Below are 57671 nucleotides of genomic sequence, written 5' to 3'. Positions count from 1 at the left end.
AGGAGTCTCACTTGGGTTTGTAGGGGGAGCTCACCGACTTCATCGAGGAAAATCGTACCGCCGTCTGCCACCTCAAAGTAGCCCTTTCTCGTGCTGGTAGCCCCTGTAAAAGCGCCTTTCTCGTGCCCAAAAAGCTCAGAATCTATCGTACCTTCGGGGATGGCACCACAATTCACCACAATATAGTGCTGATGCTTCCTGCGAGATTCGGAATGTATGATTTTCGGGATAAACTCCTTACCCGTACCACTCTCACCAATGACGAGAACGGAGATATCCGTAGGCGCTACCTGTACCGCTTTTTCTAATGCGCGGTTCAGTGCGGGGTAGTTGCCAATAATCCCAAATCGGTTTTTTATCATTTGTAAATCTGCCATCTTTTTTGGTTTTCAAATAAAGGAGTGGGTAGTATACCCACCCCAAGCAATTAATTAAAAATTATAAGAGTTCTCTTTTCTCTTAGTTTTAGAATCCATAAAGTTTTTACACTTTGCTTCTCCATTAATGAGTGATATTCATTATCTCCCTACTCAATTTTTTTACTGCCAATAGTGACTATAAAATGGTTTGCTTACCCTTTTCCCAAAACAGGAAGCCTCCAAAGACGAATATTTTTTTGAAAAAGAACTCAATCTCCAACTGGAAGCCGTGAGCCAAAAGTAGGGAAAAAATTTTGTTTTGAAGAGAGGGTATTCTTTTTTGTGTGGAAAGGTTAGGCCTCATGGCGGGCGAGGAGCGTGCCGCGCGTAGAATCATAAGCGAAGACGGTAACGAAATCGCCGAGCTTCTCGCCTTGTTTTTTATCGAAGACTACGACCACATTTTGGGAGTTTCGCCCTTTCCATTGGTTTTTATTTTTCTTGCTTTCGCCGTCTATCAGCACTTCGTGGTACTTGCCTACATAGGTTTTCATCCGTGCGGAGGAGAGCTCACCTTGGAGGTCGATTACTTCTTGGAGTCTTCGTTTTTTCACCTCATCGGGGATGTTGTCTGGCATTTTTTTGTGGGCTGGGGTGCCTGGCCGTTCGGAGTAGGCAAACATATAGCCATAATCGTACTCCACTTCTTTCATCAGGCTGAGGGTATCTTGGTGGTCGGCCTCCGTCTCACCAGAAAATCCTACCATTATATCTTGTGAGAAAGCGATATCGGGGACGATGAGCTTTGCCTCTTTAATCAGATCCAAATACTGCTGGCGGGTGTGCTGTCGGTTCATTGCTCGGAGCATCGCATCGCTCCCTGACTGTATCGGGAGGTGTACATATCGGCAGATATTGGGATATTTTGCCATCATTTTAAATACATCGATGCTCATATCTTGCGGATTGGAAGTTGCGAAGCGGATTCTCATTTGGGGAACGGCTTGGGCAACCATCTCTAAAAGGTGAGCGAAGTGGAGGGCGGTAGCCTGCTGCATAGGGGAGGCTTTGGTGAAATCCTTCTTTGCGCCGCCCCCGTACCAGAGGTAGGAGTCTACATTCTGCCCGAGGAGGGTTACTTCCTTGTAGCCATTGTTCCAGAGCTCTTGGCATTCTTTGATGATGGAGTGTGGGTCTCTGCTGCGCTCCCTACCGCGGGTAAAGGGTACGATGCAGAAGGTGCACATATTGTCGCACCCCCGTGTAATGGTTACAAAAGCGGTAACGCCACTCCCGCTGAGCCTCACGGGGCTGATGTCTGCATAGGTCTCCTCTTTGGAGAGCATTACATTGATGGCGTCTCTGCCTTCCTGAGTTTCTCGGAGGAGGTTGGGCAGGTCTCGGTAGGCGTCTGGGCCTACGACGAGGTCTACGAGCTGCTCTTCTTCTAGGAGTTTTGTTTTGAGGCGCTCTGCCATACATCCGAGCACGCCGACGGTGAGGCTGGGGTTGTATTCCTTTTGTTTTTTAAACTGGGAGAGGCGCATCCTTACGGTTTGCTCTGCCTTTTCTCGCACGGAGCAGGTGTTGAGGAGGATGAGGTCTGCCTCTTCTACTTTGGTTGTGGTATTATAGCCAATATCGCTGAGAATAGAGGCTACGATTTCGGAGTCTGAGAAATTCATCTGGCAGCCGTAGCTCTCCAAGAAGAGTTTTTTGGTATTTCCTTTTATTTCTTTCCCAGCATAGGCTTCGCCTTGGCGGGTTTCATCTATATATTTCTTTTCTTGTAGCATTCTGCAAAATTCATTTTTTAAAATAATCTGCAAAGATAATCACCTACAACTTGAGGGGCAACTATAATGCCTACAGCACAAAGAATGCTTAAAAAGGAGAGGTGGATAATATATTTTGAAGCCAGGAAGTAAAGCTGTACTTCTCTCGAATTTCAGAAGGGAGGGTTTCAAACGGTTTATGGAGAAAATCTTCCAAACCCTCGTAACTGCGGTTTTCTATAACATAAATATTATTCGGATGATAGAAATCATAGTTCTTCACAAGAGAATTATTTGTAATGAGCTTCTTACCATAGCCAATAGCTTCAAATGGTCTGAAAGATATACCTCGATGTATGGAATTCTCAACATCTAAAATAATATCGGAAGACTTCGAATTTCTGATACTCTGCTCAAAACTTATCCCCTGAGAGATAAAATGAACGGGTGAGTCTTTATACTTAAGTACCTTCTTTTTGTTTTTACAAACAATATTAATATTTGTTTTAAGTCCAAAATCTGTGAGTAGCTTAGTCAGATTTACGATTTCGGCTATTCTGTCTTCCATATAAGTACCTATGAAAAATACATCCTGCAACTTCTGAATGGTATCTGGTAAAAAATCAAAGTAGAAATTATTCGTCTTTATCGTAGAGGGATAATTTAAAGAATCATTCTCATCAAAGACAAAAAATGCATCAAACAAATGAATGTATTCCTTTACGAGAGGGTAGCGGCTAATCCCATCCCACTGATAGGCCACAACCTTTTGTGAGATACTTTTTACCCTATTTACTATACTAGTACTGTATAAATCTGGGCGAATAAAAAGGGCATAATCCATAATGGGAAGGGTAGATAAATAATCCAGCTGAATTTTCTCATTAATGCTATTTTTTATCTTCTGCTTATAGGTTTTATCCTTAAAAATAAACTTCCTTATCCCGTGAATGAGAGTATCTTTTTTAGAGATTTTCTGTTTACCTTCTGCCCCTGATAATATAAAAACCTCAAAGCCTAAAAACTCCAGATTTTTCTTAAAAATATCTGGAAGACCAAAGTGATTCGGAACTGCAATAAGTATTTTCTTTCCCTGAAAAGTTTGAGGCATAATTAAAGGTATTTTTTCCAAAAAGTTTTGTTTTCTTTATTCCAACGGTGACAGCCAAAAGGAAGTTTCCCTCGGTTATACTCCATTGCTTTTTCGGGTTTATTTTCAATTGAGAATGCACAGGCTTCCTTGAAATCAGGTTTGGAAAAAGGAATGCCATTACGCTCTGGCTCCACACTGAAAAATACATCTTCAGCATAAAATTCAGATTGATTTATGGGCTCTGAATAAATTTTTACAACTTTATCCAAACGCTCCAAAACTTCAATAAATTTTTCTCTCTTACGAAGTGAAAAACCACCATTACCTACATTATTATAGAGCAAAGATTTATCTTTTTGCCATTTACCATTATTTCTATAATTCACAGTTTTTTTTATAAAATAAACAGCTTTATCAAAAATCTTTTTAATCAGTGGGATATTCTCTCTGCTCCTAAGCCAAGGTGCACCTATATAATCGTAATTTTTAGTACACCAATAAGAGAGCTCATCACTGAAAACAAGCGCATCTGTCTGATAAATCAACAAGTATTTCCTACAAAAAGTTTTATAAAATTTTAGATTGAGCATCAATTGATTATAGCCCTGTATTCCTTTAAAAAAATAATCATCAAAGTCTATAAAATCAGATTTTCCAAAGGATTTATAATGCTCAATATTCATAGTTTTTGGGTAAATGAAACTTACAGGATACTTACCACCAAGCGTATTAAAAAGTTGACGAAGGGAAATTATATCTTCTTCATCGGGAGTTTCTTTATAAACAGGAATTACAATATCTACCATTAAAATGTCTATATTTTAATGACACAAAGGTAATTATTTACCATAAAAAATAATATAATGCCATTATAACTATAGCAAGTTCTAAGGTAAATAAGTTTTATTCCTCAATTTTTATTACTTTTGACCTTATTTCAAAAAATAACAATGCAGAATATGAAGCCGAAATCCATTTTAGATAATGATTTCTATAAGATAACAATGCAAAATGCTGTGGTAAAGCTCTTCCCATCTTCCATCGTGAGGTATCAGTTTATAAACCGAGGACAGCATATCTTTCCAGAAGGGTTTGGAGATGCACTGAGGGAATTGGTCAATGCTATGGCAGAGCTCAAGCTCAGCAAAGAAGAAAAGAAATTCCTTCAAAAAACCTGTCCTTATCTTGACCTTCCTTACCTTGATTTTTTAGAAGGCTACAGGTATGACCCTTCCGAAGTACACATCAGCCAAAATGGAAATGATTTGGAAGTAAGCGTAGAAGGGCTCTGGTATAGAACCATCCTTTGGGAAGTACCCCTGCTTTCCCTGATTTCTGAACTTCATTATGAGATGAACCATTTGGAGAGAGACAGTAATGAAATTATCATTCAAAAAACATTAGATAAAGCTGAACAACTGAATAAACTCGGGGTGGTATATGCAGAGTTTGGCACAAGAAGGAGGCACTCCTACCGAGTACACGATATCGTAGTAAATGCCCTGAATAAAATAGAGAATACCTTCTTCATTGGCTCGTCTAATATACATTTTGCTATGAAGTACAACATAAAACCCATCGGTACTCACGCCCACGAATGGTTTATGTTCCACGGTGCGGAATACGGCTTCAAAATGGCAAATCCTATCGCATTAGAGCACTGGGTAGATGTATATAGGGGAGACCTCGGTGTAGCGCTTTCAGATACCTATACTACAGATGTATTCTTTCATCAGTTTGATAAAAAATTCTCAAAACTATTTGACGGCGTAAGGCACGACAGCGGAGATCCATTGGAATTTGCCGATAAAACCATCAAACATTACGAAGAAAACGGAATCAATCCCCTCTACAAATACATCATCTTCTCCGATGGGCTCAACCTCGAAAAAGTAGAAGAAATCACCAAATACTGTACTGGGAAAATAGGTATTGCCTTCGGTATAGGCACCAATCTTACCAATGATGTAGGCCTCAAACCAATGAATATCGTAATGAAACTAATAAGCATACAAACGCTAAATAAAGAATGGGTAGATACGGTAAAACTCTCCGATGAGAAAAACAAATACACTGGAGATCCGAAAATGATAGAGCTTGCAAAAGAATTCCTCAGAATAAAATAAACGATGTATACTATAATAGATATTGAGAGCAATGGTGCAGGCTACGGTGAGGAGAAAATCATAGATATCGCTATATTGAGATACGACGGCCACCGCATCATAGATCAGTTTATGTCTCTGGTGAATCCACAGAGCACCATTACGCCTTATGTTCAGAAGCTCACAAGCATCCGCCCGAAGATGGTAAAAACCGCTCCCAAGTTTCACGAAATCGCTAAACGAATTATAGAAATTACCGAAGGAAGTACACTCGTCGGGCATAATATCGACTTTGATTACCGTATGCTTCGTCAATCTTTTAGAAAACTCGGCTACGATTTTAAGATAAATACATTAGACACCATCCCTCTCGCGAAGAAATTACTCCCCAACCAAGAAAGTTATTCATTGGGTAAGCTAGCAAAAGCCATCGGAATAGGGATTACCGACCAGCACAGAGCCTCTGGAGATGCCAGAGCTACCCTCGAACTCTTCAAAATCCTTATCGATAAAGACACCGATAACCAAATCATCCAAAAACAATTCGAAGAAACCAACGCAAAAACCTATACCAACAGGGTAAAAACCCTTACCCAAGACCTCCCTCACGAGAGGGGTATCATCTATTTCCAGAACAAGGAAGGAGAAATCCTCCACACCGATTTCGTATGGGATATCAGCAAAGCTGCAAAGAAGGTCTTCAATGCCAAATCAAAGCGCTGGGAAAAGGTTCAGAACACCTGCGAGCAGATACATTATGAGCTCTCTGGGCATCCGATTATCGCCAGGCTCCAAATGAAAGTAAAAGGAATCCAGAAGAGACAGAGCTTTCCCTACGGGCTTTACCCCCACAATGAGCACCTCAGTGCAGAAAAAACTGCACTTAACAAAGGAATCCAGCCCCTTATCAAATTCTCCTCCTTCACGCAAGGCAGAAAGGCTCTGAGCTTTATCCAAGAAAATAAAACGCAGTACAGCGCAGAGCAGCTCAGAGCGGAATTTGACCTCAGCCGAAGGACTGAAATCTGGACAATAAAGGGACGAAACCGCAGCGAGAAGGCATTCATCATCCTCGAGCAGGGGAAAATCACCGCCTTTGGGTTTTATGAATATTTCAACCAAATACAATCGCTCGAGAAGCTCAACCAGCTAAAAATCCCTGTAAGTATCAGCCGCAGGGAGACAGACAACCTCCTCAAGCTCTCGATTCTCCAGCGGGACTTTAAACCGAGCCCAATCCCTTTGTAGGGGATATTTATTGAACTTATAAGAATTAAAATTATAGAGATAATATCCAACATAAACTGAAAATTATATCTTTTTTAAACAATTATATAAAATGAAATACAACAATATAAGAGAGGAAGAACTCAAAAATAAAGTAGGTGTAGACTGGTTTAAGGACTATAATACCACCGAAATTTTAGGAAATATAGATTTTACGGTTTATCCTGCACAAGATAGCCTGTTTGGAAGGATTCCCCTACTTTGGGCAGAAGCAAAGACAGGAGATTATGATATTACTACAATGTTTGTCCAGCTGATTTTAACCATCGGTAAAGCCCGAACTTTTGATAAAACCTTACCTCCAGCCTTCTTGGGTGTTTTTGATTTCAAAAAAATAGTCTTTGTGCCTTATATCAACATTCAGGACATTTTTTATATGAATGATTTCAACTGGAATGTAACACCCAGTAATCACGAAACTAAAGAATTTATCCTGATCAAAGAAAGAATAGAAACAACTCTAAAAGGCAATCTCTATATTTTTAACTTCCTAAAAGATGAAAAAGAACTTAAAACATTTATTAAAAATAATATTGCTACAGGAACAGAATCCGTCAAAATAAAAATTGATAAAAATAATTTCATCCCTATCTATCTCCGCTGGTTAGAGTTTATAAAGCCCATTATAGAAGTAGACTGGGAAGAACTCAAAAAAGCAAATATTCTGGATTCTGATTTCTATCTTGCTGATATTTTTGTAGATGACAAAGACAATCAAAAAATTGAAGATGATGAGAGCATAAAAGACAATCTATTCGTTATCTATCAAAATCAAGGCTATAAAATAGCCAAAGAAAACCTAAAACAAATGTTTGATGCCACCATCAGCATTCGGAATAAGGAAGTATATCAGCAGTTTTGGAAACTCTACAAACGCCCTCCAATTAAAGAATTTAGAGAGTATATTATTGAGCGCCGAGACTTGCTTGTTCCGCAAGATATCCGCGAACGAAAAGGTGCCTTCTTCACCCCGCGCCAATGGGTAGAACTTTCTCAAAAATATCTTACAGACTATTTAGGGGAAGACTGGCAGGATGAGTACTATATCTGGGATTGTGCTGCAGGCACAGGTAACCTTTTAGCAGGGCTGACCAACAAATTCAACATTTATGCCTCAACTCTTGACCAAGCCGATGTTAATGTAATGCACGAACGCATAGAACATGGATCTAACCTATTGAAAAAGCACTGTTTTCAGTTTGATTTTCTAAATGATGAATTTGTACCGCTATCAAAAGGTGGAAAGTTACCCGATAGCCTTTATGATATTATTACAAATGAAGAAAAACGAAAAAAATTAGTTATCTATATCAATCCACCATATGCGGAGGCAACAACAGCAAGAACTGTTACTGGCACAGGACAAAATAAGGAGAATGTATCCAAAGGGAATAAAATACATACCAAATACAAACCTATTATTAAACAAGCAGCAAATGAAATTTTCGCCCTTTTTCTAATACGAATTTATAAGGAAATACCTCAATGCAAGATTGCAGAATTTTCAACTTTGAAAATTCTGCAATCTTCAAACTTTTCGTATTTCAGAAAAGAATTTCGAGCGAAGCTCGACGATTTTTTTTGCGTTCCTGCTAATACTTTTGACAATGTAAAAGGAAAATTCCCTATTGGATTCAAAATATGGAACGGAGAAATAGATGAAGTTTTTGTAGAAAAACAAGGTTGGTTTTATAACAATAAAGGAAATCCATTTTTATATAAAACACTTGCTTCCCTTGATAATATTCCACGAATAAATAAATGGATAAAGATATTTGACGATAAAAATTCTGACAGTATTGGATTTATGGAAAACCCAACTCCTGACTACCAAAATAATAAATTTCTAAACATATCAAGCAATAAAGGTAACAGACATAATAACTATCTTTATATAAACCAAAATAATATAATAGCAGGAAGTCTATATTTTACCACTCGACTTTGTACTCCTGCTGAATGGTACAACGATCGCGACCAGTTTTTATATCCCAACAATAATTGGCTCTCAGACACCGAGTTTCAGAATGATTGTTTGGCTTTTACTCTCTTTCATGGGCAGAATAGGATTTCATCAAAGGAAGGTATAAACCACTGGATACCTTTTACAGAGCAGGAAGTAGATGCTAAGGAAAAGTTTGCTTCAAACTTTATGACTAACTTTATAAAAGGGAAAATACACACCATTCCCGAAAAAGAAAGCAGCCAGCTAACCATAGAATTTGAAAAGGCAGAAACCACTTCCTCCACAAAGGGAGCCAAGATGAGAGAATTTTCGGAAGAAGCCACCGCCGTTTTTAATGCAGGACGCGAACTTTGGCGGTATTATCACAGCCAAGAAAATGCTAATGTAAATGCCTCGTTATATGACATTCGCGAGCATTTTCAAGGGAGAAACGACAAAGGCAAAATGAACTCAAGAAGTGATGATACTACCTACACAGAGCTTATAAGCAAACTGAGAAATCAACTAAGCCTATTGGCAGATAAGATTAGTCCAAAAATATATGAATATGGTTTTCTGAAGAAATAAATTTAATGTCTTTACTTAGCTCATCTAGCAACATTCACAACTATAGAAATTAAAAATTATCAACCTTATTAATTAATATTATGAATATTAGAATACTACTGTAGCTTACTAAATATAAAATGGACTGATACCTCCTAAACAATATTAACAGAATGTGAAAAACGATAGAGAAAACCCAATTTCGGATGTGAATAAGTCCTAAAAACTTTTCCTTGCCAGTCCAAAAAAAATGAATTAATAAGAAAAATTTGGTCTCGGTTTTCCGAAATATTTTAATGATTTATCCCAGATTTTTCCATACTGAAGTAGCCCACATTTTGGGAAAAATTTAGTTTTCCATAAAGGTGGATAATCCATAATTAAATATGATAAACAGGTATTTATTCTGTGGATAACCTATGGAAAGAATAGGGGAGAGGTGTGGCAAAAAAGAGGAGAAATATTTATCCACAATTTCCACATCACTCAACAGTATACGGCGATTATTCACTTAAAAATTTTAAAATAAAAAAGAGATATTGCTATTGTTGTAGCCCAATCGGTGGAAAATTTTCTGAGGCTAAATGGCAGAGATTTCAGCCCAAAATCTTAGATTTGTGTATCAAAAAAATTAACTAAAAAAAGTACTGATGAAAACAGTAAGAGACTTCAATTTTGCGGGCAAAAAGGCCCTCGTCCGCGTAGATTTTAATGTACCGCAAGACGAAAACCTAAGCGTAACGGATAATACGAGAATCCTCGCAGCAAAGCCTACGCTGGATAAAATCCTCTCCGATGGCGGCTCCGTTATCCTAATGACACACTTGGGGAGACCGAAAGGCAAGGTAAGTGATGAGCTCTCCCTAAAACACATCCTCCCAGAGATTGAAAAAGTCCTCGGCAGAAAGGTGCAGTTCGCTCCTGATTGCATAGGTGAGGAAGCACAAAGGCTCTCTTCCCATCTCCAGCAGGGGGAAATTCTCCTCCTTGAAAACCTTAGATTCTACACTGAGGAAGAGAAAGGCGATAGAGCTTTCGCGGAAAAGCTCTCCAAACTTGGAGATGCCTATGTGAATGATGCTTTTGGTACGGCACATCGCGCACACGCATCTACGGCTGTGATTGCTGATTTCTTCCCATCAGCTAAATTCTTCGGGCTGCTAATGGCAAGGGAGCTTGAGGCGATTGATAAAGTATTGAATAAGTCCGTAAGACCTGTAACGGCAATACTTGGAGGCTCGAAAGTGTCTTCTAAAATCACGATTATAGAAAACATCCTCCCGAAGGTGGATAATCTCATTATCGGTGGAGGTATGGCATTTACATTTATCAAAGCCCAAGGTGGAAAAATAGGAAATTCGATAGTGGAGGATGATAAAATGCCGCTCGCTCTTGAAATTTTAGAAAAAGCGAAAGAACAGCAGGTGAAGATTTATTTGCCCGTAGATGCGGTGATTGCAGATTCATTCAGTAATGATGCAAATCGAGATGAGGTGGATATAAATGAGATTCCAGAAGGTTGGCAAGGTCTTGATGTGGGCAAGCGTTCGGAGGAAATTTTTAATGATGTGGTGATGAATTCTAAAACCATTCTTTGGAACGGTCCTGTTGGGGTTTTTGAGTTATCAAATTTCGCTGGAGGTACTAAAGCCCTTGGAGATAGCATTGCTGAGGCAACTCGGTTGGGTGCATTCTCACTTGTAGGGGGTGGAGATTCGGTGGCATTCGTTAAACAGCACGGGTATGCAGATAAAGTTTCCTATGTTTCTACGGGTGGCGGTGCAATGCTTGAAAGCCTCGAAGGTTTGGAATTGCCAGGCGTAGCGGCTATTAATAAATAAGAATTAAAAATAGGATAGATTGAGTGTAATTTCAATAAACTTTTTAGAAGTTAAGTAGGAAAGGGTAGGTTCATTTTGAGCCTGCTCTTTTTTAATTGGTGGCTCTAAATTTTATTTTTTAATGAAGATGAGTGAAAATCGGCTTTCAGAAATGTATTAAAAATCGACTTTCTAAGATTTTCCGATGATATATACCAAACTGGAAAATTCACCGTTTTTTACCGCCTTATAATTAGAAATTGCTCCTACGATGAATCCTTTTAGCCAAAAAAGCGGGTTTTTCTTATACTTTTCACTGAGCATTGAGATATAATATGCATCGAGCAAAAGGGGTTTAATTTTTTTTATTTTCCATTGAGTGGTATTGATGAGCCTTTGCATTCCGTTTCGTGAGTAGTGCCATATATGTCTTGGCACATCGTAAGCAGCCCAAAACTCTTTATATTTTTGTCCATCGTATGAGGTGTAGTTGGGAACTGCAATGATGAGGACTCCCTCCGGTTTTAGTTTTTTATAAAACAAGTTGAGGTAGAAATCCCTATCTTCTATATGCTCGAATACATGCCATAGGGTGATGATATCCAAGCTTCCATCTTCTATTTCTGAGAGATCTGGTTTTGTAAGAAAGGTAGTTTTATTGGATTTTTTCTGAGCAAAATTTCTGGCGTGTTCATTAGGTTCAAATCCGAATGTGGTGTATTCGTTTTCTATAAATTTTACAAACTCCCCAGCTCCACAGCCATAATCTAACACCTTAAGATGAATACCTGCCTCTGCAGCGAGTATATTTCTTTTATAATTGAGATTAAATCTCTGTAGAAATTTATAAATTTTTTCTTTTATACTTCCAGAATCCTGATGATGAGAGATATAATCTCTGCTTTCGTAGTATTTATTCAGATTTTGGGGTAGGGGAGAGGTCTTGAAGATTCCCTCAATATCGGTTTCTATAATACTAAATTCTTTCTTGCTTAGAAAATGGTCTTTTATCTTCATCTTTGTGCTATGATGATTATTTAAGTGAGAATACTTTATAAATTTTATCAGATTTTGATATGCCGTTAGGGTTGCAGCCTAATTTTCCTTCTGGGACTTCTGTGTTTTTAGACTGGTAAAATTCTATCCAATACTCATCTGTTGTTTTTGTATTGGGGTTAATGAAAGTCATAGGTTTTAGCTCAAAAATATGGCAATCTCTGTAAGCCCGCTCTACAAAATCTGAACAGTAATAAGCGTTTTCATTTAATATATACAGCCAGTTATATGGTTTTCCCAGCATTGTATTGGCTTTTTGTATGGCTTTATCTGTACAGTTTTTATAGGTATCTTTTAGCCTGTACAGGTCAATTCTTCTTTTTTCTTTTCTATTCTTTTTTATAAAAGTTTTAAGACTTATCCTTTCGGAACCGTTTTCTCCAGATGAATGGAGAATATTTTTTTCCTTTCCTCTTACTTCTATGAGTGCTGTGTGGTCATAGGAAGTTGTATTTTCATTTGTTTTCGTAACTCTGCTAATAGCTCCAGAGAGGTTTTCTTTTTTTGCTTCTACAAAGACTATATCTCCATTTTGAGCTTTCTTATAAAAGTTTTGAGTACTGCAATTCCATAGAAATACAAGATTAAATGCAACTAATATTATATTATTTTTCTTCATCACTTAAGCTAATTTTAGGTTTAATTATAATAAAAGTTTCACGTGGAACATAAACAAATTTTTCATAGATTACTTTCCTAAATAAATCAGCAAAACATTGATATCCGCTGGAGATACTCCTGATATTCTCGATGCCTGTGCAATGCTTTTTGGGCGGATATTATTCATTTTTTGTAAAGCTTCGGAGGATAGGGAAGGTACTTTATTAAAGTCAAAATCCACTGGTATTTTAATGTTTTCCATCCGCCTTAGTTTGGCTACATTTTCCTTTTCTTTATCTATATAACCTTTGTATTTTATATTGATTTCTGCCTGTTCCTGTACTTCTTCAGTATATTCTTTTGCTTTGTTTCCTATGGTTTCTATCTGTGAGAGCTTTTTTAAATTAATGTTCGGTCGGGTAAGGATTTGTGCGGCTCTGTATGCCTGATCTACGGGATTACTACCATTCTCCTCAAGTATAGGATTAATAATTCCAGGCTTTAAAGACAATTCTTTGAGAAAATCTTCTAATTCACCAGATTTTTTAATTTTCTCTTCTACTTTTCTCAATCTTTCTTCAGAGGCGAGACCTATATTATGCGACTTTTCTGTAAGGCGAATATCTGCATTATCCTGCCTCAAAAGGAGTCTATATTCTGCGCGGGAAGTAAACATACGATACGGCTCTTCTGTACCTTTTGTAATCAAATCATCTATTAAAACCCCTATATAGGCTTCGTCTCTACTCAGGGTAAATTCATCTCTTCCGTGTACTTTATTGTGTGCATTGATACCTGCAATTAATCCCTGTCCAGCAGCTTCTTCGTAGCCTGTAGTTCCATTGATTTGCCCTGCGAAGAATAGATTTTCTACCAGCTTTGTTTCCAATGTATGCTTTAGCTGAGTAGGGGGGAAGTAGTCATATTCAATTGCATAGCCAGGGCGGAAAACTTTTGCTTTTTCAAAGCCAGGGATTTGATGTAGAGCCTTTATTTGTATATCTTCTGGTAGTGAGGAGCTGAAACCATTTACATAGATTTCTACGGTTTTCCAGCCTTCAGGCTCTACAAAAAGCTGGTGCCTGTTTCTCTCTGCAAATCGGTTGATTTTATCCTCAATGCTCGGGCAATATCTTGGACCAATACTCTGGATAGTTCCATTAAACATCGGGCTGCGGTCAAAACCCTCGCGGAGTATTTCGTGTACTTTTTCGTTGGTATAAGTAATGTAGCAACTTCTCTGCTCTTTGAGTTTTGGAGTATCTAAATAGGAGAATTTTTGTGGATTTTCGTCTCCTTTTTGTTCCTCCATTTTGGAATAATCAAGGCTTCTGCCATCTACCCGTACGGGCGTACCTGTTTTCATTCTCCCTGCCTCGAAGCCCAGCTCTACCAATTGTTCGGTTATTCCAAATGCTTTGGGCTCACCCATCCTTCCACCTCCGAATTGTTTTTCACCGATGTGGATAAGTCCGTTCAGGAAGGTTCCATTGGTCAGTACTACTGCTTTTGCTCGGATTTCTACACCGATAGCCGTTCGTACGCCTACTACTTTTCCGTATTCTACGATGATATTTCTCACCATATCTTGGAAGAAGTCCAGATTTTTTGTTTGTTCTAATGCTAGCCTCCATTCCTCTGCAAACAGCATTCGGTCATTTTGAGTTCGTGGCGACCACATTGCAGGGCCTTTGGATAGGTTTAGCATTTTAAACTGGATAGCAGATTTATCGGCTATAATACCCGAATAACCCCCAAGGGCATCTATTTCTCTTACGATTTGTCCTTTCGCTATCCCGCCCATAGCGGGATTACAGCTCATCTGGCCAATCGTCTGCATATTCATTGTTACCAGTATTGTTTTAGAACCAAGATTTGCTGCCGCCGCTGCCGCTTCACAACCCGCGTGCCCTCCGCCTACTACTATTACATCGTATATTTCGTTTATCATAATATCTGCTTATTCTTTAATGTTTCACGGGAAACATTTGTATATTTTCTTTTTTTTTATTTTATGATATATCTATTGAAAAATAATGAATTAATAAATTTATTTATTATATAACTTTAAGTAAGTATAAAATGATGTTTCATTTTATTAATTAATGATATATCCCCTATTTGAGGAAGCAAAAGTAGGTGTTTTGCCATTAATTTTACAATATATACAAATCAATTCTTCCGATAATGGTTTTAGTATAACTATCGTATCAAAGAGGAAGTAGGGAATAATCCCATAGAAATTTTTTATTATGAGTAGTCATAATAATACCAATTACCCTCAGGTATCGTTAATGTAGCTGCTCTGGTATTCTAAAAGAACAAGTGCTGTGTAAAAGCCTTTACTGAACATCAATAATCAGATTATTGATATCTTTTATTGGGATTTTTACTTCTATATCTCCTGCAGCATAGCTACTGATTTCGTAGGGCATATAGCGAGCAACTAAATATTCTCCTTCAAAACCAAAGACAATAGAAGGTTCATAGACTTTCTCGGGGTAGGTCTCTGGGTCTGCTCCTGCTCTTAATTTTTTTTTCGATTAAGGCATTTAGTTTTTTAGGATTTTTTATGAGCTCTTCGTTTGTATAAGAAGTGCCGTCTGGCTTAAAATTGATGTAACTATAACTATGGATACCGTGAATACCGCCATAATACGCTTCGTAATAAGTGCGCAGAGAGATGATTTTATTCGAGCGGTAGCTAATGCTATCGGTGCTTGACAGGTATATCTCCATATCAGGGAGCGATTCTCGTTCTTTTGCGGTGAGTTTTCTCTTCTCGGCTTTTTTTAATTCTTTAATTGCATCAGCTATACTTAGCTTTAAGTTATCTATCTCAAAAGTTTTGAGCACCCTGATTCGAGCAGAATCATTAAAGGCTTGGGCGAATTTACCTTTGCTGGTGCACCAAGCATAGGTAGCCGAGACACTTTTTCTTCGTTTTTTGGATTTAAAAGATATTTTTCGTATTTCAAATTTTAAATCGTTGAGTGCGGGGCTTTCGTTGGTTGATGTTGGGTGTATAGCTTTAGCCGAATGGGTTTGTCTATGCCGTGCACTGCACAAAGCCACTGATAGGATGAATAAGAAGAATGTATTTCTCATAGTTTTAAAATTTATATGTTAATAATTAATTGATTTTTTAATTGTATGACCCCGCTTTATAGCCTTTCCAGCCGTATTTATAGTACTTAGGGTTGGGTATAAATTCGCCATCGCCTATATCCAAGTCTCCACTGCAAGGGACGAGATATCTGCTACATCTCGAGGTTTGGCTTTTGCCTGTTTGCTTGCTTGTCCATTTCCCCAGATAGACTGCATTGATGATTACATCAGCCTCATCATAAGAGTCATTATAACGAAGTTTTCCTTTCTTATCAATAAGCCAAGTAATGCCCATCTGCCCTGTAAAAACACCTGTAGCTGGGAGTTTTTCGTATTCATCAAAGCTGAAATCTCCTATGAGCACGCCTTGTGCTTTTTCGGAGTCGTCATTCATACGAGGGTCGGCTTCCATTAGCTTAGTTATGCTTATTGTTCCACGAAATTTGCGAAGGTTTTTCCCTACTTTAGTGCTACCTTCTATATGATAGACTTCGGGTTTGTTTTTATCTTTCTTTGCCGAGCTAAACTCTACGAACAACCTTTTGTGGTTTTCTCCTATACTGCCCAAGTAGAGCTTAGGATTTTCCATCAGAACTGCAGAGAAATCATTTTTCTTCGTGCTTACAGACTTTGCGGGTAGTAGTTTGTTGATTCCTTTTTCAGGGCTGAGGAACCACTGGCAGAGTGCTTCCTCCATATCATTAAAACTGCATTTTCCTGTGCCCAGAAGGTATTTGTACTCACAAATAAAAGGGCTGAAATCAAGATTTTTTTCATACGATATTTAAAATATATTTTTTAAGACTTTTTGATTTTATATCATCTTGTCTACTACAAATTTCAGAAAAAATTTTCTAAAATGATAAGTTCTGCTGAGTTAATAATAGTCTAATAGGTAAAAATCATATTTTTTAATTAAAATGGATGTAAATCATTGATAAATAATAAAAATCACTAAATTTGTAAGAGAAACTCAAAACTTTATCAATATTTAAATAATTACTATTATGATTAGATTTTATGTTCTTAATTACACATTTATTTTTGCTTTACTTGCAGGCTGTGGTAAGACCTCTAAAACTGCGCAAAATGAAACCCTCCCCCTTGCTGAGACCAGTACAGAAGCGATAACCGATGATACCTCAGCAGAAGAAATAGAAGAGGAAATAGCAGCCGACGAAGCTACAGCCGATAAGAATGAAGAAACTTATGATGAGCCTTCGGTGAAGGGTGCTCCTTTTAAACTCAATCTCAAAACGAATAAACCGAGTATTATTGACCTTTTCAGTGCCATCATCCCTCGTTATGAGGACTACAAATGGTTTTATGACGATTTTATGAGCAGTGGAGCGAGAAATAGCAAGTATAACACTTATGATGTAAAGAATGGATACATCCGCTATGAGACTCCCTCTGCGCCTGGAGCGGTCATATAGTTCTGCTATTGGAATTATAATGATAAGCGCAGTATACTTTTAGGTATTAATCATTCTAATGAGCAGTCAGAAGAGGCAGCCTACCTCAGTTCGGAGCTCATTTTTATAGTCTATAATAAAGATACGGATATGGTGCAGGAGCTCGACCCTGCCAGTGTAGCCCCAGCACTCCAAAAGGTAATAAACCCAAAACAGCCTGTAGATTACCGAGTAGATTTCCCAAGAAGCGGGAAGGATATCAAGTTTGAGCTATTCAAAAACCCATATCATAAGAAAGGAAAATCAGTCCTTAAGTGGGATGGTAATGGTAGATTTAAATAAAAATTATTAACCGATAAATCTCAATAGGATGTATTGTAAATGGATTCACTATAATTGCGAGCTGCAAGACGCTATTATATTAGATATTGGGGCTGATAAGTCCTTCACCATACCAGAGGGCAGCTTCTACGAAATCCACTCTCAATACTCTGGCACCTACACCTATTCCGATGGCAAAGGAAAATATAAACTCACCAATGCTTTAGAGGATAATGATGTACGAAACAATTCTTTTAGCATTTCATTTACTCCCGAAGGGCTGATGAAGATTAAATTCAATGAAAATTTTAAAGAATTTAATATTGCTACGAATAATACCCTCGCCTTCCATCAAGAGAAAACGCCCATCGCCTTTAAAGAAAAAAATCTTACTGCACTCAATTTCTACAAAGCAATTTACCCGTACATTTTTGAGGTTGGATTCTGCGAGTCTTATAACTTCATCGTCTCTGGAGAGCCCTCGCCTGGGGTAAAACTAACCTACTCCTCCGATAAAAAACATCTCTGCTATGAGGCTTTTGATGATGAAGAAAATTATACAGCTAAATTTGACCTGAAAATCTGGAACTATCCCAAATCTGAAGACCTTCTCGTAGGAATTAATCTACCTTATATATTAGACAATGTCATCCGCTCTGGGCTCATCCGTTTCTACCGCTACGATGCAAAAAAACACCTCCTCTTCCCATTAGATGAGAAAGCTATCGTGCCCCATCTCAAAAAAGTATATATAGATGAAAATTTCAAAAGAGACTATCTCTTAGATTTCCCTTTACGCTCCTCAGAATCTGTTTCCAAGGACAAAATAGAGCTCTACATCTACGAAGAAACTGAAGTCGGAGAGGTAGTTGCCCCAGTGAAGAACTACTACAAACTTAAGTGGAATGGTAAAACCTTCTCAGAAGAATAAACATCTTTAATCCACCACCAAAACTTTAATACAATGTATCCTAAAATCATTTTCTTTGCCCTCTTCACGGCTTTATTTTCCCTCTGCAGAGCCTCCGAAAACCAGATTTTTAATCCTCTCTAAAACAAAAACAAGATGAAATACATTGCTATCATATCCCTGTTCTCCACATTTCTATTGCTCAGCTGTGGAGACAATAAACCCCAAAATTCTACCCAAAACAAAGCCGAGCAATCCAACCCAACCGAGCAGAAAAATCCTTACACCCGCAATCTGAGAGACCCATCTTCCATCCTCGGAGAATGGTTCCACTATGATTGCGAAGGGCAGCAGGCGCTCTCAATAAAGTTTAACGATGACGGCATAATGTATTTCCAAGAATATACTTTCATCGACCTCCCCAACGAGTATTCTGGCTCCTACGAATATTCCAACGGCAAAGGAAGCTACCTCCTCGCCAATCTCGAGATGTACGATGAGGCATCGGGGAACTTTCAGCTTTCCTTTACCAAAGAAGGGCAGATGCAGATTAAATTTGATAAAAAAATTATTTACTTAGGCTTCGATGAGAATAAACCGCTTACCTTCCACCAAAAGAATACCCCCATCCCTTTTAATGACCCTCAGCCTACGCTCATTAGCATCTATAAAGCGATTTATCCCCGCATTTTCGAGAGAGAAGTCTGCGATGCGTATAACGATATCGTCGCCGAAAAGCCAAATCCACCAGCCAGTATAAAATATTCTGCCGACAAAAAACAGCTCACCTACACCAGCAGAAACGAAGAAAATTTTATCATAAAATTTGACCTCCGAATTTGGGATTACCCGAAATCTAACGACAAGCTCATCGGCTTTAATCATCCTTACTGCGCAGAAGACGAGAATAGCCACCGCTCGGGGACAATCCTCTTCTACCGATACGATGCTCAAAACAAAATCCTTATACCCCTCGATGAAGAAAAAATTATCCCCCAACTGAAAAAACGATACAAAGACGATGAAGAGATGAGCGACCACCTCATTAAATTCCCTACAATCAGCGCCGATTCTCCTCCCTCCGATAGGGTAGAAATCTATTTCTATGAAGATGAAATGGATTACACAAAACCCAAGTCCTTGACCGAATAACCCCCAACCCCCAAAAACCACAAACACACTCAACCGAATAACTTGTAAAATTAAATTATTATGTATTCTAAAATCATCACATTAGTGCTCTCCTCCTTCGTATTCCTTTGCTTTGGAGGGGATAGAGAAACGAAAAATTCTCATTACACCACCGAGCAGATGAATCCTCATCTCCGCTCCAATGCTCCGAAAGCAGAGCAAAACAACCCGCCTACCATCACAGGAAAGTGGTACTACTACAATTGTAAAGAAGCATACGGGCTCATCTTAGATATTCAAAAAGACAAGTCTATAACTCTCGAAGAAATAGGCTTCTTTGATGTTGCTTCCTCCTATTCTGGCACCTACACCTATTCCGATGGCAAGCTGAACTATACGCTGAGCAACACAGATCTAAACCAAAAGAAGAAAGGTACCCTAAGTATTTCCTTCACTAAAGAGGGGCAGATGAAGGTGAAATTTCCCCAAAAATTTGAAGCAATGAGTTTCTCCGCTGGGAATACCCTTACCTTCCACCAAGAAAATACCGACATCCCTTTTAAAGAAACACCATCTGTGGAGAATTTCTACAAAGCGATTTATCCTTACATTTTTGAGCGAGACTTTTGTGAATCCTATGATAATATGTTCGGTAAAAAAACATCAAAAACCACCAAGGTTACTTATGCTATCAATAAATATCAGATCTCTTACACCGCAGTGAACGAAGATGAATACATCAACGCGAAGATTGACCTCCGCGTGTGGAGCTATCCTAAATCTGACGACAAGCTCATCTGCATCAGTAACCCTAGTATTTGGATAGATCCAGATATCTTCCGCACATATACCATCTATTTTTACCGCTACGATGCACAGAAAAAACGCCTCATCCATTTAGATGAAGAAACCGTAATGCCTGTCCTCAAAAAAAGACATCACAGTAAAGATGAAGAAATACCCATCTTCCTCAGATTTCCTAAAATGGACAGCAAGTCCTCTCCAAACGATGGGCTCGAGCTCTTATTCTACGGAAATGAAAAAAATGAAAACCGAGTTACAAAGCACTACAAACTCAAATGGAATGGAGCAACTTTTAAATAATATAACGATGAATACAAGATTTTTAATCCTATCCGCAATGGGCTTGCTCTTGGCAGCCAGCCCTTCCACCTTCGCACAGAAGAAAACTCAGGCGAAGAAAACCGTACAGACCCAGAAGAAGCTGAGCCCTCTTCCTACTCCATTTATAGGCAAATGGTACCATTACGACCAAAAAGACGAGATGGAAATAACCGTTGAGTTCCGAAAGAATGCGCAAGCAAAATTAGAAGCTAATGCCTTCTCAGAGGGAAACCTCTCCGTCTATACGGGATTTTGCACCCCTGGGAACAAAGACGGCGAAATCCGATATGGAATAGACCTCACCCTTAATGACGACAAAATACCCCACAAGGGAACATTCTCAGCCAATATCGATAATGATGGCAAGCTCCATTTAAAACCCTCCGCCAACTTGCCTAGTCTGATGGATCGCGGGAAGAGCTATACCTTCTTCTGCAAAGATAAACCCCTAACATTCTACTACCCAGCAAGGAAAATCAATATAAAGGAGTTCATCCTACAGCTCACTCCCTTTATAGGTAATTCAGATGTTAAGGAAATGTTTCGCCTTCTGAAGTGGGGCACCCCTCTTCCGCCAGATCAATGGGTAGAGCGCATTACAACCGACCAAAAAAACCTCTACATCAGTTATAAAGCAAAGGAGGGGGCTAACAAAAACCCTCAGCTCGATTATAAACACAGCGGCGAGCCTTTTACCACCGATGTAGAATGCAAAATCTGGAAATACAAGAATTCTCCCGATTATTTGGTCGGTATCACCAGCCTCACCTTGTCTGATATGGTGAATACCAGCAGCCTCACCTTCTTCCGATACAATCCTACCGAGCATACCCTCGAGTTCCCTCTCCCAGAGGATATCCTCCCTGGTATGCTGAAGATTTCATCCTCCCCTTACGAAAACTCAAACTATGCCGTGAGGTTTGGAGCAAAGAATGATGAGATAGAGATCATCTCTCTGAGTACTGAGAACAAAGACAAGAAAAGCCCTCGCTACCGCTGGAATGGTGAGAAATTTGTGAAGAAATAATCTACATTTTTTCTGAATAGAAACCCTTGTAAATAAAAGAAACTCCCAAATTTGGGAGTTTCTTTTATTTGTTATAATAAGTTTTGATATAGAAATCTTCTTTAGAGCGCATTGTTTTTTGGTCTTCATCAGACTTGTCTTTGTAGCCGCAGAGGTGGAGTATGCCGTGTGCTAAAACTCGAATAAGTTCATGCTCAAAAGGAGTAGAGAGCCCAGCGGCGTTATCAGAAACCCGCTCTAATGAGATGAAAATATCACCGCTTACCGTATTCCCTTTTACATAATCAAATGTAATAATATCGGTATAATAATCGTGATTTAGATAGTCTTGATTTACTTTCAGGAGGTAGGTATCATCACAGAAAATATAGCTGATTTCGCCCAATTTCTTTCCTTCCTGGGAAATAAGGACTTCTATCCACTCAGAGAGGCGAGCAGGTAGGGTGATGGGTGCAGTATTTTCAAAGAAAAAGTTGATCATTTTAGGGAAAATTTTTGCGAAGATAAAGCATTAAAACCAATGCCCAAGTATGACACTGAAAACTCCCTTACTGCGATCAGCTGCTTTACTGAAATTAAGCTTCACCTGCCCGAAAGGAGATTTATAGCCCAGTGTAATACCTCCAGAGACATCTCCAAATTTGAAAACCGACTTTGCATTGTGTTCATTAAAGGTATTGAGAATATTAAAATGCCCAGTGATAAAGTAATTCTTTTTGATTTTAAACTGAAAATCATTACGAGCAATTACGAGATTATTTGCACTGAAACTCCCAAACTGATAACCTGGGAAACTCACGAAATTCGCTAAGTTCTGCTCAAAAATTCCGCCTGGGTAAAATTGATAGTAAGGCGTGAGTGGCTCACCAAAGCTAAAACCTGCAAATAGGTGGAGCCTGTAAGTAAATCGGTTGCTAAAAGCAAAATTGGTTTCAAGATCTCCTTTAATCTGAAAGATTTGGTTCTCAATTTTCTTATCAAACAAGTCCAAGAGTTTTCCCCTTGCATCAAGGGAAAAGCCTTTGGTGGGGAAATCCTTATCGTCTCGAGTATCGGTCTTTATAAAAACATAGGGATTGATAAAGTTTCGCTCGTTGTCATATCTTGCCACCCCCGATTTGGACTCGAAATAATCGTGACTAATGCCCCCACCGATGGCATATTTATCTCTCCAGATGGATTGTATATATGCCTCGTTTCGGAACCATTTCCATTTTCCGATGAGGTTTCTATGGCTGTCGCGAAGTTCAAGACTCATTCCTGAGGCATAGATTCCAAGACCAGGAATATATCCGTTATCTACAAAGTAATTAAAATAGTAGCGCGGGTGGGTTCCTCCTACGATAACATCTGCAGAGAGCACAGAGTTTCTTAGTAGTAGGCGTTTTATGGTAAGGTTCATTAGCAGACCTGTTTTAAAAACCTCATCGTAGTGCAGTCCAAACTTTAAAAAGTATCTTGATTCTATCTCATCTACCTCGAGTTTCAGTACATTTTTATTACCAAGGAGCAGGAGTTCGTAGTTGATGAGGTTATAATTATTGGTTGCATAGAGCTTGTCAATCATTTTATTAATTCCCTCATAGGTTTGCAGAGAAGGGGTTTTAAGTGCCATTTTTCCCTGTATATAATCTCTGTTGAAGATGCGGTTGTTCTCCACAGCAAGGCTATCTACTTTGTAGATATTGGAGTAGATAGGGTTAATGGGTGCTCGGCTGATGCGGTGCTCTCTTTTAGGGAGTTGGTTGAGAACTTCGGTAAATTGCTTAGCAGTTTTGTAGCCTATGTTGAGGATTTTTTCTTTCTCGTCAAAACTTGTGGTAGAGTAGCCACTCAGATTTGGATTGATGAGAATATCTGCATATTTTTCTTGAGAGATATTTTCTCTTTTGGTATTGAAATCAATGACTTGGTTGAGGATTTTTACAGCGGAGTTTAATTCTTCCCTGTCAGCAAGAGGCTGGCTGAGATTCACACCAATGATAATATCCATTCCTTTATCTTTAAGCGGCTTGGCAGGGAAGTTTACCGTCATAGCACCATCTACATAGAGGCTGTCGCCTACCTTTACGGGGTCCATTAATGATGGATATGCTGAGCTTGCCATAATCGAGCTTACGATATCGCCTTTTTCAAAGATTTCCATTTTGCCACTTTCGAGGTTTGTAGCTACACAGAGAAATGGTATTTGGAGTTCGGAGAAGTTGTTGATATTAGAAACATTGCTCAAGAGTTCTTTAAGCAAGTAGAGGTTCTTTTGTCCTGTGGATATTGCCTTCGGTAGTACATTGATTTTCCCTTTGTGTATGGGTACTGTGATGAGGTATTTGTCATTCGTCTTTGAGAAGAAAGGAGTTTCTTGTCGGGGTTTTTCATTGGCGAGTAGGGTATAGAAATCGGTTTCTTTCATTATTTTTTCTATATCCTTTGCCTCATATCCTGCAGCATAGAGCCCACCGACGATTGCTCCCATACTGGTTCCTGAGATATAATCTATTTTTATTCCGAGCGAATCTATTACCTTTAAAACTCCAATATGTGCAAAGCCTTTGGCTCCACCACCAGAGAGGGCGAGCCCTATTTTGGGCGGTTTTTGTGCTACAGGTGATTTTTTTACCTGTGATTCGTACAGCCCAAAGCTCAAAAGGATGAATATAAGCAGGATTTTGTTTTTCATTTTGTTGTTTTTTAAAGAAACGAGAAGGAATTCCTTTTCTTTTGGTGCAAAAATAAAGATTTGTATTCTAAAAATATTTTAAGGTATAGGAGAAGGGGGAAAAGTTTGGCGAAGGGAAATCAGAGAAGTATAAAAAGGGATTAAAGTGGGAAGATTTTTTTAGGATATCAGGTTTGTTGGGTAAAAAAGGAGAGAAGGGAAAAGAGCAAAAAGCATAGCTCTATTTTATGAAAGTCGTCTTATCTTTGCTACGATTTAAGATTTTGTAAATGACTTATACCACAAGACAACTCGCCGAAATTACCCAATCTGAACTCATAGGAAACCCAAACCTGCCGGTAAAAAATATAGCTTTTGATAGTAGAAATATATTTTCGAGCAAGGAGATGGCGTTTATCGCTATCCGTACGCAGAAAAATTCAGGGGAGAAGTATATAAAATCTGCCATAGAAAAAGGTGTAGAAGTAGTGATTTGCCAGAAAAAACCTGAGGAAACACTTGGCGCAACTTATATTATAACCGAAAATTCAATAGCGTTTTTACAAAAGCTGGCGAGATATCATCTCTCGCAGTTTGGAGGTTTAAAGACAATAGGAATTACGGGAAGCAACGGCAAAACTATGGTGAAAGAATGGCTCTACCAATGCCTGAACGATGAATTTAATATAGTGAAAAGCCCGAAGAGTTTTAATTCGCAAATAGGTCTTCCGATTTCATTGTTGCAGATTGATGATAGACATAATTTAGGCATCTTTGAAGTAGGAATTTCTCAACCCGAAGAAATGAAAGTCTTGGAAGAGGTGTTCTCACCTAAAATAGCGATTCTGACGAATATAGGTACAGCGCATTTGATTAACTTCAGAGATGAAAACCATTTAATAGATGAGAAAATAGCTCTATTTAAAAACTCGGAGATTATCTTATTTAATGGGGATAATGAGCGGGTATTGGCGAAGATAAAAGCGCTCTATTCAGATAAAAAACTTATCTCTTACGGATTAAAAAGCACCAATGATGTAAAAATTATAAGCGATTGGAAAAATAGAAATAAGGAGGTGAAGATGAGCTACTTTGGTGAGCATATAAATCTGCCCGTGCACCAAAGAGATGAAGCTACACTTAGTAATGTACTCTGCGTAGTAGCCCTAATGAAAGAATTGGGAATAGAAAATTCTAAAATCTTGAAAAAAGTGGAAGGCCTCAAAAGTGTGGAAATGCGGTTGGAGAGCGTAGAGGGGCTTAGAAATAATTTGATTATAAATGATTCCTATAATCTTGACCTTGATTCTTTGAATATTGCTTATCAGTTTATTAATGAGTATAACAAGGCACATAAGGTTCTTATCTTGACCAGCTTTGCCGAGACAAAAAATGATGACAAATTCTATGAACAAGTGGCTAGGCTAACGAATGAACAGAAGTTTGATAAAATATTTCTTATCGGGAAGGAAATTTCAAATTATAAACATCTGTTTTCTGCTGAAACGCTTAGTTTTGATAGTACAGAGCAGATTGTTAGTAATCAACAACTTCATACGATAGAAAATTCCTTAATCCTGCTAAAAGGAGCGAGGAAATTTAGGATTGATAAACTAAAGCTCAGCCTTGAACTTCAAAAGCACGATACGGTTTTGGAGATAAATCTTAATAGCATTCTCCACAACATCAATGTACATAAGGCAGTCCTAAAACCCGAAACCAAAATGATGGCTATGGTAAAGGCGTTTTCTTATGGCTTGGGAGGCTATGAGATTGCGGAATTTTTGCAACATCATCATATAGATTACCTGACCGTTGCCTATGCAGATGAGGGAGCAGACCTCAGGAAGCACGGTATTAGTACGCCGATTATGGTAATGAACCCCGAGCAGCACAGCCATAATGCCATTATAGAATATAACCTTGAGCCGGAGATTTATAGTTTCCGAGTGCTGGATATGTTCTGCGAACAGCTGAAAATAAAAGGTTATAACGGGAAATACCCTATTCACATAAAATTGGAAACAGGTATGCACAGGCTTGGTTTTAAAGGAGATGAAATTGATTACCTTATAGAGCGATTGAATAGTCTTCCTGTAAAAGTGCAATCCGTTTTCACACATTTGGCAACTGCCGATATGCCAGAAGAAAGGGATTATGCCCTCGAGCAAATAAAAATCTTTGATGAAAATTCGTCAAAATTGGTAAGGGGGTTAGCTTATAAGCCATTGAGGCATATTCTGAACTCACCAGGTATAGCCAACTTTAGCGAATATCAGTTTGATATGGTGCGTATAGGAATTGGTATGATAGGTTTTTCTGCTAATGAGGAAATTCAGAAACAATTGCAAAACGCAGTGAGCTTTAAAACGGTGATTTCTCAAATTTCTATAGTGAGAAAGGGAGAAACCATCGGTTATAGCAGAAAGTTTATGGCAGAGGAAGATTGTTATATAGCGACAATCCCCGTAGGCTATGCAGATGGTCTCCCAAGACTTTTGGGAAATGGAGTGGGCAGAGTGAAGATTAATGGTAGCTATGCACCAATTGTAGGGAATGTGTGTATGGATATGATGATGGTAAATCTCGGTAATATCCCTGCAAAGGAAGGCGATGTAGTGAGTATTTTTGATTCGCTGGAGGAGCTGTTGTATTTCTCCGAAAAGTGCCAGACTATTCCTTATGAAGTACTGACCTCCATCTCCCGAAGGGTAAAGAGAGTCTATGTAAAGAATTAAAGTGAGGGCTAATTGTAAATAAGAAAAAGCCTCTTGTAAGTACTTACAAGAGGCTTTTTTATAAAATAAACAATAATAAGAATAAACTTAAAGCGGTTTGTATTCAAATTCTGGGTAGCCTCTTTCGCCATTAATGTTCGTCAATCTATTGAATTTTAGCTTGTAGATAACACCATTGCTGTCTTTAATGATAAAGAACACATTGTTATACACAATACGGTTAAGTACATCTCGCCAGTTGCTACCTATGGCTCTATGGTCGTTGTATACAAATTTGGAATTATCCACATCAGTGGTGGAGAATGATTTATATACATCGGCGGCGTTTTGGCTACTAGGTACTTCTACCATATATGCACCTACGCCTCCCATTGTGTTATGAAGCACGAAATCGGAATAAGTATAAGTACCACTTCCAGCAATTACATTAACGAATACGGTAAAGCATAAGTCCCATTTATTCTTTTCAGGCTGAACGGAAACTTCCTTATCCTCTTTCATATTGAAAAATGTAAAGTGGTAGGCGGGGTTTTTATTGATGATAACCTCTTTGTAGGTGGTGGCATCCAAGTCGGCATATTTTAGTTTGTATCCATTGCCATTGCGGGTAATCTGGATTTTTTTCCAGCCTCTGTCAGCCCCTCCTGTTATCGCCTGACCTAAAGTGATATCTTCAGTGTAGATTTCTTTTCCGAGATTAACGAGATAGATGGCATTTTGGGCATCATCGGCACTGATTTCTGCTATAGCAGTACGCCCAGAAGCATAATTACCTTCAACATTATCTACATAGTTTTCATTTTCTGCTTTAAAGGTTCCTACTTTTATTTTCTTTTGCAAATCTTTTACAGATGCGGAGGTTACGGCGTTTATATCCGTTGCTCCTTCAATTACTCCTGCTGCCATTTGAATCGAGAAGTTGAGGATTACCTTAAACTCTTTTCCAGAGTGAAATGCCAAATCCCAGGAAGGTCTCTTATTAATGGTCTGCTCTCCTGTGCTTAGATTTAGCCAAACTTGATTAGGCACTGCTGGACCTCCTATTTCTGGACTGATAACCGCCCCTTCAAAAGGAGCAATAGTTACGGGGTCTTCGTTATCCCTCAAACAGGATTGAAAAGTAAAGATGCAAAGGCTGAGGTATAGAAATATATTTTTCATTTTCGTATGTTTTTTAATAAGTTAGAATTTATAAGTTAAACTTGCAAAATAGCTCCTTCCGTAGAATAGATGTGTGGTGGTTGAGATACTATGCCCGCTACCTCCTTGTGTAGTGTTTTTAATTTCTGTTACATCAAAAATGTTTTTTACACCTGCGCTTAGGTTTAAATGATTCTTAAAGAAAGGCTGGCTTATCGTAGCATCCATTCTATTGAAGTCTTCCAGTGTTCCGAGCTCATAGACTCCTTTATTGTTCGCAGGGTCTAAGCCAGAGAGTATGTATTTCTTGCTTTTTCCATTGTATTTATAGTATACAGAGAACAGCGTCTGGGTTTTATTCAGTTTGTAACCAGCAGATACGCTGATTTCTGGTGTAAAGAAATACTCCTCTGGAGAGACAGTATCTACTACTTTTGATTTTAAGGATTGAGAAACCCCCGTTAGTGAAGCACTGGTATTGAAATTAAAGTTGTTGATTCTACCATCAAAGTTTAAGTTGAATAATAAAGACCTATAATCATTAATATTAATGTATTGATACTTTAATGGCTGCAGATTCACGATGGATAAATCTATTCTGTCTTTTACTTGGAGGTACATTCCAGAGATGCTAAAATTATATTTTTTATTCTCTTTTGAGATTTTATAATCGGCAAAGATTGCTGCGGTAAGGCCTTTTTCGGCAGAGAGATTTTCATTTCCGCGAATGTCGTGGTTAGCATTTACTAAGTAAGTGTAAAGCTCCGTATAAGTTGGGAAACGACCTGCAGAACCTCCCGAAAGTCTTATTTCTGATTTGTCAGATAGATTATACTTTAAGGCAAGTGAGTAATTAAGCTGGTCATCAGACTTATTATTGAGGCTATATCTCGCGCCTGGCCGTATATGAAACTTAGGGAATAGTCTCCATTCCGCAGAGAGGAAGTGAGCATAATTGAATACCGTTCTTTCAATATTATTAACTCCGAAAAGTCCTGTGCTTGAGTCGGCAAATCCCTGGGTTCTGTCGAGCTCATACCCCAGTTGGAAATTAAATACATCACTGTTAGTAAAGTTACTAAACATACTTCTGGAATATATCGTATTGATATCGTAGTAAGTGAGCTTCTCATTTCTGGATAGCTCGCTTCGGTTGGGCACATCATAGATATAGCTCTGGGTTTGCTTTTCTTGTTTTTGATAAGAAAAATCTCCCATATAATTAATATGCCCGAGCTTGCTAACGATATTAAGCTGGTGAACCCATCTTTGGGTATAGTAGTCGTTATCTCTTGAGATTAGGGTTCGTTTGCCACCAGCAAAGAGTAGAGATTCGGTAATGGGGCTTCTGTAATTGATTTCCTCTTTCATTAGGTTAGCTTTGTAGAAGAGGGTAGTAGCGTTTTTATGGTATCTTATCGTCCCGTTGATGTTGTATAAATCCTTGGGTTGCCAGTCATAACCTCGTTTTCCATTAACGGTTTCGCTAAAAAACTTATAGCCATTCCTTGAGCCTTCATAGCCTTTGAAATCGTTATGATTAAAATCCAAGCTCACCGACCAGTTAGGGTTTATGTTATAGTTGAGATTTACATTTTGTATGTGCCTTCCTTTACCTTTTTTGTAGAGGTCGTAGCCTGTATTTACGGTTTCTTCTTGCAGGTTGATGCTGCCTGTAAATTTTTTGTTGTATTTCTTTTTCGTAATGATGTTGATTACCCCTGTTACGGCATTACTTCCATACTCTACACCCATAGAGCCGCGTACTACTTCTATTTTCTCGATATTATCTACGCTTATTTTAGTTAAATCGATTAAGTTACCGAGAGATTCATCATTAATAACGGGAATGTTATCTATTAATACTTTGGTATATTCGCCTCCTAATCCCAATATATTAGCATACGAATTACCATTAGACCTGTCGGGAACAATAAGCATATTCAGGTTTTGATTCAGCACTTCAGCTACATTATTTGCCGCCATATTTTTGATTTGTGCTCCGTCTATTACTTCTACTTTATAGACCGATTTGTTTATAGACTGTGGTGAAAACTGACCAGTAATCACCACTTCTTTTATATCTCTTGTTCGTAAGGAATCTGTTTTCTGTGCCTGTACTGCTGTTGCCATACCTATGCACAGTAGTCCGAGGGTATATTTAGCTTTATTCATAAAAATAAATTTTAGGCAAAGATAATATTTATTTAGAATTAATATTTTCAAATCACTATATTTGCCAAAGTTTTTTAAAAAAGTTTTATTATGAAAAAAAGTATATTTTTATCAATGGCGTTAGCTCTTTTAGCTAATATGAGTACGCATCTATCTGCTCAGGTAAAAGATGCGAATGGTTACACTACCGTAGAGGCTACTATGGGGCAGAATTATCAGAACAGGGTGTTTTACAGCTTCGGGAAGAACAATCTCATCTCTCAGCCTGCCGAGACTTGGGATATTGCTTTTTATAGAAACAGTATGTTTGAAACAGGTACAAGGATAAATGATGCTAAGAATATCCTAGTTTATGTAGCCAGTGAAGACCCTACCCAGTGGGATAGCGTTAATACAAGTATCGTTTCCACAGGTACTCCTCTTTACAATCCTGATAAAACAGAAAAAATTGAAGTAGGAGCATTTGAGCAAGGCCCGAGATCTTTAGGTTGGGGAGATTATAACCCAACTACCCACCAGATAGAAGGAAAAGTGATTTATATCTTGCACTATGGCAGTGCTGTCTATTATAAATTTATGATTGAGAATAGATTTAAGAATTATAAAATTAAGTATGCAAAACTAAAAAGTGATGGTACTTGGGAGGATACTAAAACAGCAATTATCCCAGATGGAACAGATGACGCTTTCTTCAACTACTTCTCCTTTGATACTAATGCAAAAGTCCCTAACCTCGAGCCACCGAAAAAAGATTGGGATCTAATGTTTACCCGTTATTGGACTTTGTATAATAATGTAGCAATGTATCGTATGTCTGGTATTATCCAAAGCCCTAATATCGTAGTAGCACAGACAAATGAGACCCAAGATACTCCAACTTTCACCGCACCTGTAGCTTCTAAATACTCAAAAGGTATTACCACTATTGGGCATTCTTGGAAAGGTATAAGTACTGTACATAATGATGTAGTATACTATATTAAGAATAACAGCACAAAGAAATTCTATAGAATGTACTTTATTATCAATGGCGGTGCATCTACTGGTAATATGCACTTTAAGTATAAAGACATTACCGATGATTTAGGCGTACAAGATCTTAACACTAAAGCATCTTTCGGGGTATATCCGAACCCAACTGTGGATAAAAGAGCTACCCTCCTCTTTGATGTAAAAGAAAAAGACAGCAATAAAGGTACTGCCGAGCTCTATGACCTCTCTGGTAAGAAGGTATATGAAGTCTCTCTAAGCAATCAAAATGGTCTCTATAAGGAGGAGCTCAACTTCCAGCACCTACCAGCAGGAAACTATATCCTCAAAGTAAGCTATGGAGGAGCTTCACAAACCAAAAAACTTATCTTAAAGTAAGAACTTTTCTAGTTTAAATTTTTTCATATCGTGCAAATCCCGAAAAACGAGGTTTTCGGGATTTGTCTTGGGTCTATTCTCCGAAGGTTTTGCGGAGAATAAGCCGTATATTTACCGCAAAATTGAAACAATGGCGCTTTATATTCATCAGTGGGAAACCTTACCACCTCCAAGTACGCTAAAATTACCAAAACCACTCCCGATACCGCCCTCAGGGATATTAATGATTTGCTCCAAAAGGGTGTTTTAAAAAAATCCGAGTCAGGAGGTCGCAGTACCCACTATATCCTCAATAACTAACCCGAGAGAATGCCCCTAGGGTTTGCTTTCGTTTTAATCCTCCTTCCCCTTTTTATTAAGAAACGCATCCCAGCCCTGCGCCGTGAGTTTGGAGAGCTCGTTACTCCCTCTTAGCACAAGGTAGCAGCCTTCGGAGGCTTCCGTAGCGTGCCCTATAATCGTAAAGTCGGGGTGGTTCTTTATTTTATCGTAGTCTGAAGGGGCAATCGTCATCAGCAGCTCATAATCCTCACCCCCAGAGAGTGCCGCGATGCTTGGGTTGAGGTTAAACTCATCTGCCGTCATTATCGTAAGCTCATCCATCGGTATTTTCTCCTCGTAGAGGCGGAAGCCTACCTTGCTCTGGTCAGCGAGGTGAAGGATTTCAGAGGCGAGCCCATCGGATACATCAATCATCGCTGTGGGCTGTATGCCGAGCTCTTGGAGCTTAGCGCGGATATCCGTCCTCGCTTCGGGTTTTAGTTGCCTTTGGAGGATGTAGTCATAGCCCTCCATCTCGGGTTGCATATTCGGATTTACGAGGAATACCGAGTGCTCCCGCTCCAGCACTTGCAGCCCCATATACGCCCCACCGAGGTCTCCCGTCAGTACGAGCAAATCGTTTGGTTGGGCACCGCTTCGCTTGGTGAGGCTTTCCTTTTCCCCATAGCCTATCGCGGTAATGCTAATCACTAACCCTGAATGAGAACTCGTGGTGTCGCCTCCTATCACATCCACTCCGTAATGCTTGCAGGCGTGCCCGATTCCTTCGTATAGCTCCTCGAAAGCCTCTACGGGGAATCGGTTAGATGCCGCAATCCCTACGAGAATCTGTGCAGGCACGGCATTCATCGCAGCAATATCGCTCAGGTTGGCAACTACCGCTTTGTATCCCAAGTGCTTCAGTGGGGCATAGCCAAGGTTAAAGTGCACGCCTTCGGCAAGGATATCGGTTGTGATAGCGATCTCCCTGCCTTCTGCCGAGAGCAGTGCGGCATCATCGCCTATCCCTAAGACGGAGGAAGGCTGCTGGAGGCTAAACCTCTCGGTCAGGTGCTTAATGAGCCCAAACTCTCCGAGCTCGGAAACGGGGGTAAGTTGTGGTGATTTATCTTCGAGCATTTCTTCTGTTTTAAGGCGCCAAACATACAGAATTTTTCTCTAATGCTTGTGGAGGAGGGGAGATAGAATTTCTTTTTTTACTTATCCCATAAACCAAAAAAAATCAAAATACAGCCCCCTACTTCATAAAAAGCAGGGGATAGTTTTATTATAGAAGAAGGCTTCTCTAACTCCTAAGAGCGCAGCTGAATCTTCGTCCATTTCTTGGGTAGGAAGGCAGAGGGGTCTATATTCTCTGGACGTGTGTCAATGTTTTTAAGCGTCTCCCGAGAGAGGAGTTTGGTGCTTTGGGTTTTGTAGTCAGAAAAGGCAGCGAGCACATCGTTTGGCGGGGAGGTCATCTTCCTAATCATAGAATCTATCCAAACACCGAGTACGGCAACGGTAGCGCAGTGGGAGCCATCGGCGAGATAGAATCTGTGGATGAATTTATAGATGCCCGCATCTTCGGAAAGCCCTGCCAGCTCGAGGGAGACATAGACCTCCTGGTCGGCATAAATCTCTTGAAAGAAAAACACCTCTTCGTGGAGGATAACAGGCGCGATGCCCCATCGGTTCAGCTGTGAAAGCCCCATTTTGTGCTTGTTCATAAAGCCCATACGGGTCTGCGTACAGTAATCTGCATAGGCAGCGTTTGCGAGGCATCGGTTGGCATCTATATCGCTCCATCTCACCTCAAATTTATGGTAGTAGGTTGCCATTGTGTGATGTTTTATGTGGTCAAACATACATATTTTTTTACTAATATCTATAAGTGGTATTGATGGGTGATTGTTCTTCAATAAAAAGTATAAAAGTTCAGTATAAAATCTAAAATTTTCTTTCAAAAAGCAGTTTGTTTTTTGAAACTGTTGATTAATTTTTCTTTCTAAATGACGAAAATGGGAAACTTGTGTGAGATTTTGGGAGCTCTAAACACTTAAATTTAACTAAAAATAGGGTATTTTAACTAAAAATCTTAAATAAATTTTTCATCAATTATTTTATTGTATTTTCAGAATATAATGATAAAGTAAATGTGGTTTTTGTTAGTGATGTAATAATTTAATATAGGTTTAAATAATAAATTATTATGTTTTTCATAGAATGTAGCATAAGATTGAGAATATTTATTATTGCTTTTTGTATATATGCTAATATTGTAAATATTGCTAATATATAATAAAATAATAATTATTTTATGTTTTTTAATATTAAAAATTTATTAAAATAAATAAAATTTTGTAGTATTAAAAATATTGTGTAGTATTGTCCAGTTAATTTTAAATGAATTAATAATGAGAAAGTCTACATTAGAGTTCGGGTCATTTACCCGAAAATTGCCAGTAGCATTATGTTACTTATTTGCTACGGCAGTGTTTGCACAGAATGCCCAAGAGGTAAAGGTTCTTCAAAGCAAGACGAACCTAAAAGGATTGAATTTATTAGGCAAGCAATTCCGCAAAGGAACGCTAAGCAGAGCGCAGCTGGAGTCCAGAGCAAAGGAGATGAACATTCCGTTCACCACCGAGTTTGGAGGTAAGTTTTACCAGTTGCAAGGTTTTAACGCTAAGGGCTTCCCTTTGTACTATGTAACGAGCAATGCTGGAGCAGCAGAAGGTACGGGAGTTACAAGGCTTCAGACGAGCCCAGGATTGGAACTTCAAGGAGAAGGTATTGTTCTCCGTGAGTGGGATGGAGGAGCTGTAAGGCTTACCCACCAGGAATTTGGAGGAAGAGCCAAAATGGGTGATACCTCTACACGGCTTAATAGCCACTCTACCCATGTGGCGGGGACAATGGTTGCCAGTGGAGTAGATAAGAAAGCGAAAGGAATGGCACCAAAAGCAGAGCTTATCGCCTATGACTGGAATGATGATGAGGATGAAATGACAACAGCTGCAACTAACGGGGCACTTCTTTCAAATCACTCTTATGGTTATTTAGGAGGTTTTGAGTATGGTAACTGGTCAGGAGCTACAGGTTGGCACTGGTTAGGAACTGATGATGATACAGAATATGTAGGCTATGGACATTATGGAGAAACGGATGCTCAATGGGATTTAATCTCAAAAAATGCTCCTTATTACTTGGCGGTAAAAGCAGCAGGTAACCCAAGAGGAGATGGTCCTGAACCTGGTGGAGCACACTATGTAAGAAAATTAGAGAATGGTAAATTAGTATGGGCAAAATCTACAAAAGTTCGCCAAAAGAATGGGGGAGCCAATGGTTTTGATTGTATTAACCACGGAGCAACGGGTAAGAATGGGCTTATTATCGCAGCGGCTCATAAAATCCCAGGTGGCTACAAACAGCCAAGTGATGTAAAAGCAGCGAGTTTCTCAGCTTTCGGTCCTACCGATGATGGTCGTATCAAGCCAGATTTAGCAGGTATAGGTGTAGGTGTATATTCTACAACATCAACAGGTGATGACCAATATACCTCTTTGAGCGGTACCTCAATGGCGTCTCCAAATGTAACGGGCTCTCTTGCCTTATTACAAGAGCATCATAATAAATTGTACCGTTCGTTTATGAAATCTGCCACTCTAAAAGCATTGGCAATTCATACAGCGAACGAGGCAGGTGAGCATCCTGGTCCAGATTATCAATTCGGTTGGGGACTTCTCAATGCCTTTAAAGCTGCAGAAGTATTATCCACCAAAGATAAATACTCAAAAGTAGAAGAGGTTACCTTAAATAATAATGGCACTTATACCCTAAAACTCACGGCAACAGGAAGTGCACCATTAGTTGTAACCATTGTTTGGGATGATGCCGTAGTAGAAAAACTTCCAGATGCTACGCTTAACAACAGAGAATCCGTATTGGTAAATGACTTGGATTTACGAGTATCCGATGGAGCAACCACTTTCTTCCCTTGGAAATTAGATGTAAATAATCCAGCGAACGCTGCTACCAAAGGCGATAATACCAAAGACAATGTAGAGCAGGTAGTGATAGAAAACCCGGTAGCAGGCAAGGAATATACCATCACCGTAAGCCATAAGGGTGACCTGAAAAAGAACGATGACCAGGGTAAATTAGTTCCTGCAGCTTCTCAAGACTTCTCTCTTATTGCAACGGGAATTAACAATGGTGTATCAAAAGACTTGGCATTAAAATCCGTATCCTTACCACCAGCTAAGGAGTATACAAACCAAACGCCAGTAACGGTAGAGGTAGAGAACTTAGGAAGTGCATCTGCAACAGGAGCTAAACTTAAATACAAACTCGTAAATGTAGACAATGGTAATGCCGTAGAGCATACAGGAGAAGTAGCATTAGAAGAAGTAGCACAAGGAAAGACGCTTAGCAAGTCGTTTAATGTAGATTTATCCAAATCTTTTGTGAATTACAATATAGAGGTAGAAGTAGAATTAGCAGGAGATGAGGTAGCAATGAACAACACCGCTTCTACAAGTGCATACGGTATAGTAGCCTCTGTATTAGAAGATGGGGATAAACACGCCGTTGGTTTCGAAGAAGAGAGTTTAGAGAAAATCGGTTGGACTGTGAAAGATGTAGATGGAAAAGGAAGAACCTGGATGAAGTATACAGATGCAGACTTAGCAAATACAGGAAAGAGCTTTGCGGTGAACTTCCCTAATAGAACAAAAGGTACAGACGACTGGTTATTCTCCAACCCTATCAAGGTGAAAGCAGGTAAGCTCTATATGCTGGAGCTCTACGCAGGTAGATTCCAGAATGATGAAGAAAATCTTGAATTCTTCTATGGTGATAGCCCGGAAGTATCAGCAATGACCAATAAGTTAGGAGATAAATTAACCCTTGCTCCAAGTTATAATAAAGTAAATAGAGAATTTACTCCTACAAAAGATGGCGTCATTTATTTAGGCTTCCACAATAAGATGGACGCCGATAAGGCCTCTTATGCTGTAGCAGTAGATGATGTATTGGTAAGATTTGCAGAAGGGAAACCATCAGCAGACTTTACAGTGGCTAAACCAAGAGTTAATTCTTATGAGACAGTTCAGCTTAATAATAATACAACAACTGCCTCTACTCAGCCAGCGACTTATGAATGGTCATTCAGCCCGAATACAGTAGAGTATAAAGACGGTACAACAAGCACATCTAAAGATCCGAAAGTAAGATTTACAGAAGAGAAACAGTATTCAGTAACATTGAAGGCAACGAATTCTTCAGGTAATGATGTTAAGGAGAAAAAAGACTTTATCACTGTTAAGAATACTCCATCTCAAGCTAAATTTATCACTTCAGGAAATTCAATCTTTGAAACTGAAACGGTAGCATTTACTAATAAATCTACTGGTGATCCGCTTCCTACATCATTTGAATGGACGGTAACGCCAAGTGATAATACAGAATTTGTAAGTGGTACTACTTCTACATCTAATAACCCAGTAGTTAAGTTTAATAAATCCGGAGACTATAAAGTTTCCCTAAAAGCAACTTCTCCACAAAACGAAACCACTGCTGAGGTAGATATAAAAGTAGCAGGAGTACATAATTCCGTGAAAGATCTTTCAGCTACTCAAGAGAATAACAAGGTAAATCTCAAGTGGGTAAGACCTAATATGAACCCTTCCTATACCGAAGGATTTGAATCCGGAAAAATACCTACCGAGATGACAGTCTATGACAATAATGCAGATAAAATGAGCTGGATGATTTCTGCTTTTAATAAAGCAAGTGGAAATTATGGACTACTCAATTATGGTTGGTACTTCAGAAGTATGGATGTAGATGACTGGATCGTAACTCCTAAAATAAAAGGAGGAGCAGAAGTGCTTAAATATTTTGTGAAACACGACTATGTAGAAAGATATGATGTGTATGTAGTGAAAGCACCAGCTTCTGGTAAAGCACCAACGATAGATGAAATCAAAGCAACAGGTGAAATTGTTTACAAGTTTGATGGAACTGAAAAAACTAAAGGTACATTTGTTGAAAGAGAAGTTGATATCAAAGAACACTCTAAGGATGACTTCTTCGTAGTGTTCCACCACAGAACTACAAAAGATGATGACGCTCTTCTCCTTGCATTAGATGATATCCAAATAGGATATAAAGATAATGTAAGCTCTGATAAGACAGTAGCTGCAAAACCATCTGATGAAGCATCTGTTGACTTGAAGCAAGTAGTAAGAGAAGGTACTAAGATTCTGAAATCTGGTGATTTTGAAGATCCATACAAAGCAGAAGCACGAGAGCAAGTGCCAGTAGAGTTTGGAGCTACAGACCTTCCTAAACTTGAGAAGTATGAGATTGTGAGAAACAATGTGAAGCTCACCGATATCAATGACTATAACACATTGAAACACACAGATAATCTTACACAGACTGGTACTTATACCTACGATGTATACGCTGTGTACTCTGATGGTAAGAAGTCTGATAAGGCAAGTGTAACGATTGTTGTAGATAACCTTTCTGCTTCAGAGGTAGTGAAAGGTGGTCTGAAAATCTATCCAAACCCATCTGATGGTAGATTTACTATCGAGCTTGGTAGTGGAACTTCTTCAGTTCAAGCACAGGTTTATGACCTTTCAGGTAAGCTACTCTTCAAGAAGGATTATAGCGGCAGTAGGGCTGATCTCGACCTTACTCAGTATCCGAAAGGAGTATATCTATTGCACCTCACCAATAACAAAGGCGAGAAGCAAACGGCTAAGCTCATCGTTCAGTAAGGTAAGTTTTTCATAGCTTAATCATTTGAAAGCGGGTTAATATTCATTAACCCGCTTTTTTATTGCTTTTTTGGGGGAAATAAGGCTTTTTGGGCAGTGTTAAATTATTAAAAATGTAATGTTTTCATTGTTTTATTGCGAATAATTCGTGTGAAAGCGCTAACCTTTATGTCGGGAAGCTTTCAGCTCGCCTGAAAGCTCCAAAACCTTGTAAAGCCTCCCATCATTTTCTAAAAACGGAGAGAGGAAATCCTTTAACCTTAATTCTACTTAAAGAGAGGTGTTTTTTAAGGGAAATGGAAGCTATATTAAAATAAAAAAGCCACTTATTAGGAAAGTGGCTTTGAGTTTATTTGGCTTTCTGCATATCGGTGATGATGTGTATGGCTTCTTCTACGAAGAGGTCTTTTTGCAGGTTTTTAATCCAGTTTTCGGTCTTTTTCTTAAAGGCCTCGTCTTTTTTCTCTCGCTCTATTTCTTCGGGGAAGATGGAGAAGGTGAGGCCGTTTCTGAATTTATCCAAACTATTGAACTTCTCTATTTGAGCTTTTCGGGTTTTCATCAGCTGATCAAATTTCTTTTGATTGAGCGTAATGCTCTCTTCTTTATCCATCGCCTCTTTCCATTTGGAGGATTCCATCAGAAGCTGATAGGTTTTATTGGCATCTATTCTTTTAGAGCTTGCTTTTGAGAGCGTTTCTAGGTCTATTTCATTCACTTTCTTGAAAGGGGTTGGGGAGATTTTGTCCCAAGCGAGGGCATAGTCATCAAACCGCTCACCGATTTCTGCGTAGCTGAAGAAGTCTTTCATTTTAATATCAGCCTCTATGCCTTTTCTTTGGGTGGATTCCCCCGTTACGCGGTAGAATTTCTGTATGGTGAGTTTTAATGAACCGAAATCATCAGAGGAGTTTAGGAATCTGTTGAGATCTACGAAGGTTTGTACTGTACCTTTTCCGAAGGATTGTGGGGAGCCTAAGATGATGGCTCTGCCATAGTCCTGCATTTGTCCTGCAAGAATCTCAGATGCAGATGCTGAGAATTCATTTTGCATAATGATGAGGTCACCCGTCCAGATAGGGTCTATGGACTTGCTTTTATAGGTTTCGGTTTTGCCTTCTCCATCTTTTACCTGTACAAAAGCGCCAGACTTCATAAACAGCCCCATAATATCGCCCACCTCGGTGAGGGAGCCTCCGCCGTTGTTTCTAAGGTCAAGGATGATGCCTTCTATGTTCTGCTTTTTGAGTTTTAAAATCTCTGCTTTAATGTCATCAGAGGCATTTCTTCCTTTTTTGTTTTCAAAATCTGCGTTAAAACTCGGTAGGTTGATGAGCCCGTATTTCTTACCATTGGGTGCATTGACGATGATGCTTCTTGCAAAGGTGTCTTCTATCGATACTTTTTCTCTGATGAGGGTTACTTCTTTTATGGATTTGTCTTTCTTCTCTACGGTGAGGGTTACTTTTGTTCCCAGCTCTCCACGGATGAGTCTTACGGCTTCATCTACGAGCATTCCAGAGACATTTACTGCTTCGGCAGAGGGTTTAGATTTTACTTTCAGGATTTTGTCTCCTGCGGTCAGCTGTTTAGACTTCCACGCAGGGGCGCCTATGGTAAGCTCTCCGAGGAAGAGGTTGCCTTTTTTCTCTTGAATAATAGCGCCAATACCGATAATTTCTCCCTTGAAAGAGGCATCAAAATCTTCTTTATTGGTAGGGGAGAAGTAGCTTGTATGCGGGTCAAATACCTCTGTATGAGCATTCATATAGACCGTAAACCAGTTCATTCTCTTTCTTTTCTTAAACCTGATAAAGTATTGGGAGATGTAGTCTTTCACTTCATCTGTGGCTTTTGTGAGTTTCTCTTGTGGTGAGAGTTTTTTCACATTGATGGTATCCAAGAGTTTGTTGGCAATCACGGAATCTTTCTTCTTTTGCTGGGCTTCCTCTTTGGCAGTGAGGGTTTCCATTTCTTGGAGGATATTAAACTTGATGTATTTCTTCCATTCGTTATAGAGTTCCTGCTTGTTGGCAGGGTAGTTTTTCTTCTTGGAATCTAATATATATACATCGTTTTCATTGAGATTAATAGGATTTTTGAGAATTTCTTGGGTTATTTTATCCACCTCATCTACTCGCTGATAGAGCCTATCGGTACTGAGTTTATAGAACGCCAGATTTCCCGTTTTGAAGTAGTCATCCAGCTTATCTTTATGTTGGTTAAACTCACTAATATCCTCTTTCATAAAGAATCTTTTCCCTGGGTCTATCATTTCAAGGTATTTATTATAGACTTCTCGGGAGTAAGCGTCATTAATTGGTTTGGGGCTATAATGCCAGTATTGCAGGGTGTTCATTACACTCACCATAATGGTTCGCATTTTATCATCGTCATTTTTAGGTGAGTTAAAGCAGAAAATAAGAGTAGTAAGAGGTAAGAATAAGAGGAGTTTGTTTAATCTCAGTTTCTTTATAATATTCATAAATCCTAAATGTATTTCGTTTGTAAGTTAATTTTAAAAAATGAATTACCAAAAGTAAGATTTATTCTCATATAGCAAGTATTTTTTTGATATTTTTGCTCAAATTTTTTTCAGATGAAGAAACCTTTGATTTTGGTAACTAATGATGATGGTATTACTGCGCCAGGTATTAGAAAATTAGCAGAGTTTATGGGCGAGATAGGAGAGGTTGTAGTCGTTGCACCCAATTCTCCTCAAAGTGGAAAAGGGCATGCAATCACCATTAATTCTACCCTTACCTATGAAGAAATCCATCTTGATGAAAACCAGAAAAACTACTCTCTAAGCGGTACTCCCGTAGATTGTGTAAAGTTTGCATTAGATAAAATCCTTACCCGAAAGCCAGATTTGGTGGTTTCGGGTATTAATCACGGAGCCAATTCCTCTATTAATGTCATCTATTCAGGGACGATGTCTGCTGCTGTGGAGGCAGGAGTAGAAGGGCTTCAAGCGATTGGATTTTCGTTGTTGGATTTTAGCTGGGATGCTGACTTCTCTCAGGCGAAAAAATACATTCAGCAGATCGTAAGAAATGTTTTAGAAAACCCAATTCCCAAAGGTATCGTCCTCAATGTAAATATCCCCAAACTCCCAGAAAAGGAAATCAAAGGGATAAAAGTCTGCAAACAAGCACAAGCCAAATGGGAAGAGAGCTTTGATGAAAGAATAAACCCACACGGTAAAAAATATTACTGGCTTACAGGCTATTTTAATAATATGGACAATAGCCAAGATGCAGATGAAATCGCACTATCCGAAGGGTATATCTCCATCGTTCCTGTAAAGTTTGACCTTACCGCCTACGAATACATTTCCGATCTTCGCAAGGTTATGGAATAATCTGTGAGCTATGGTCTTTGGTTTTCACTTTGGTGATTACCTCCGTACAGATGCCCTTCTCATCAAACAGGAAGGTCGTCCGCACAATTCCCATAAACTCCTTACCCATAAATTTTTTGAGTTGCCACACTCCAAATTGCGTGATGATTTCCCTCTTTTCATCCGCAATGAGGTCATATTGTAGATTGTTTTTCGTGTGAAATTTCTTCTGTCTTTCCACAGAATCTGCACTGATTCCCAATACCTGAAATCCTTGCTCGGTAAGCCTTTCATAGTTCTCATTCAGGTTACAGGCTTCTGCAGTACAGCCAGGTGTGCTTGCTTTTGGGTAGAAAAATATCACGAGTTTTTTCCCTTTAAAGTCTGATGATTTTATCGTTTTTCCATCTTGGTTTGTGCCTTCAAAAGTTGGCAATGAGTTTCCTGTTTCTATCATAAATTCTAATTTTGCCTCAAATAAAAGAAAAATATGACCAAAAAACAAAGAGCCGAAATCGTAATGACTGAGCTTGAAAAGCTCTACCCAGAGATTGAAATCCCCTTAGACCATACCGATGTTTTTACTTTGCTTGTAGCGGTTGCACTCTCGGCTCAAACGACTGATAAAAAAGTAAATGAAATCACTCCCCACCTCTTTGCCATAGCCGATACCCCAGAAAAAATGTCAAAATTAGAAGTCCCAGAGATTAAGGAGCTCATCAAGCAAATCGGTTTATCCAACCAAAAAGCCAAAAACCTCAAAAAAATGTCCGAAATCCTTGTACAAAAGTACAATGGCAAGGTTCCAGCATCTTTCGAAGAGCTCGAGGAGCTACCAGGTGTAGGGCACAAAACCGCTTCCGTCGTGATGAGTCAGGGCTTTGGGCATCCCGCTTTCCCTGTAGATACCCACATTCACAGGCTGATGAAGCAGTGGAAACTCTCCGAAGGCAAAAATGTCATCCAAACCGAGAAAGATGCTAAAAAGCTCTTCCCTAAGGAGAAATGGAACAAGCTACACATCCAAATCATCCTCTACGGTCGCGAATATTCCCCAGCAAGAGGCTCCCAAGAGAAAGATTTTCTCACCCCTATGCTGTTTCATAGCTAGATTTATTTATATTTGCATCTACATATTTCAATTTTATAAATTTTTTACAGATGAAAGACTTAATCGAAAAAATTAATGCAGAATTTGAAGCATTCTCCACAGAAGCGAATGCACAAGCAGAAAAAGGAAACAAAGCAGCAGGTACCAGAGCAAGAAAAGCCGCTCTAGAACTTAGCAAACTTTTCAAAGAATTCAGAAAAGTTTCTGTTGAAGAATCCAAGAAATAATTGTATTTCACATCCTTTTAAAGCCTTAGGAAAAACCTAAGGCTTTTTTAATTTAGTTTTTTTAGAGTATTTTCTACTTCTTTTTCAAGTGTCTCGAGGTTTCCGTTGTTGTATATAATCAAGTCCGCTCGCTCTATTTTTTCCTTCTCGGGCATTTGCTTTTGCATTATTTTCTCCACTTCTCGGTAGGTTTTCCCATCTCTATCCATCACCCGCTTCATCCTTATACACTCCTCTGCTGTAACCAATAGAGACTTATAGCAACTTTTATCCAAACCCAGCTCAAACAGCAGTGCCGTTTCCTTAAAACCAAAGTCTGCCACCTGCTCACCCACCCACTTCTCAAAATCTCTCTTCACCGCAGGGTGTATCACCCCATTCAGCTCCTCTAATAGCTTCGCATCGTTAAAAACCTGCTCTGCCACATATTTTCTGTTGTAATTCCCCTCCTCATCATAAGCCTCTTCCCCCAAAACTGCCTTGATTTTCTCTCTTAAAGCCTCATCATCAGTTACAATTTCTTTTGCTCTGTCGTCGGAATAATAGACTGGGTATCCAGCCTTTTCAATAAGCCTTGCTACCGCCGTTTTCCCAGCACCAATCCCTCCCGTAAGCCCTATGATTTTCATTTTGATGAATTTTTCAGCCAAGATAATCATTATTTTTAAATCTTTTTAACTCCAAAAATGATGAAGTCTCCTACACTAAATTTTCTTTTCGCCTTATTGAGATTAAAAATTGGGTATTCAAATACAGATAATGGAGCTAAAGACTACAGCGTTTTCATTGAAATTAAAAAATCGGGTTAAAAACTCAATCTCTTTTAAAATATTAATTATTCGTTAATTCATTTCTATTGATGAAAAATTTTTAAGATATTCCCATAATGCTCTAAAAATGATATACAGGCTATTTCTCACTTTTTGATGAAATAAAAATTTATTTTTTTTACCCAGAGGTTAAGAATAGTTAATAAAAAAATCTCATCTTTGGGGCATAATATTGAAGAATTAAAAACAAGTAAAAAATGGACTTATTAAGTAAATCATTACTCGCTGCTGTTACATTATCCACAGCAAGTGTTTATTTCGCACAGAGTACCAAGGACAGCCTCAGAAGCACCAAAGACATAGAAGAGGTTGTACTTGTCGGCACGGCAGATATTGCTAAGGATAGAAAAACCCCCGTAGCAGTTTCTACCATTAAAGAAAGCGTTATTATCGAGAAATTAGGAAACCAAGAGTTCCCAGAAATCCTTAATACTACGCCTTCCGTTTATTCTACCAAGTCAGGTGGTGGTTTCGGAGATTCTAGGATTAATATCCGTGGGTTTAACCAAACCAATATCGCCGTAATGGTTAATGGTATGCCTGTAAATGATATGGAAAACGGTGCCGTATATTGGTCAAACTGGGCAGGGCTCGCAGATGTTACCTCCGCTATGCAAGTGCAAAGGGGTCTCGGCGCTTCCAAACTCGCAATTGCTTCCGTAGGGGGTACTATTAATGTAATTACACGAGCTGCAGATAAAAAACAAGGCGGTTTAGTTACCGTTGGCTTGGGTAATAATGGCTACCACAAAGCACTATTTGCTTATAATACAGGTAAAACTCAATCGGGCTGGTCTTCTTCTTTCTTAATGAGTAGAACGGCAGGCGCTATGTATGCAGATGGTACAGACTTCGAGGCAAATAACTATTACTTCGCATTAGGTTTCGCTCCGAGTAAAAAACACGATTTCCAGCTTACCATCACAGGAGCTCCACAATGGCACAACCAAAGGAAAACCTCCATCGCCCTTTCAGATTATCTCAATCCTAAATACGGTGGTAGCGAAGATCAGCCAAATAGAAAATACAACTCCGACTGGGGATATATGACAGGAAGAGATGGCGTTTCAAGACAGTATTCCTTCGCTACAAACTACTACCACAAGCCTATTATGTCCCTCAACTGGGATTGGAATATGGCACAAAAGTCTAAACTATCCACTGTCCTCTATGCTTCCTTCGGTAGAGGTGGAGGTTCTGGCGACTTAGGAAGAGTCGGCGGTCAATATGCCAGCAAATTTAGAACTGCAGACGGACTTTATGACTTCGATGCTATCAGAGAGCTGCAAACCTCGCTTCAAACCCAACCAGTGGCGTTATCGTAAAAAGAGCATCTGTTAATTCTCATAACTGGTTCGGTATTTTATCCAACTTCCAACAGAAAATTAATGATAACTGGAATTTCAGCCTAGGAGTAGATGGTAGATACTATAAAGGATATCACTATCAAGTGGTCTCAGACCTGTTAGGAGCATCTGCTTACTTGGATAAGAGAAATCTAAACGAACCTTCAAGGCTCATCTCTAATACTTTTGAATCTAAACCAAACTGGAACCCTTTTGCAAGCGTTCAATCTCTTAATGACAGAATCAGTTATAGCAACGAAGGTGAAGTCCTTTGGTATGGTGGTTTCGGTCAGATAGAATATACTGCAAATAACTTCTCTGCATTCCTTCAAGGCTCCCTTTCTAATCAAGGCTTTAGAAGTATCGATGACTTCATTATCGATGGGGTAACCAAATCCAAGAGAGGAGAGGTAATGAAAGCTAAAACCGACTTTGAAAATATCTTAGGATACAATGTAAAAGCAGGTTTAAACTATAATATCAATGAACATCACAATGTATTTGGTAATGTCGGTTATTACAGCAAACAACCTTTCTTTAACTCTGTTTATAGAGGTAATGAAAATATCGTAAGTTCTAAAAATACCAATGAGAAAATCTTTGGGGTTGAATTGGGCTACGGTTTCAGATCTCATAAGTTTAATGCCAATGTGAATCTGTACAGAACTTCTTGGGATGATAGATACCTTAGAACCAGAGCTTACAGAGAGGCTGGGAAAAGCTACTATGGAGAGATTACCAACCTCAATGAAATCCACCAAGGGGTAGAATTTGATGCTTCTTTCAAAGCTACAAACTACCTTAGCATCAATGGTATGTTCTCATTAGGAGACTGGTTCTACAAAGGCAAAGCACACGCAGAAATGTTCGATGAAGCCAACCTGCCTTATATCCCAAAAGGTAAAACTTCAAGCACCTATGACCTCTACCTTGATAAAGTAAAAGTAGGAGACGCCGCTCAGCTTACCGCTTCCATTGGGGTTACACTACAGCCTGTAACCAATTTGAAATTAGATGTCAATTGGAGATATGTAGATCAGCTTTATGCTAATCTCGATGTACACTCCTTTAATACAGACACTGGAAGAAAAGCATTACAGTTGCCAAGCTACAACCTTATGGATTTAGGCCTGTCTTATAAGTTTAAACTAAACGATAAGCAATCCTTTACCCTTAGAGGTAATGTTTATAACCTCCTTGATACTACTTATATTGCAGAATCCTATTCAAGTACTATGGAAGGAGATCCAGAAGCTAAAGGTATCAAGTATAAAGGGATAGATATCGCAAACAAAGTTTATTTCGGTTTTGGTAGAACTTGGTCCGCGAGCCTAGCCTTTAATTTCTAAGAGAATTTTGGTTTTCATATTATATAGATACTTTGTATCGGAAGTCCCACTCTTTTTAGGGTGGGATTTTTTATCTTTGCCACTGAAATTTTAGATAATGGGAAAACTTCATTTTATTCTTACAAAAGCCCACGGAGGTTTTGCTTACATAGAGCTTATTCTTGTGCTTGTGTTTTTAGTCGCTCTTTTTGCGGTAATGTTCGGCTACTCTGGCAGAGTAACCAAACTCTTAAGAAAATCTACACTTTTCGTGATGATTTTCTTTCATATTCAGCTTATCGTAGGGTTTGTAATGCTTATCGGTACATCCGAGTTTTTAAATACAATAAAAGCCGTGGGTATGGGCAAAATAATGAAAGATGCCTACCTCAGGCAGTCTTTTGTAGAGCATCCTACTTCTATGCTCATTGCTGCCATTCTGATGACCATCGTAAATAAAAAGATAAAAAAAGCAGGGCACCTGTCTATGTCTGCTTTTTGGTTATCGGTTCTAGCAATTCTCTTCTTTGGTTTTGCATTTAGCATTGTTATGGGCAGATTATTCGGAGCTTAATGATTAATTGGAAATAAAAATCTCAACAAAATGAAAATAGCAGTAGTAGGTGCCACAGGTATGGTAGGTCAGGTAATGCTCAAAGTCCTTGAAGAGCGAAATTTCCCCGTTACGGAGCTCATCCCTGTAGCTTCGGAGAAGTCTGTCGGCAAGTCGGTGCATTTTAAAGGTGAGGAATACACCCTCGTCTCTATCCAGTCAGCAGTGGAGCAAAAGCCTGAGATTGCTATTTTCTCCGCTGGAGGAGCTACTTCTCTCGAGTGGGCGCCAAAGTTTGCAGAGATGGGTACTTTTGTCATAGATAATTCTTCAGCTTGGCGAATGGACGCTACAAAAAAACTCGTCGTCCCAGAAATCAATGCTTCCGAGATTACAAAAGACGATAAAATCATCGCAAACCCCAACTGTTCTACGATACAGCTCGTAATGGTGCTCCATCCGCTTCATAAGAAATATGGATTAAAGCGAGTGGTGGTTTCTACCTATCAATCGGTTACGGGAACGGGTAAGGCTGCTGTAGATCAGCTTCAAGATGAGGTAAAATCTTCTGTTACGGCTCAAGATTGCACCGTACCGAAGGTCTATCCTTACGAAATCTTTAAAAATGCTCTCCCACAATGCGATGTCTTCAGTGACGAGGGCTATACAAAAGAAGAGCTCAAACTGATGCGCGAGCCTAAAAAGATTATGAGTGATGATTCATTCCAGCTTACGGCTACTGCGGTAAGGGTTCCCGTTCAGGGAGGTCATTCCGAGTCTGTAAATATTGAGTTTCATCAGGATTTTAATTTAGATGAAGTTCGAGAAATTTTATCCCATACAAAAGGAGTTACAGTACAAGATGATGTAGAAAAATCCCTCTACCCTATGCCTCTCTACTCCGAAGGTAAAGATGAAGTCTTCGTAGGGAGAATCCGAAGAGACCCTTCCCAGCCTAAGACCCTAAACTGCTGGATTGTGGCAGATAACCTGAGAAAAGGAGCAGCAACCAATGCCGTACAGATAGCCGAGCATCTTGTAAAACAAAAATTGGTATAAACTTTCCCGCCTTAGCGGGATTTTTTTATTAGTTTCGACAAACATTTAGCATTAAGAAGTGAGAACCAAATTCTATATCCTATCTTAAATATGAAAGAACAAGCGATAAACAAAAAGAATTTTTCCTTTCAAAGAAGTGTAGCCATCATTGGGGTGCTCCTCTTCATTGGAAAGCTCATCACGTGGCAAATCACTGCCTCAGATGCTGTGTTCTCAGATGCTATGGAGAGCATCGTCAATATTGTAGCGGCATTTATGGGGCTCTACTCGCTTTATGTAGCCTCAAAGCCGATGGACAAAGACCATCCCTACGGGCACGGCAAAATAGAGTTCATCACCTCTGGGATAGAGGGCGCACTGATTATCTTCGCTGGTGTGGTTATCATCATTCAAGCGGTCAGTTCCTTCATCGCTAAAAATACTTTACACCAGCTCGATTGGGGAATACTCATCATAGCGCTTACTGCCGTTATCAACTACCTGATGGGTTATATTTCGTACCAAAAAGGGGTGAGAGAAAACTCATTGGTCTTGCAGAGTTCGGGCAAACATCTTCAGTCCGATACCCTTACGACCATAGGTGTAGTTCTGAGTTTAGTGGTGGTACATTTTACCCATTTTTATTGGATAGATGCTCTTGTAGCAGGTATTTTCGGAGGATATATCATTATCACAGGCTATAAAATTATACGGGAATCAATGAAGGGGATAATGGATGAGGCAGATACCAAAATCATCACCGATATTGCAGAGTTCCTGAATGAACATCGCAAACCCGAGTGGATAGATGTCCATAATATGAAGATTCAGCAGTTTGGTAGCCACCTCCATATCGATGCCCATCTTACCCTCCCTTGGTACTTTGAGCTTCGGCAAGCACATAATGAGATGGAGGAGCTTATCATTTCCATTGCAGAGAATACCGATAGGGAAATCGAGTTTAATTTCCATATGGATGACTGCAAACCCTCCTCCTGCGAAGTCTGCCAGATAATGGATTGCCCCGTACGCAAACTCCCATTCGTAAAGAAAATAGACTGGACCGTCGAGACCATTACCCAAACAGGAAAGCATAAGATTTAGGTAGTAGGCTTTAAGTGGTAAGCTCTGGAGGTTATTTAGTTTGATGTCATTAATTCTCTCTATTTTACTGGAACGGAAATCTTATGCGGTTCGTTTTAATCGCTTCCCACAGTGTGGGGAGCCTTCTACCCTTCAATCCTCTAAGCAGATGGAACTTCAAGTTCCTCCTCTTGGGCTATCTTTTTTGGATTTGCAATTTTATCAATGGTAAGCCCTTGGAAGATGATGGAGAAGACCACTACACAGTAAGTGATACTGATGATAATATGATTGTATTCGCTTTTTGGGATGGAGAGTGCAAGGGCAATGGATACTCCGCCACGAAGGCCTCCCCATACCAGAACTTTTACGGTCTGAGGGGTAAATCTGTGCTTGAAAGACATCAGTTTGGTAGGGAAGAAAATAGAAACCCATCTTGCGAGGAGTACAACCAATATGCAGATGCCTCCTGCGAAGAGGTACTCATTGAGGTTCTTGATGAGCAGTAGCTCCAGACCGATGAAGAGGAAGAGTACGGCATTCATTATCTCGTCTATCAACTCCCAGAATTTTACCAAGTAGTCGCGAACTTCGGATTTCATCTTGAATTTTGGACTGAAGTTCCCCATAAAAAGTCCTGCAGCAACCATTGTGAGCGGTCCAGAGATATGCATAGAGTGGGCGATGAGGTAGCCCCCCATTACGATGGATAGGGTGATAAGTACAGAGAGAATATAGTCATCGGTATTCTGCATCATCTTAGAACCAATGAAGCCGAGGACGGCACCGAGTAGGAGCCCACCCCCAGCTTCCTGTACTACGAGCATCAGTATACTTTCAAGGGTGAGGTCCACCTGCTTTCCTACAGCTATTTGAAGCAGTACGGTAAAGACAACGATCGCTACACCATCATTAAATAATGACTCGCCCGCTACTTTTGTCTCTAATGATTTGGAGACCTTTGCTTTTTTTAGGATGCTGAGCACTGCTACAGGGTCGGTAGGTGAGATAAGCGCTCCGAAAACAAGGCAATAGATGAGTGGAATTTCTACCCCCGCGAAGGGTAGTAGATAATAGGCTCCAAAACCTACGGCAAAGGTGGAAATCACCACCCCTATGCTGGCAAACATTACCACAGGGGCAATTTGCTCGCGCAGGTCTTTTATATTAATATGTATTCCTCCAGCAAAGAGGAGAAAGTTGAGCATTGCTCCCATTAAGACTTCAGTAAAATCTACACTACTTACGATTTTATGTAGGCTGAGAGTGGTCTTAGGGAGGAGAGACTCTCCAAAGAGAATCAGGATAATGGATACACAAATTGCAATAACCATTACACCGATAGTGCTTGGGAGGCGGAGGAGTTTATGGTTGATGTACTCAAACATCGTAGCGAGTACGATGAGAATGGAGAATGAATAATATAATTCCATTAAAGTTTTTTTATGGGTTAGATTATTAAACGAAAGAAAGAAAAATACATTTTCCTTTCTTTAGCAACCAGCCGATATTTTATCTACTCGTGATTGGTGCCTTCCACCTTCAAATGGAGTAGAGAGGAATGTTTTTGCAATTTCTAAAGAGAGTTCCTTTGCAATAAATCGTGCAGGTAGTGCGAGCATATTGCAGTTGTTGTGCTGCCGAGCGAGGGCACCCAATTCGGGCATCCAGCAGAGGGCACAGCGGATGCCTGCGTGTTTATTAGCAGTGAGCTGCACGCCCTGCCCACTTCCGCATACGAGGATTCCAAATTGGTTTTCGCCTTTCTCTACCGATATTGCTGCAGGATGCACAAAATCGGGGTAATCCACAGAAGCTGCTGAGTGGGTACCATAGTCGGTAATTTCAAACTGAGCAGAAAGCTCTTTTTTTAAGTATTCTTTGTATTCAAAACCTGCGTGGTCGCAGGCAATAGCGAGTTTTATCATTGTAAAAAATTATGAATGCGCACAAAAATAAGGTTATTTTATCTTGAATGCAACTTACCCCTTAGCAGGAGAGATACTTATCTGCCCACAGTATAGCAGGCTAATAGCCAGAAGCCAGTAGCTTTTCTTATTTTTGCACGATATTTTTAGTTTATGAAGGCATTAAACACGCTTAATCCCTACTTCTGGAAGCACAGAACATTGCTTTTCTTTGGGCTTTTGTTCATCCTTGCGAGCAATTTTTTTATGATTTATAAGGTTCAGTTTGTGGGGAGAGCGGTAGATGAGCTGGCGGAATCGGGCAAGTTGGGCTTTAATGCCGAAATCCTGAAATATGTAGCGATTTATGTGGTAGCATCATTGCTCACGGGCTTTTTTACTTTTATGATGAGGCAGACCATCATCGTAGCCTCTCGGAAGATAGAGTATGAGCTCAAAAATAAAATCTATCAACACTATCAGCAGATTTCGGTTACAGATTTTAAACGAACGACTATTGGTGACTTGATGAACAGGCTGAGCGAGGATGTAGTCGCCATCCGAATGTATTTAGGTCCAGGGGTGATGTATGTGGTAAATCTTGCTGTGCTGGTTATCATCACCAGTATTTATATGCTGAAAACAGACCTTACTCTTACCCTCTGGGCGCTATTGCCTTTCCCCTTCCTTTCCTATACTATATATAAGGTGAGCTCCATCATTAATGCAAAATCCAAGAGAATGCAGAAAAGCCAGTCGGAAATCTCTACTTTCGTAACCGATAGCTTCTCTGGGATACGGGTGATAAAATTTTTTGCCAAAGAGATTTATATTAATTCAGGCTATGTATCTCGGGTGAAGGACTATCAAGATAAGGCTTTGAACCTTGCAAAGACGGAAGCTGTATTCTATACCGTGATACTCTTCGTTATTGGGCTGATTAATGTAATGGTGCTCTATGTAGGGGGTATCAAATATATGGCAGGAGAGATTAGCGTGGGGAAAATTGCAGATTTCTTCCTTTATGTAAATACGCTCATCTGGCCGTTTTCCCTTGTGGGGTGGATTACTTCGGTGAATCAACGAGCAGAAGCCTCTATGCAAAGGGTAAATGAATTCCTCGATATGAAATCCGAAATCATCAATACCAACTTTGATGAATATCCTATAAAAGGAGATATAGAATTCCGAAATGTGTCCTATGTCTATCCCAATACGGGGATAAAAGCGCTGGATAACCTCAGTTTTAAGCTCAGTGCAGGTAGTAGTTTAGCCATTATGGGGAAAACAGGTTGTGGGAAAACTACCCTTGCCCTTCTCCTCTGTCGCCTGATAGACCCCACCGAAGGAGAAATCCTTATTGATGGTAAAAACCTGAAAGAGCATAATCTTGACCTCTACCGAAAGCATATCGGTTATGTGCCACAAGAAAATTACCTTTTCTCAGATACCATAGAGAGCAATATAGGCTTTGCCCTTGATGAGCCCAACCACCAAAAAGTGGTGCATTATGCCAAAGTAGCCGATATACATAAGAATATAGAAACCTTTAAGGAGGGCTATCAAACAATGGTGGGCGAGCGTGGAGTAATGCTCTCAGGAGGACAGAAGCAAAGAGTTTGCATTGCCAGAGCACTGATAAAGGAACCAGATATTCTTATTTTTGATGACTCTCTCTCGGCATTAGACAATGAAACGGAGAAAAATATCCTTCAAAATATAGAGCAGGAGGCAAAAAACCGTACGCTTATCATCATTACCCACAGGATGTCCAGTGCAGAAAAAGCAAATAAAATACTGAATCTTAGTGCAGAGACTAATGAATACTCGGCTGAAATAAATTAAATTTATAAAAACTTTTATAGTTTATGGAAATCTTTTATATTTGTTTCGTCAGATTTCTAAAATTATCGTACAATGAGTGAATATAAGGAACGCCACGAAAATGAAATTTTTACCAAAGTATTAAAAGCAGGGAGAAGAACCTACTTCTTTGATGTACGCGAAACAAAAGCAGGAGACTATTACCTGACGATTACAGAAAGTAAAAAGAGTTTTTCGGATAGTGGGGAAGCGAGTTTTGAAAAGCATAAAATCTACCTCTATAAAGAGGATTTCAAAGGATTTTTAGAATTGTTTAAGGAATCTACAGAGTTTATTGTAAGCGAAAAAGGAGAAGATGTAATCTCTGAAAAGCACGACAAAGATTTCAAATCCCGCTATACGATAAACAATGAAGAAGAAATTTAATATATAGGCACCTCTTGTATTGAGGTGCTTTTTTATTGAGTATAGCGGTATATTTTTATAAGTTTGCAGTGGTTTATTCATCAAAACAAATATTTTGACACAGAAATTAAAATTGGAAGAGCTCGGCAGGGTAGATGTGCAGACCTTTAAAGGATTAGCTAAAATTCCTTTGGTTATTGTACTCGATAATATCCGAAGTATGCACAATGTAGGAGCAGTATTCCGCACAGCAGACGCCTTTCTTATAGAAAAAGTCATCCTTTGTGGTATTACCCCGAGACCCCCGCATAGGGAAATTCATAAAGCAGCACTCGGAGCAACTGAAAGCGTAGATTGGCTCTATTATGAATCTGTAAAAGAAGCGGCCTTAGACCTCAAAATCCAGAAATATGATGTGTTAGGTATAGAACAGACCACGGATTCTATTATGATTTCAGATTATGAAATCAATCCACAAAGGAAGTATGCTTTAGTGTTGGGAAATGAGGTAGAGGGTATTTCTGACGAAATCCTCAATCATTGCAATGCTTTTATAGAGCTTCCTCAGCACGGAACCAAGCATTCACTGAATGTATCGGTATGTGGAGGGATTGTAATGTGGGACTTCTACAAGGCACTCTATAAAAAATAAACTGCAAAAACCAATATTGGTCTTGCAGTTTGAAATAAATCTAATAAAAAGTAAAAATGAAAGGGTGCAAATATAGAGTCCATAATCTATATAATGCAAGAAAAATTGAAAAAAGAATAAAAATATTTTTCCTCCAAACTTTGTAGAATGTTTGTAAAAGATTATATTTCTAAGGATTATCCTGCATTTGATGAGAAAACACAGGTACGGGAAATTTTACCACTTGCTGATGATTTTGGCTATTCTCATCTCTTTGTAGAGAGGGCTGGAGTATTTGTTGGGGCACTGTCCAGAAGTTTCCTCAATGATGCTCCTGAGGGAAGATTGAAGGATTTGGAGATTCATTTTGAGAAATTTGCTATTCGTGAAGATGCTTTCTTGATAGATATAGTGAAACTCTTCTATACTTTCAATGCTAATGTGGTTCCTATTTTGGCAGAAAGTGAAAATTATCTCGGCTATATCTCCTGCGATGATGTTTTTGATGAGTTCTCCAAGTATCCGCTGTTTTCTGAGAATGGAGCCGTTATTTTACTTCAAACCTATAATAAACATTACTCATTCGCAGAGATTACGAGGATTGTAGAAGAGAATAATGCTAAGATTTACGGCATTTATGTAAGTGATATTAATGAAGATGAAGTGAAAATAACCTTAAAAATCAGCAATCATCATCTGAGCAATATAGAGGAAGATTTGGAACGATTCGGTTATTCCATCATCAATAAAGATTATAATGACAGGAAAGAATCATTAGTGAAAAACCGATTTGATTTCTTCCAGAAATACATTGAAATTTAGATTTATAATGAAGAAAGTAGCAGCGATTTACACACAGAAGAAGGATTTAAACACATTTTTGTACCTGAGTAAGTTTATTTCAGAGCTTGATAAGCGAAAGGTACGCGCCGTTATCTATTCTGCAGCGGCGGAGGCTATGGAGTTTTCCCATCAGTTTGAAACATTTGAAACGAAAACAGACCTCTTAGATAAGGGCGTTGATATATTCTTTACTTTTGGTGGAGATGGCACGATCGTAAATTCATTGCTCTTTATAGAAGATACCGAAATCCCCGTAGTGGGTGTAAATACAGGCAGGCTGGGCTTCCTCGCGAGTTTTACGAAGGAGGAAATCTTCAAACAGCTCGATGAGGTTCTCAGAGGAGATATCAACATCAGCAAGCGCTCCGTAATAGAAGTTGTACAGCCCAAAGGCGATTTCTTCCCTTATGCGCTCAATGATATCACCATCTCCCGACGCGAAACCACCTCTATGATTACTGTAGATTCTCAGCTTGATGATGAGTTTCTCAATATTTTTTGGGGCGATGGGCTCATCGTCTCCACCCCTACGGGCTCTACGGCGTATTCGCTGAGCTGTGGAGGACCGATACTCTCACCAGATAATAAAAACTTCGTCGTTACTCCCATTGCACCACATAACCTGAATGTGCGCCCACTGGTGGTGAGCGACAGTGTAGAGCTGAAATTCAAAGTGAGTAGCCGAGTACCCCAATATTCCATTTCCTTAGATTCAAGGCTTATCCACTTGGATACCGATACTGAAATCGTCATCCGAAAAGCATCATTTAAAATGAAACTCATCCAGCCGAAGCATCTGAATTTCTATGATACCATCCGCCAGAAACTCCTCTGGGGGAAAGACAAGAGGAATTAATCAAAAGAAAACTAAGGGAGCATTGCTCCCTTTAATTTTTATCTCGCTTAATAGATAAGCTAGATTGCGGATGCCGTAGTCGGCACTACACATATTTACATTCATCTTACTTAATAGATAAGATAGATTGCGGGAGAGTTCCGCAACATTGCGGGAAGGTTCCGCGAGATTGCAGAAGGCTTCTGAGACATCAGAATAAATAATCGCCTCACCGGCTACGGTCTAAGTATGCCGCCTACTATAGCGCTTCACTGCTATAATGTTAAAATAATCATTAATCTGAAACTTTTTAAATATCATTTTTCAGATATAGGGAAAAAGTATATCTTTACGAGCATAAATTTTCAAATTATTTAATGACATAAAACAAAAGATTATGAGTAGAATTTTTCCGGCAGGTGTTGCCACAGGTAACTTGGTTACAGAGATTTTCCAGCACGCAAAAGAGAACAATTATGCGCTTCCTGCAGTAAATGTTATCGGTTCCAGCAATGTAAATGCAACGATGGAAACCGCAGCGAAACTCAATTCGCCAGTGATTATTCAGTTTTCTAACGGTGGGGCGGCTTTCAATGCGGGTAAGGGGCTTAGCAATGATGCCCAAAAAGCTGCGATACTCGGTGCAGTAGCTGGGGCTAAGCATATTCATACCCTTGCAGAGGCGTATGGAGCTACCGTAATCCTCCATACAGACCACTGTGCGAAGAAACTTCTCCCTTGGGTTGATGGTCTCCTTGATGCAAATGAAGAGTATTATAAGAAGTTTGGTAAGACACTTTACTCCTCTCATATGCTCGACCTCTCCGAAGAATCCCTACAAGAAAACCTTGATATTTCTTGTGAATACTTTAAGAGAATGGCTAAGCTGAATATGACTTTGGAGGTAGAAATCGGTGTTACTGGTGGCGAAGAAGATGGAGTGGATAATTCCGATGTGGATAATTCTAAGCTCTATACTCAGCCAGAAGATGTAGCCTATACTTATGAAAGACTTAAAGCGATTTCTCCTAACTTTACCATTGCGGCAGCTTTCGGTAATGTACACGGGGTTTATAAGCCGGGAAATGTAGTGCTCACCCCTAAAATATTAGATAACTCTCAGAAGTTTGTAAAAGAAAAACTCCATACCGAAGATAAGCCAGTGAACTTCGTATTCCACGGAGGTTCTGGTTCTACTTTGGAGGAGATTAGAGAAGCTATCAGCTATGGTGTGGTTAAAATGAATATTGATACGGATCTTCAATTTGCCTATACAGAAGGTATCAGAGATTATATGCTTGATAAAATAGAATATCTTAGATCTCAAATCGGAAACCCAGAAGGAGATGATAAGCCAAATAAAAAATTCTACGATCCAAGAGTGTGGCTCAGAAAAGGTGAAGAAACTTTCGTGAAAAGATTAGTTCGCTCTTTTGAAGATCTAAATAATGTAGGGACTTTGGGATAGTAAACAGAAATTATCCAATATATAAGAGTATAACTGATGAGTTGTACTCTTTTTTTTCATATTTTTTCTTTTTCTTTTAAAATTTTTCATAGTTATAATCAGTTGTTTATATGGGGATGTGGG

Annotated in this window: 46 protein-coding genes and 1 pseudogene (1 of these 47 running past the window's edge); 26 read left to right on the top strand and 21 right to left on the bottom strand. The window is 39.2% G+C overall.

Annotation, left to right across the window (positions count from 1 at the left end; translation table 11 throughout):
* The 4 genes from D8991_RS00240 to D8991_RS00225 all read right to left on the bottom strand — a co-directional run.
* Nucleotides 1–377 carry the 5' end (the start) of a sigma-54 interaction domain-containing protein gene (locus tag D8991_RS00240; RefSeq protein ID WP_120488211.1) on the bottom strand. It extends 946 nt beyond the left edge of the window, so 377 of the gene's 1323 nt are visible here — the first part of the coding sequence; the start codon lies at nucleotides 375–377; the stop codon falls past the left edge of the window.
* Between the two features lie 335 nt (nucleotides 378–712).
* On the bottom strand, nucleotides 713–2155 hold the full coding sequence (gene miaB, locus D8991_RS00235; protein WP_120488210.1) for a tRNA (N6-isopentenyl adenosine(37)-C2)-methylthiotransferase MiaB: 1443 nt from the start codon (nucleotides 2153–2155) through the stop codon (nucleotides 713–715).
* Between the two features lie 88 nt (nucleotides 2156–2243).
* The gene (locus D8991_RS00230; protein WP_120488209.1) at nucleotides 2244–3245 is read right to left on the bottom strand and encodes a hypothetical protein; all 1002 of its coding nucleotides are present in this window, start codon (nucleotides 3243–3245) and stop codon (nucleotides 2244–2246) included.
* Between the two features lie 2 nt (nucleotides 3246–3247).
* On the bottom strand, nucleotides 3248–4033 hold the full coding sequence (locus D8991_RS00225) for a DUF5672 family protein (protein ID WP_120488208.1): 786 nt from the start codon (nucleotides 4031–4033) through the stop codon (nucleotides 3248–3250).
* 144 nt (nucleotides 4034–4177) lie between these two features.
* Between D8991_RS00225 and pncB the strand changes: the two genes are divergently transcribed.
* The 4 genes from pncB (at nucleotide 4178) to D8991_RS00205 (ending at nucleotide 10972) form a co-directional block, all read left to right on the top strand.
* The gene (gene pncB, locus D8991_RS00220) at nucleotides 4178–5353 is read left to right on the top strand and encodes a nicotinate phosphoribosyltransferase (protein ID WP_120488207.1); all 1176 of its coding nucleotides are present in this window, start codon (nucleotides 4178–4180) and stop codon (nucleotides 5351–5353) included.
* A 3-nt stretch (nucleotides 5354–5356) separates the two neighbouring features.
* Entirely contained in the window at nucleotides 5357–6580 is a 1224-nt protein-coding gene (locus D8991_RS00215; RefSeq protein ID WP_120488206.1) for a 3'-5' exonuclease, read from the top strand.
* Nucleotides 6581–6671: 91 nt separating this feature from the next.
* Entirely contained in the window at nucleotides 6672–9152 is a 2481-nt protein-coding gene (locus tag D8991_RS00210; protein ID WP_120488205.1) for a hypothetical protein, read from the top strand.
* Between the two features lie 629 nt (nucleotides 9153–9781).
* Nucleotides 9782–10972, top strand: coding sequence for a phosphoglycerate kinase (locus D8991_RS00205; RefSeq protein WP_120488204.1), 1191 nt, complete (start codon nucleotides 9782–9784; stop codon nucleotides 10970–10972).
* Nucleotides 10973–11143: 171 nt separating this feature from the next.
* Here D8991_RS00205 and D8991_RS00200 read toward each other — a convergent pair whose 3' ends face one another.
* The 6 genes from D8991_RS00200 to D8991_RS00175 form a co-directional block, all read right to left on the bottom strand.
* A complete protein-coding gene (locus D8991_RS00200; protein ID WP_120488203.1) occupies nucleotides 11144–11968 on the bottom strand; it encodes a class I SAM-dependent methyltransferase in 825 nt (274 codons plus the stop codon).
* A 16-nt stretch (nucleotides 11969–11984) separates the two neighbouring features.
* Complete coding sequence (locus tag D8991_RS00195; protein ID WP_120488202.1) at nucleotides 11985–12626, bottom strand: YiiX/YebB-like N1pC/P60 family cysteine hydrolase; 642 nt, start codon at nucleotides 12624–12626, stop codon at nucleotides 11985–11987.
* A gap of 69 nt (nucleotides 12627–12695) precedes the next feature.
* Nucleotides 12696–14558 carry a tRNA uridine-5-carboxymethylaminomethyl(34) synthesis enzyme MnmG gene (mnmG, locus tag D8991_RS00190; RefSeq protein WP_120488201.1) on the bottom strand — a complete coding sequence of 621 codons (1863 nt, stop codon included), beginning with the start codon at nucleotides 14556–14558 and terminating at the stop codon, nucleotides 12696–12698.
* Between the two features lie 391 nt (nucleotides 14559–14949).
* Nucleotides 14950–15084: an RsiV family protein gene (locus tag D8991_RS00185; protein WP_262512167.1), complete on the bottom strand. Its 135-nt coding sequence runs from the start codon at nucleotides 15082–15084 to the stop codon at nucleotides 14950–14952.
* Nucleotides 15085–15091: 7 nt separating this feature from the next.
* On the bottom strand, nucleotides 15092–15715 hold the full coding sequence (locus D8991_RS00180) for a PdaC/SigV domain-containing protein (RefSeq protein WP_120488199.1): 624 nt from the start codon (nucleotides 15713–15715) through the stop codon (nucleotides 15092–15094).
* Nucleotides 15716–15752: 37 nt separating this feature from the next.
* A complete protein-coding gene (locus D8991_RS00175; RefSeq protein WP_120488198.1) occupies nucleotides 15753–16412 on the bottom strand; it encodes a hypothetical protein in 660 nt (219 codons plus the stop codon).
* Nucleotides 16413–16722: 310 nt separating this feature from the next.
* Here D8991_RS00175 and D8991_RS00170 point away from each other — a divergent pair, with 310 nt between their 5' ends.
* The 6 genes from D8991_RS00170 (at nucleotide 16723) to D8991_RS00145 (ending at nucleotide 21644) form a co-directional block, all read left to right on the top strand.
* Nucleotides 16723–17151 carry a hypothetical protein gene (locus D8991_RS00170; RefSeq protein ID WP_120488197.1) on the top strand — a complete coding sequence of 143 codons (429 nt, stop codon included), beginning with the start codon at nucleotides 16723–16725 and terminating at the stop codon, nucleotides 17149–17151.
* A 129-nt stretch (nucleotides 17152–17280) separates the two neighbouring features.
* Nucleotides 17281–17472: a hypothetical protein gene (locus D8991_RS00165; RefSeq protein WP_120488196.1), complete on the top strand. Its 192-nt coding sequence runs from the start codon at nucleotides 17281–17283 to the stop codon at nucleotides 17470–17472.
* 28 nt (nucleotides 17473–17500) lie between these two features.
* Entirely contained in the window at nucleotides 17501–18382 is an 882-nt protein-coding gene (locus tag D8991_RS00160) for a hypothetical protein (protein WP_120488195.1), read from the top strand.
* Nucleotides 18383–18517: 135 nt separating this feature from the next.
* Nucleotides 18518–19513 carry a hypothetical protein gene (locus D8991_RS00155; RefSeq protein WP_120488194.1) on the top strand — a complete coding sequence of 332 codons (996 nt, stop codon included), beginning with the start codon at nucleotides 18518–18520 and terminating at the stop codon, nucleotides 19511–19513.
* 60 nt (nucleotides 19514–19573) lie between these two features.
* The gene (locus D8991_RS00150; protein ID WP_120488193.1) at nucleotides 19574–20596 is read left to right on the top strand and encodes a hypothetical protein; all 1023 of its coding nucleotides are present in this window, start codon (nucleotides 19574–19576) and stop codon (nucleotides 20594–20596) included.
* A gap of 7 nt (nucleotides 20597–20603) precedes the next feature.
* Nucleotides 20604–21644, top strand: a complete 1041-nt coding sequence (locus D8991_RS00145; RefSeq protein WP_162926714.1) for a hypothetical protein — start codon at nucleotides 20604–20606, stop codon at nucleotides 21642–21644.
* A gap of 64 nt (nucleotides 21645–21708) precedes the next feature.
* Here the strand turns inward: D8991_RS00145 and ybeY are convergent, their stop codons facing one another.
* Nucleotides 21709–22125, bottom strand: coding sequence for an rRNA maturation RNase YbeY (gene ybeY, locus D8991_RS00140; protein WP_120488191.1), 417 nt, complete (start codon nucleotides 22123–22125; stop codon nucleotides 21709–21711).
* A gap of 30 nt (nucleotides 22126–22155) precedes the next feature.
* Nucleotides 22156–24321 (bottom strand): patatin-like phospholipase family protein, encoded by a 2166-nt coding sequence (locus D8991_RS00135; RefSeq protein ID WP_120488190.1) that lies wholly within the window; start codon nucleotides 24319–24321, stop codon nucleotides 22156–22158.
* Between the two features lie 269 nt (nucleotides 24322–24590).
* Between D8991_RS00135 and D8991_RS00130 the strand changes: the two genes are divergently transcribed.
* Complete coding sequence (locus D8991_RS00130) at nucleotides 24591–27038, top strand: bifunctional UDP-N-acetylmuramoyl-tripeptide:D-alanyl-D-alanine ligase/alanine racemase (RefSeq protein ID WP_120488189.1); 2448 nt, start codon at nucleotides 24591–24593, stop codon at nucleotides 27036–27038.
* 87 nt (nucleotides 27039–27125) lie between these two features.
* Here D8991_RS00130 and D8991_RS00125 read toward each other — a convergent pair whose 3' ends face one another.
* A complete protein-coding gene (locus D8991_RS00125; protein WP_120488188.1) occupies nucleotides 27126–28199 on the bottom strand; it encodes an HmuY family protein in 1074 nt (357 codons plus the stop codon).
* A 21-nt stretch (nucleotides 28200–28220) separates the two neighbouring features.
* The gene (locus D8991_RS00120; RefSeq protein WP_120488187.1) at nucleotides 28221–30353 is read right to left on the bottom strand and encodes a TonB-dependent receptor plug domain-containing protein; all 2133 of its coding nucleotides are present in this window, start codon (nucleotides 30351–30353) and stop codon (nucleotides 28221–28223) included.
* A 90-nt stretch (nucleotides 30354–30443) separates the two neighbouring features.
* Here D8991_RS00120 and D8991_RS00115 point away from each other — a divergent pair, with 90 nt between their 5' ends.
* A complete protein-coding gene (locus D8991_RS00115; RefSeq protein ID WP_120488186.1) occupies nucleotides 30444–31721 on the top strand; it encodes a T9SS type A sorting domain-containing protein in 1278 nt (425 codons plus the stop codon).
* A 333-nt stretch (nucleotides 31722–32054) separates the two neighbouring features.
* On the opposite strand, the gene thiL is transcribed toward D8991_RS00115, so the two are convergent.
* Together thiL and D8991_RS00100 are read right to left on the bottom strand one after the other, a co-directional pair.
* Nucleotides 32055–33122: a thiamine-phosphate kinase gene (gene thiL / locus D8991_RS00105; protein WP_120488184.1), complete on the bottom strand. Its 1068-nt coding sequence runs from the start codon at nucleotides 33120–33122 to the stop codon at nucleotides 32055–32057.
* Nucleotides 33123–33295: 173 nt separating this feature from the next.
* Nucleotides 33296–33823, bottom strand: a complete 528-nt coding sequence (locus D8991_RS00100) for an acyl-CoA thioesterase (protein WP_120488183.1) — start codon at nucleotides 33821–33823, stop codon at nucleotides 33296–33298.
* Between the two features lie 576 nt (nucleotides 33824–34399).
* Here D8991_RS00100 and D8991_RS00095 point away from each other — a divergent pair.
* Entirely contained in the window at nucleotides 34400–38776 is a 4377-nt protein-coding gene (locus tag D8991_RS00095; protein ID WP_120488182.1) for a S8 family serine peptidase, read from the top strand.
* 349 nt (nucleotides 38777–39125) lie between these two features.
* Here the strand turns inward: D8991_RS00095 and D8991_RS00090 are convergent, their stop codons facing one another.
* Nucleotides 39126–41255 carry a carboxy terminal-processing peptidase gene (locus tag D8991_RS00090; protein ID WP_394364120.1) on the bottom strand — a complete coding sequence of 710 codons (2130 nt, stop codon included), beginning with the start codon at nucleotides 41253–41255 and terminating at the stop codon, nucleotides 39126–39128.
* A 120-nt stretch (nucleotides 41256–41375) separates the two neighbouring features.
* Here D8991_RS00090 and surE point away from each other — a divergent pair, with 120 nt between their 5' ends.
* A complete protein-coding gene (gene surE / locus D8991_RS00085) occupies nucleotides 41376–42140 on the top strand; it encodes a 5'/3'-nucleotidase SurE (protein ID WP_120488180.1) in 765 nt (254 codons plus the stop codon).
* On the opposite strand, the gene bcp is transcribed toward surE, so the two are convergent.
* The gene (bcp, locus tag D8991_RS00080) at nucleotides 42130–42576 is read right to left on the bottom strand and encodes a thioredoxin-dependent thiol peroxidase (protein ID WP_120489648.1); all 447 of its coding nucleotides are present in this window, start codon (nucleotides 42574–42576) and stop codon (nucleotides 42130–42132) included. The two genes, surE and bcp, sit on opposite strands and share 11 nt — an antisense overlap.
* A gap of 33 nt (nucleotides 42577–42609) precedes the next feature.
* On the opposite strand from bcp, the gene nth reads away from it, so the two are divergent.
* Together nth and D8991_RS00070 are read left to right on the top strand one after the other, a co-directional pair.
* Nucleotides 42610–43230, top strand: a complete 621-nt coding sequence (gene nth, locus D8991_RS00075) for an endonuclease III (RefSeq protein WP_120488179.1) — start codon at nucleotides 42610–42612, stop codon at nucleotides 43228–43230.
* Nucleotides 43231–43280: 50 nt separating this feature from the next.
* Nucleotides 43281–43457, top strand: coding sequence for a histone H1 (locus D8991_RS00070; protein WP_120488178.1), 177 nt, complete (start codon nucleotides 43281–43283; stop codon nucleotides 43455–43457).
* Between the two features lie 47 nt (nucleotides 43458–43504).
* Here D8991_RS00070 and coaE read toward each other — a convergent pair whose 3' ends face one another.
* Nucleotides 43505–44086: a dephospho-CoA kinase gene (gene coaE, locus D8991_RS00065; RefSeq protein ID WP_185123848.1), complete on the bottom strand. Its 582-nt coding sequence runs from the start codon at nucleotides 44084–44086 to the stop codon at nucleotides 43505–43507.
* Nucleotides 44087–44484: 398 nt separating this feature from the next.
* On the opposite strand from coaE, the pseudogene D8991_RS09165 reads away from it, so the two are divergent.
* The 4 genes and pseudogenes from D8991_RS09165 (at nucleotide 44485) to D8991_RS00045 (ending at nucleotide 49656) form a co-directional block, all read left to right on the top strand.
* Nucleotides 44485–46982 (top strand): annotated as a pseudogene (locus tag D8991_RS09165) (TonB-dependent receptor).
* Between the two features lie 97 nt (nucleotides 46983–47079).
* On the top strand, nucleotides 47080–47535 hold the full coding sequence (locus D8991_RS00055; protein WP_120488176.1) for a hypothetical protein: 456 nt from the start codon (nucleotides 47080–47082) through the stop codon (nucleotides 47533–47535).
* Nucleotides 47536–47565: 30 nt separating this feature from the next.
* Entirely contained in the window at nucleotides 47566–48573 is a 1008-nt protein-coding gene (locus D8991_RS00050) for an aspartate-semialdehyde dehydrogenase (protein ID WP_120488175.1), read from the top strand.
* Between the two features lie 90 nt (nucleotides 48574–48663).
* Nucleotides 48664–49656, top strand: a complete 993-nt coding sequence (locus D8991_RS00045; RefSeq protein ID WP_120488174.1) for a cation diffusion facilitator family transporter — start codon at nucleotides 48664–48666, stop codon at nucleotides 49654–49656.
* Between the two features lie 140 nt (nucleotides 49657–49796).
* Here D8991_RS00045 and D8991_RS00040 read toward each other — a convergent pair whose 3' ends face one another.
* Both D8991_RS00040 and rpiB read right to left on the bottom strand, forming a co-directional pair.
* Complete coding sequence (locus tag D8991_RS00040) at nucleotides 49797–51068, bottom strand: cation:proton antiporter (protein WP_120488173.1); 1272 nt, start codon at nucleotides 51066–51068, stop codon at nucleotides 49797–49799.
* A gap of 60 nt (nucleotides 51069–51128) precedes the next feature.
* Nucleotides 51129–51563 carry a ribose 5-phosphate isomerase B gene (gene rpiB, locus D8991_RS00035; protein WP_120488172.1) on the bottom strand — a complete coding sequence of 145 codons (435 nt, stop codon included), beginning with the start codon at nucleotides 51561–51563 and terminating at the stop codon, nucleotides 51129–51131.
* A 153-nt stretch (nucleotides 51564–51716) separates the two neighbouring features.
* Between rpiB and D8991_RS00030 the strand changes: the two genes are divergently transcribed.
* The 6 genes from D8991_RS00030 (at nucleotide 51717) to fbaA (ending at nucleotide 57548) form a co-directional block, all read left to right on the top strand.
* Nucleotides 51717–53387 (top strand): ABC transporter ATP-binding protein, encoded by a 1671-nt coding sequence (locus tag D8991_RS00030; RefSeq protein WP_120488171.1) that lies wholly within the window; start codon nucleotides 51717–51719, stop codon nucleotides 53385–53387.
* A 72-nt stretch (nucleotides 53388–53459) separates the two neighbouring features.
* Nucleotides 53460–53792 (top strand): DUF3276 family protein, encoded by a 333-nt coding sequence (locus D8991_RS00025; protein WP_120488170.1) that lies wholly within the window; start codon nucleotides 53460–53462, stop codon nucleotides 53790–53792.
* A gap of 94 nt (nucleotides 53793–53886) precedes the next feature.
* The gene (locus D8991_RS00020) at nucleotides 53887–54423 is read left to right on the top strand and encodes an RNA methyltransferase (RefSeq protein WP_120488169.1); all 537 of its coding nucleotides are present in this window, start codon (nucleotides 53887–53889) and stop codon (nucleotides 54421–54423) included.
* A 147-nt stretch (nucleotides 54424–54570) separates the two neighbouring features.
* Nucleotides 54571–55224, top strand: a complete 654-nt coding sequence (locus D8991_RS00015; protein WP_120488168.1) for a CBS domain-containing protein — start codon at nucleotides 54571–54573, stop codon at nucleotides 55222–55224.
* Between the two features lie 7 nt (nucleotides 55225–55231).
* Nucleotides 55232–56101 carry an NAD kinase gene (locus D8991_RS00010; RefSeq protein ID WP_120488167.1) on the top strand — a complete coding sequence of 290 codons (870 nt, stop codon included), beginning with the start codon at nucleotides 55232–55234 and terminating at the stop codon, nucleotides 56099–56101.
* A 376-nt stretch (nucleotides 56102–56477) separates the two neighbouring features.
* Nucleotides 56478–57548, top strand: coding sequence for a class II fructose-bisphosphate aldolase (gene fbaA, locus D8991_RS00005; RefSeq protein ID WP_120488166.1), 1071 nt, complete (start codon nucleotides 56478–56480; stop codon nucleotides 57546–57548).
* Nucleotides 57549–57671: the final 123 nt, after the last annotated feature.

Origin of the sequence: Bergeyella cardium, assembly GCF_003614945.1 — a bacterium.
In the GTDB taxonomy this organism is placed as follows: Bacteria; Bacteroidota; Bacteroidia; order Flavobacteriales; family Weeksellaceae; genus Bergeyella_A; species Bergeyella_A cardium.
The sequence above is the reverse complement of the archived record's forward strand: the minus strand, read 5'-3'. Positions and strand labels throughout refer to the sequence as shown.

Bases quoted from the DNA above. Each gene is read 5' to 3' on its own strand.
- D8991_RS00175 (WP_120488198.1), bottom strand. From the start codon at position 16,412: ATGGAGGAAGCACTCTGCCAGTGGTTCCTCAGCCCTGAAAAAGGAATC.
- D8991_RS00030 (WP_120488171.1), top strand. From the start codon at position 51,717: ATGAAGGCATTAAACACGCTTAATCCCTACTTCTGGAAGCACAGAACA.
- D8991_RS00115 (WP_120488186.1), top strand. From the start codon at position 30,444: ATGAAAAAAAGTATATTTTTATCAATGGCGTTAGCTCTTTTAGCTAAT.
- D8991_RS00125 (WP_120488188.1), bottom strand. From the start codon at position 28,199: ATGAAAAATATATTTCTATACCTCAGCCTTTGCATCTTTACTTTTCAA.
- D8991_RS00135 (WP_120488190.1), bottom strand. From the start codon at position 24,321: ATGAAAAACAAAATCCTGCTTATATTCATCCTTTTGAGCTTTGGGCTG.
- nth (WP_120488179.1), top strand. From the start codon at position 42,610: ATGACCAAAAAACAAAGAGCCGAAATCGTAATGACTGAGCTTGAAAAG.
- pncB (WP_120488207.1), top strand. From the start codon at position 4,178: ATGCAGAATATGAAGCCGAAATCCATTTTAGATAATGATTTCTATAAG.
- D8991_RS00230 (WP_120488209.1), bottom strand. From the start codon at position 3,245: ATGCCTCAAACTTTTCAGGGAAAGAAAATACTTATTGCAGTTCCGAAT.
- D8991_RS00165 (WP_120488196.1), top strand. From the start codon at position 17,281: ATGGTGCAGGAGCTCGACCCTGCCAGTGTAGCCCCAGCACTCCAAAAG.
- D8991_RS00050 (WP_120488175.1), top strand. From the start codon at position 47,566: ATGAAAATAGCAGTAGTAGGTGCCACAGGTATGGTAGGTCAGGTAATG.
- D8991_RS00215 (WP_120488206.1), top strand. From the start codon at position 5,357: ATGTATACTATAATAGATATTGAGAGCAATGGTGCAGGCTACGGTGAG.
- D8991_RS00100 (WP_120488183.1), bottom strand. From the start codon at position 33,823: ATGGCAACCTACTACCATAAATTTGAGGTGAGATGGAGCGATATAGAT.
- miaB (WP_120488210.1), bottom strand. From the start codon at position 2,155: ATGCTACAAGAAAAGAAATATATAGATGAAACCCGCCAAGGCGAAGCC.
- D8991_RS00205 (WP_120488204.1), top strand. From the start codon at position 9,782: ATGAAAACAGTAAGAGACTTCAATTTTGCGGGCAAAAAGGCCCTCGTC.
- D8991_RS00095 (WP_120488182.1), top strand. From the start codon at position 34,400: ATGAGAAAGTCTACATTAGAGTTCGGGTCATTTACCCGAAAATTGCCA.
- D8991_RS00195 (WP_120488202.1), bottom strand. From the start codon at position 12,626: ATGAAGAAAAATAATATAATATTAGTTGCATTTAATCTTGTATTTCTA.
- fbaA (WP_120488166.1), top strand. From the start codon at position 56,478: ATGAGTAGAATTTTTCCGGCAGGTGTTGCCACAGGTAACTTGGTTACA.
- D8991_RS00225 (WP_120488208.1), bottom strand. From the start codon at position 4,033: ATGGTAGATATTGTAATTCCTGTTTATAAAGAAACTCCCGATGAAGAA.
- D8991_RS00145 (WP_162926714.1), top strand. From the start codon at position 20,604: ATGAATACAAGATTTTTAATCCTATCCGCAATGGGCTTGCTCTTGGCA.
- D8991_RS00120 (WP_120488187.1), bottom strand. From the start codon at position 30,353: ATGAATAAAGCTAAATATACCCTCGGACTACTGTGCATAGGTATGGCA.
- D8991_RS00180 (WP_120488199.1), bottom strand. From the start codon at position 15,715: ATGAGAAATACATTCTTCTTATTCATCCTATCAGTGGCTTTGTGCAGT.
- D8991_RS00200 (WP_120488203.1), bottom strand. From the start codon at position 11,968: ATGAAGATAAAAGACCATTTTCTAAGCAAGAAAGAATTTAGTATTATA.
- rpiB (WP_120488172.1), bottom strand. From the start codon at position 51,563: ATGATAAAACTCGCTATTGCCTGCGACCACGCAGGTTTTGAATACAAA.
- D8991_RS00130 (WP_120488189.1), top strand. From the start codon at position 24,591: ATGACTTATACCACAAGACAACTCGCCGAAATTACCCAATCTGAACTC.
- D8991_RS00010 (WP_120488167.1), top strand. From the start codon at position 55,232: ATGAAGAAAGTAGCAGCGATTTACACACAGAAGAAGGATTTAAACACA.
- D8991_RS00155 (WP_120488194.1), top strand. From the start codon at position 18,518: ATGAAATACATTGCTATCATATCCCTGTTCTCCACATTTCTATTGCTC.
- coaE (WP_185123848.1), bottom strand. From the start codon at position 44,086: ATGAAAATCATAGGGCTTACGGGAGGGATTGGTGCTGGGAAAACGGCG.
- D8991_RS00210 (WP_120488205.1), top strand. From the start codon at position 6,672: ATGAAATACAACAATATAAGAGAGGAAGAACTCAAAAATAAAGTAGGT.
- D8991_RS00040 (WP_120488173.1), bottom strand. From the start codon at position 51,068: ATGGAATTATATTATTCATTCTCCATTCTCATCGTACTCGCTACGATG.
- D8991_RS00045 (WP_120488174.1), top strand. From the start codon at position 48,664: ATGAAAGAACAAGCGATAAACAAAAAGAATTTTTCCTTTCAAAGAAGT.
- ybeY (WP_120488191.1), bottom strand. From the start codon at position 22,125: ATGATCAACTTTTTCTTTGAAAATACTGCACCCATCACCCTACCTGCT.
- surE (WP_120488180.1), top strand. From the start codon at position 41,376: ATGAAGAAACCTTTGATTTTGGTAACTAATGATGATGGTATTACTGCG.
- D8991_RS00150 (WP_120488193.1), top strand. From the start codon at position 19,574: ATGTATTCTAAAATCATCACATTAGTGCTCTCCTCCTTCGTATTCCTT.
- D8991_RS00160 (WP_120488195.1), top strand. From the start codon at position 17,501: ATGTATTGTAAATGGATTCACTATAATTGCGAGCTGCAAGACGCTATT.
- thiL (WP_120488184.1), bottom strand. From the start codon at position 33,122: ATGCTCGAAGATAAATCACCACAACTTACCCCCGTTTCCGAGCTCGGA.
- bcp (WP_120489648.1), bottom strand. From the start codon at position 42,576: ATGATAGAAACAGGAAACTCATTGCCAACTTTTGAAGGCACAAACCAA.
- D8991_RS00070 (WP_120488178.1), top strand. From the start codon at position 43,281: ATGAAAGACTTAATCGAAAAAATTAATGCAGAATTTGAAGCATTCTCC.
- D8991_RS00025 (WP_120488170.1), top strand. From the start codon at position 53,460: ATGAGTGAATATAAGGAACGCCACGAAAATGAAATTTTTACCAAAGTA.
- D8991_RS00055 (WP_120488176.1), top strand. From the start codon at position 47,080: ATGGGAAAACTTCATTTTATTCTTACAAAAGCCCACGGAGGTTTTGCT.
- D8991_RS00015 (WP_120488168.1), top strand. From the start codon at position 54,571: ATGTTTGTAAAAGATTATATTTCTAAGGATTATCCTGCATTTGATGAG.
- mnmG (WP_120488201.1), bottom strand. From the start codon at position 14,558: ATGATAAACGAAATATACGATGTAATAGTAGTAGGCGGAGGGCACGCG.
- D8991_RS00170 (WP_120488197.1), top strand. From the start codon at position 16,723: ATGATTAGATTTTATGTTCTTAATTACACATTTATTTTTGCTTTACTT.